Consider the following 54,252-nt stretch of genomic DNA (forward strand, 5'->3'; position numbering starts at 1 on the left):
TGAAGGGCGAGGGCGTCACGTTCCACACCGGCGTCAATGTCGGCGTCGACATGCCGATCGAGCAGCTTCTCTCCGAATACGATGCGGTGCTCTATTGCGGCGGCTCGGAAACGCCGCGTCCGGCCGGCATTCCGGGCGCCGATCTGCACGGCGTCTACGACGCGATGCCTTATCTCGTGCAGCAGAACCGCCGCATCGGCCGCGAGAATATCGACAGCATCGCCTGGCCGTCCGATCCGATCCTCGCCGGCGCCAAGCATGTGGTGGTCGTCGGCGGCGGCGATACGGCGTCGGACTGCGTCGGCACCGCCTTCCGCCAGGGCGCCGTCAAGGTGACGCAGCTCGACATCCGCCCGCAGCCGCCGGAAAAGGAAGACAAGCTCGCCGTCTGGCCGTTCTGGGCGACCAAGATGCGCACCTCCTCTTCGCAGGCCGAGGGCGCCGTGCGCGAGTTCCAGGTGGCGACCCTCGAATTCATCGGCGAGGACGGCCAGCTCACCGGCGTGCGCTGCTGCGAGGTCGACGATCGCCGCAAGCCGATCGCCGGCACGGAATTCATCATAAAGGCCGATCTCGCCTTCATCGCGATCGGCTTTTCCGGTCCGCTCAAGGAAGGCGTGCTGACGGAACTCGAGGGCAAGCTCGAACTCAATGTCGACCGCCGCGGCTCGACCAACGTCGTCGCCAGCGAGCGCGACTACAAAACCTCGGTCGACAAGCTCTGGACGGCGGGCGACGTGCGCCGCGGCCAGTCGCTGGTCGTCTGGGCGATCCGCGAAGGCCGCCAGGCGGCGCGCGCGATCGACGAGGCGCTGATGGGAAGCTCCGTCCTGCCGCGTTGAGGGTGCTTATCCACGGGCTTCGGCAGCTTGGGTAGTCGGAATTCCTAACGTTGGAGCCGGCCGGCCCTTCCGGCCTGCAGGCTTCAAAGCTTGAAGATGGCGCCCGAAGGGCCGATTCTGTTTAGCGTGTCGCCGTGGCGGGGGCGGGCACCCGGTAATCATCGATGCGGCCCGCCGGGGCGGGGGCGAGTTCTCCCCGTCTGACCAGCTTGTCGCGCGGCGTTTCCACCAGCACGGTGGGCGGGGGGACTGCGCCGAGAAGGTCCTTGCCGCCGTCGAGTTCCGGGTCGGACAGGCTGATCGGATGCGTCGGTATGGCCTGATCGGGCGTGCCGGGAAGGGTCGACAGCGCCGGCAGGTTCGAGCCGTCGAGCTTGACGAGATCGGGGCTTGCCATCTCGCCCACATGGCGGCGGACGAGCTTTTCCACGTAGAAGGCGAGCTTCTTCTTGCCGGCCTTGGTGAAGGTTATGCCGTCGGAGCCGCGCAGCCGCACCTGCTGGCCGTTGACGTCGGAGCCGGTGAGAACGAACTTGCCGTCCTCGTCAACGAAACCGTCCCAGATATCGACGAATTCGCCGCCCGCCTTGCCCACCTGGTTTCTATAGATGGCGTTGAGCGTCACCGCATCGGCCGTCATGGACGGTGACTGGAAGGACGGCAGGCCGACCCAGAGCAGCGGCAGTTTTTGCGAGACGACGATGTCGACGAGCCTGGCCACGCGCGCCTCGTATTCCTTGAACCAGGCGTCGCTGCGGAACTTCTCCTTCGTTCTGCCGATGTCCATCTGCTGGCGGTCGTTGGCACCGATCATCACAATCACGACGGCGGGCTTCACCTCGCCCAGCATCTTCGGCAGTTCTGCCGGCCAGTCGAAATGGTCCTCACGCACGAGGCCGGACGAACCGTCGCTGCGCTGGGTAACCGCAATGCCCGGAGATGCCGCGAAAGTCGTCTCCAGCTCCCCTCCGAGACCGCCGGCCATGAAATCGCCGACCACCAGGATCTGCTTGGCATTCTCCAGCTTGGCGACGGGCTCCGGCGCGGGGGGAGCGACCGGCGGCTGCGGACGCGGCGGGGCCGCCCGGACCGTACTGCGGTTGCTGCGCGGGCGCGGCACCTGGATGACCGAATCCCTGCGGTCGTAGCGGCGGCGGGGCGGGCGCTCATACCGCTCGTAACGATCATAGCGTTCGTAACGCTCGTAGCGCGGGCCGCCGAACAGAAAATCGAAGAGGTTGCGGCGCGGGGCGGGCTCCTGGGCGCCGGCCGGAGTGGGGAGGACCGGCAAGGCGAGCAGAAGCGCGAGAAGAACCGCGCCCAGGCGAGCCCATCTTCCTTGTCCGCCGGTATTCCCCAAAGCCTTCATGCCTTTGACGCCCGCGCGCCCTCCAGGCGCCTATCCAGAAACGATGTGGGGCATTGCCCCCTCTTGTCAACGCAAAGCTTCGAGAAGCTTCTGCGAGGGCTCGCCGCTCTGCTGCATGCCGAGCCGTTTCTGGATCGCGGAGATCGCCGCCTTCGAGCCGGAGCCGAAATTGCCGTCGACCTCGCCGTCGTAATAGCCGAGCTCCTTCATGCGCGTCTGCAGCTCGAATTTCTGCTTGATGTCGAGCGTGCCTTCCGGACGCGGCCAGCTCTGCCGGACGCCGCCGTGACCGGCGATCTCGTCGGCGAGCAAGCCGACCGCCAGCGCATAGCTGTCGGCGGCGTTGTAGCGTTTCACCACGAAGAAGTTCCTGAGCATCAGGAAGGCGGGGCCGTTGCCGCCGGCCATCAGTTTCAGCGTGGCGCGGTCCGTGCCGCGCGGAAAGTTCTTGCCGTTCGGTCTGGCGAAACCCAGCTTTGCCCATTCTGCGAGCGTCTTGGTCTGGCCCTCATAGCGGGCGCCGTTCGCGGGGGTGGCTGCCTCGTAGCCCCAGGTCTTGCTGGTCTGCCAGCCGTTCTTGGCGAGCAGGTTCGCGGAGGTCGCAAGCGCGTCGGGGACCGAATGCCAGATGTCGCGCCGGCCGTTGCCGTCCGCGTCGACGGCGTAGAGCAGGTAGCTCGTCGGGATGAACTGGGTATGGCCCATGGCGCCCGCCCAGGAACCGGTGAGCTGCTTCGGCGTGATGTCGCCCGACTGCAGGATCTTCAGCGCCGCGATGAGCTGCGTGCGCGCATATTTCGCGCGGCCCGGATCGCCCCAGGCGAGCGTCGCGAGCGCCTGCGGCACGTGGTGCAGGCGATCGGGCTTTTCCAGCACCGCGCCGTAGTTGGATTCCATCGACCAGATGGCGAGAAGGACATTGCGGTCGACACCGTAGTGCCGTTCCAGCGCGGCCAGCGTGGATCCGTGCCGGGCCGCCATCTCGCGGCCGATGCGGACGGTATAGGGGTTCACGCGGCTGTCGAGATAATCCCAGATCTTCGACTTGAATTCCGGCTGGTAGCGGGCCTTGTCGAGCACATCCCGATCGGGCTCGGTGATGCCCGCAAAGGCTTTCTCATAGGTGGAACGGCTAATTCCGCTCTTGGCGGCCGTTTGGTAGAATTGCGCGATCCAGGCCTTGAAACCGGCATCGGCCCGAGCATCTATCGGCATTGTCGCCGTGGCCAGCCCGGCGAGCAGGGAGAATGCAAACCCGCGCAAGAGGTTGATGCGAAATGTCTTCATCGGCAGTCGTGTCCATCCTTTTTAACCAAGCCCTAAGGCAAGAGTGGCATGCGGCTTAACGATGTAATAACAAAATAGGGTCAACAAATTCTTTACCATGGAAATCCGGCCTAGGGCAGTCTTTGCAAAACGGTAGCAATTGGCAGCTAGACGCCGGTAGTCTTTCACTCGCACAACGATGTGCTTTCAGGAGGCATGAGTGGCACAACAAAAGAAGATCCGTAAGGCAGTCTTTCCGGTAGCAGGTCTGGGCACGCGCTTTCTGCCCGCGACCAAAGCTGTGCCGAAGGAAATGCTGACCGTGGTCGACAAGCCGGTCATCCAATATGTGGTCGACGAGGCGGCGGAAGCGGGGATCGAGCATTTCGTCTTCGTGACCGGGCGCGGCAAGGCCGTCATCGAAGACTATTTCGACATCCAGTACGAGCTGGAGCAGATGCTGCGCGAGCGCAACAAGAATGCCGAGCTGACGCTGCTGTCGAACATCCTGCCGAAGGCGGGCACGGCGAGCTTCACCCGCCAGCAGGTGCCCCTCGGTCTAGGCCACGCAGTCTGGTGCGCCCGCGACATCGTCGGCAACGAGCCCTTCGCCGTTCTTCTGCCGGACATGATCATGTCGTCGGAGAAGAGCTGCCTGAAGGGCATGGTCGAACTCTATGAGCAGACTGGCGGCAACGTTCTCGCCGTTGAGGAATGCGATCCTGAGCAGGCTCATAAGTACGGCATCGTCGGCAAGGGCGCTCCCGTCGGCGACGGCTTCAAGATCACCGAAATGGTCGAAAAGCCTGCCAAAGGCACGGCGCCGTCGAATTTCTTCATCAACGGCCGCTACATCCTGCAGCCGGAGATCTTCAAGATCCTGGAAACCCAGGAACGCGGCGCCGGCAACGAGATCCAGCTCACCGACGGCATGCTGACGCTCGCCAAGACCCAGGAATTCGCGGCCTATCACTTCAGGGGCGAGACCTATGATTGCGGCGCCAAGGACGGCTTCATTCTGGCGAACCTCGCATTCGCGCTGCAGCGCGCCGACATCCGCCCGGCGATCGAAGAGCCGCTCAAGGCGCTCATTTCGTCGCTGAAATAACGCTAAACAGCCCCTCACCCTAACCCTCTCCCCGCAGGCGGGGAGAGGGAACGTGCCTTGCGCGGCGCTGAGGGTGGGGAAGCCGGTGCGGCATATCCCTTCTCCCCGTCAGAACGGGGAGAAGGTGCCGGCAGGCGGATGAGGGGCGGCCGCGGCCGGATGATAGATCGCATCCGCTACGGTATCACCGTTTCAACGTCAGCCCGACACCGGCGCGGACGATGCGGTCGTCGGCGCCACCGCCGCTCGCGCGCTCGTATTCCACGTCGCCGGTCAGGTCGAGGTAGCGGTTGATCGCCCAGGAAAGGCCCGCGCCCGCGACCCAGACGGTTTCGTTGCTCTGGCCGCTGGAGAAATCCCGCAAGGTGGTAGCGCCGGTGAGCCGGGCCACGAGGTTGTCGCGCATCTCGTGGGCGAGGCCGGCGGTGAGCTGGTATTCCACCCAGCCGCTCTGGCCGGGCGTGGTCGAATCCTGGATCGTGGTGCGCAGGCCGAGATCGACGTCGGTGCCGCGCTGCGGCGACCAGGTCGCGTTGCCGTTGAAGGTGATCGCGTCCACCGATTTCAGGCGGCTGTCCTCGTAATCGACGAATTCGTAACCCGTGCCGATCTCGCCGCGCAGCTTCTCGCCGAGGTCGAATTCCACGCCGGTGCGCACCGCATAGCTTTGCGAGGAGCGGGCGTAGCCGGAATTGTCGCGCTTCTGGTCGTAGAAGGTATGGCCGGTCGCCACTTCCACATAGGGGATCAAGGCCGGCGACAGCTCGTAGCCGAGCCTCAACCGTCCGTCGATGCCTGTCCGGTTGCGGTCCTTCATGCTGAGGATGGTGCCGTCGGAAAGCTCGGCGTCGGTATAGGTGGTGCGGGAGAGATCGAGTGCGGCGGTGCCGTGCACCTTGCCGAAATCGCGCTCGACGGAAAGGCCGCCGGTAAATTCGTTGACGCCCGACTGGGTCGCCGCGCCGCCGACCGCATTGGGATCATAGTCGTTTTCGCGGGTGAAGCTGTAGCCGCCCGTGATATGGGCGACCGTGTCGTCGGCGAGATCGAGCCGCAGATCCCCGCCGACATTGGCTTCCGGCCGCTCTCCCTCGTCGTTGCCGCCGATGTTGCGCTCCAGCCTGCCATCGCCGGTGATCGTCAGCGAATGGCGCGACCAGTCGGACGACAGCGTGCCGCGGAACGTCGTCGAGAGATAGTCGCGGCGCGTGCGGCTCCCGTTGGAGCGGGTGATCTCGGTATCGATGCCCTGGTTGACCGAGGGGCGAAGCAGAAAGGTTCCGAGGCGGATGCCGGTCGGATCGACCGGCTCGCGCGGCTGCTCCTGCCCGTCGATCGGTTCGGCGCCGGGATCGAGCGGCTGCTCGTAGGGCTGGTTCAGGTCCTCCTCGTAGGGCTGCTCCACCTCGGCGGCCGGACCGTTTGCGGGAATGGCACCGGTTGCCGGAATTGTGCCGGTCGTGGCGTTGGGGTCCGTCTGATTCCGGTCGATGGTGGCACCGGCCGCATCGGTCGCAGATTGGGCGGATGTCGCGTCTCTCAAGCCGGTTGATGAGGGGCCGGTTGATGAGGGGCCGGTCGAGGAGGGGCCGATCGAGGATGGGGATGCGGTCGCAGTGGCTACGGAGGGCAGAGAGCCATCCCGCGGCGGAAAGGGGCTCGTGGTCTGCGCGGCGGCCGGCGAGGCGAGAGCCGAACAGGCGAGCAGAAGGCCGAGCGCCGTCCTGCGCCGCTCACGCGTCCTGTCTGTCGCTGTGATGATCTTCATGAGCCTGCCGGGACCGATCGGAAATACTTACCCAAACGTAAAGCCATGTGGTTAATGTTTGGTTGCGGTCTTGTGCCGGGTGTGGAACTTGCCCGGATATATTCGAAGCTGATGGACTTGACGGATGAAAGGCGCTAAGGCTTCGCCATGATCAAGAGAGCCTTGCAACTCGTCGAACATGATGTCGTCGACTCCGCTCTGAGGACGATTGCCTTTGGAAAACAAGGGCTTGATGCGCTGGAGCGCGCCCTTCAGAATGGACTGGGCGATAGCTTCCGCAAAGCCACCGAAATCATCGGTGACATCGACGGCCGGGTCATCGTGACCGGGGTCGGCAAGAGCGGGCATATCGGCCGCAAGATCGCCGCGAGCCTCGCATCGACCGGCACGCCCGCCTTCTTCGTCCACCCCGTCGAAGCCAATCACGGCGATCTCGGCATGATCGCGGCGGTCGACGTGGTGCTGGCGCTTTCCTGGGGCGGCGAGACTGCCGAGCTCCAGGGTATCATCTCCTTCACACGGCGGTTTTCCATCCCGCTGATCGCCATGACTTCCGGGGCGCTTTCGACGCTTGCCCGCGAGGCCGACGTGGTGCTCCTGCTTCCGAAGGAGCAGGAGGCCTGCCCGCACGGGCTTGCGCCGACCACCTCGACGCTGATGCAGCTTGCGATGGGCGATGCTCTCGCCGTGGCGTTGCTCGAAGCGCGGGGCTTCTCGGCGACCGATTTCCGCGTCTACCATCCGGGCGGCAAGCTCGGCGCCATGCTCTCCCATGTCAGCGATCTGATGCACACGGGCGATCGCATCCCGCTCGTCGAGAAGGGCACGCCGCTGCCGGTGGCGGTGATGACGCTGTCGGAAAAGAGGTTCGGCTGCGTCGGCGTGCTGGACGAGGAAGGGCGGCTCTGCGGCATCGTCACCGACGGCGACCTGGCGCGCGGCCTCAATCTCAATCTCGGCGAGATGATCGTCGACGACATCATGACCCAGAACCCCAAGACGGTCGGCAAGGAAACGTTAGCGACGGCGGCGATGGCTGTGCTCAACAAGCACAATATCTCGGCGCTGATGGTCGTCGACGGCGATCGCCGGCCGATCGGCATCGTGCATTTCCACGATCTCCTGCGGATCGGCGTCGCCTGATATCCGCCGATATGTCCAGTCAGGCTGCTTCGACGGTCAGATCGCGGCCGCTCGCCGCGACGATCTTCACCCGCGTGCCGGCCGGCAGGTCCGGCCCCATGACCGACCACCAGGTATCGTCCAGGCGGATGCGTCCGCGTCCTTCCGTGATCGGCTCGTTGAGCGTCGCCGTGCGTCCGATCAGGCTTTCGCCGCGGCGGTTCAGGAGCGGTTCGTCGCTCGTCTCCTTGCGGCTGGCGTAGAAGCGGCGGCCGGCAAGCGCGAAGGCGATCGCCAGCACCGCAAAGACCAGGAACTGGATCTGCCAGCTCCAGAAGCCTGCATCCCAAAACATCAGCGACAGCGCGCCGACGACGATGGCGGCGGCACCGATCCAGATCAGGAAGACGCCCGGCGCGGCGAGTTCGGCGGCCAGCAGGATGAGGCCGAGAATCCACCAGCTCCAGGGACCGAGACTGCTTGTCGCATCTTGCAGCATGGCTCAGGTCTCGGAGGAGGGCAGCGGAGGGTTGAGCGGATTGACGGCCGGCGTGGTGCGCGCGCCAACCGGCGGGCGCGGCGGCGCCGGCGGACGGGGCTGGACGACGGAGCCCGAACCGTCGCCGAAAACCTCCTTGGCGATGGCGCCGATGCCGCCGAGCGAACCGATGATCGAGGAGGCTTCGAGCGGCATCAGCACGATCTTGGCATTGGTCGCCCTGCCGATCTCCACCAGCGCCTCGGTATATTTCTGCGCCACGAAATAGTTGATGGCCTGCACGTCGCCGGCGGCGATCGCCTGCGAGACGAATTGCGTCGCCTTGGCTTCGGCTTCCGCCAGGCGCTCGCGCGCCTCCGCCTCCCGGAAGGCGGCCTCGCGTTCGCCCTCGGCCTTCAGCACGGCTGCCTGCTTGGCGCCTTCGGCCCGGAGGATCTGGGCGCTGCGGGAGCCTTCGGCCTCAAGAATCTGGGCGCGCTTCTCGCGCTCCGCCTTCATCTGCCGGCCCATGGATTCGACGAGATCGGCAGGCGGCTGGATATCCTTGATCTCGACTCGCGTCACCTTGATGCCCCAGGGGCCGACGGCTTCGTCGACGACGCGCAGCAGCCGCTCGTTGATGACCTCGCGGTTGGAGAGCAGTTCGTCGAGATCCATCGAGCCCATGACGGAACGGATATTGGTCATGGTGAGGTTCTGGATGGCGTTTTCGAGATTGGAGATCTGGTAGGCCGCCTGGGCCGGATTGAGCACCTGATAGAAAGCGACGGCATCGGCCGAGACGCTCGCGTTGTCCTTGGTGATGACCTCCTGGGTCGGAATGTCGAGCACCTGTTCCATGACGTTCATCCGAACGCCGATGCGCTCGATGAAGGGGGTGATCAGGTTCAGGCCCGGATCGAGCGTGCGGGTATAACGGCCGAAGCGCTCCACGGTGTAGCGATAGCCCTGCGGCACGGTCTTGATCCCGGCGAACAGGATCAGGATGACCAGAACGACCAAGGCGATCACGACGATATCGAATCCACCCAGAACCATGAATTTCCTCCATCTTCCGGCGCCGCGCGCCACCCATCGACGTCGTGAGTAGCACGTTCTCCGCAAGGAAGAAACGACGGTCGCTCCGGCCGCGCTCCTGTTGTCCGGCACGTCTTTTCACAGGCGCCTCATCGCTTTACATAGCAGGCGTGAAACCCGGTCGCAGCCTACCCGGTCAAAACAAGGACAAGCTCATGAAAACCATCGTCGTCTGCTCCGGCGGACTGGATTCCGTTTCCCTCGCCCATAAAATCGCGGCGGAGCGGGAACTTCTCGGCCTCATCTCCTTCGACTACGGCCAGAGGCATCGCAAGGAACTCGATTTCGCAGGCGCCTGCGCCAGGCGTCTCGGCGTCTTTCATCAGGTCATCGACATGCGGTCCATCGGCAGGGAGCTTTCCGGCTCGGCGCTGACCGATGATGTCGACGTGCCGGACGGACACTATGCCGAGGAGACGATGCGCATCACGGTCGTGCCGAACCGCAACGCGATCATGCTTTCCGTCGCATTCGGTATCGCGGCGGCAAGACAGGCCGAAGCCGTGGCGATCGCCGTCCATGGCGGCGACCATTTCATCTATCCTGATTGCCGCCCGGGCTTCATCGAGGCCTTTCAGACGATGCAGGACCATGCGCTCGACGGGTATGCTTCGGTGAAATTGCTGGCGCCGTATGTGAACGGCTCGAAGGCGGATATCGTCGCGGACGGCGCGCGCCGCGGCACACCGTTTGCGGAAACCTGGTCCTGCTACAAGGGCGGCGAGCGCCATTGCGGCCGATGCGGAACCTGTGTCGAAAGGCGGGAAGCCTTTCATCTGGCCGGCGTCGAAGACCCGACCGATTATGATGACCCGGATTTCTGGAAGGCAGCGATAGAGGGATTTCGTGCCACCGAAATACGCTGAGGCAACCGGTCAGCTGCGGAGCATGCCGAGCACGTCGTCGGTGCGGCGCACGTCGCCGAAGGCCGAGGCGATGTTGATCAGCGCCCAGACGTGTTCGTCGTCGGTGACGGCGGCATTGGCGTCTTCGACGAAGACGACCTTGTAGCCGATCATCATGGCGTCGCGTGCGCTCGACTCGCAGCAGCGGTTGGTGAGCGTGCCGGCGATCACAACCGTATCGATGCCCTTCTCACGCAGGATGCCGTCGAGCGGAGAGGCGCCCTGGATGAAGCAGGAGAAACGGTCCTTCGAGACCTGCAGGTCTTCCGGCCGCATGTCGAGGCCATCGGCAAGGCCGTGAAGTTCGGAGCCTTCCGTCATGGCGGCGAGATGGGAGCGAGCGAATTCCGGCGTGGTGAAATGGTCGTAGAAAACCGTCCAGGGATGGGCGCCATGTGCATCCGTCAGCGCCGTCGTGACCCAGGCGACCGTGCCGCCGGCATTCCGTAGCGCGTCGGCCAGCCGGTTGATGTTGGGGATGATGCCGCGGGCAAGCGGTACCTCTATCGGCGCTCCTTCGGTGACGAAGGCCTTCTGCATGTCGATGACGACGAGTGCGGTCTTCTTCGCGTCCAGCCGGCCGAAGATTGCGAATCGGCCGCGGCGCCTTGCGATCCGCTCTCGGATCTCTTCGGGGATTCCGACCGCGTGCATGCGCCTAGACCCAGCCCTGAAGCTCGCGGCGGACGACCTTTTCCAGCACGGTCATGCCTCCCTCGCTGTCGTTGAGACAGGGGATATGGGCGAATTTCTCGCCGCCGTGATGCAGGAAGATTTCCTCCGCCCCGACGGCGATTTCCTCCAGCGTCTCCAGACAGTCGGAGACGAAGCCGGGGTTCATGACAGCGATGCGTTTGACCCCGTCACCGGCAAGCTTTTCGACCGTCTTGTCCGTATAGGGCTGCAGCCATTCCTCCGGTCCGAAGCGGGACTGGAAGGTGACCATGAAGTTCTTTTCGGAGAGACCGAGCGCCTCGCGCAGCAGCCGCCCGGTCGCCTCGCATTGCTCGCGGTAGGGATCGCCCTTTTCAGAGTAGGAGACCGGGATGCCATGGAAGGAGGCGAGCAGCATTTCCGGCTCCCAATCGAGCGTCGAAAGCTTCTTCCGGACGGAGGCGGCAAGCGCCTCGATATAGGCGGGGTCGTCGGGATAGGGCGGCACGGTGCGCAGAGCCGGCTGCCAGCGCAGCTTCATCAGGTGCTCGAAAGCCTTGTCGTTGACGGTGGCGGTCGTGGAGGCGGAATATTGCGGATAGAGCGGGAAGATCAGGAGCTTGTCGCAGCCCCGTTCCTTCAGCGCGTCGATGCGCGAGGCGATCGACGGCTGGCCATAGCGCATCGCCCAGTCGACCGCGACATCCGGCAGGTCCTTCAGCCGTTCGGTCATCAGCTCGGATTGGTTGCGGGTATAGGTACGCAGGTAGCTCTCGCTCAGATCCTTGTTCCAGATCGCCTCATAGGCCTTTCCGACCTTCTGCGGGCGCTTGTTCAGGACGATGCCGTAGAGGATCGGATACCAGTAAAGCCGCGACCATTCGATCACCCGCCGGTCGGATAGGAACTCGGCGAGGTATCGCCGCATCGGCCAGTAGTCCGTGCCGTCAGGCGTGCCGAGATTGACGAGCAGCACGCCGACCTTGCCGGAAGTCACCTTCTGACGATTGGAGGACATAGGGGCGGAGGTCGAGTTCATGGAACACTTTCAGACTGAAGAAGCCGGCGCGTTCACGCGCTTTGATGTTGCAGATTACTTAGAAAGAAAAACCGGCCCGGGAAACCCCGGACCGGCGCGAGAAGCGGGACAAATTGTCCTTGTCGAGTTGAGGCCGGCTTATCTGGCCGGCAGTTCCAGTTCGGCGCCGACGTGGATGAGATTCGGATTGCGCAGCGAATTGGCTTCCGCAATCCGCGTCCATTCCTCGCCGTTGCCGTAATGAGCCTCGGCGATCTTCCAGAGCGAATCGCCTCTCGCGACCGTGTATTTGGTCGGGCCGGCCGGAGCCGATGCGGCGGGTGCTGCCGGAGCAGGCGTGGCTGGTGCCGCCGGAGCGGGGGTCGCCGGAGCAGGGGTAGCTGGCGCGGCTGGAGCAGGTGCCGGTGTGGCAGGAGCGGCGGGCGCCGGAGTTGCCTGGGCCGATTGCGACGGAGCAGGAGCAGCCGGCGGAGCCGCGGGCGCGGGCTTTGCGGGCGGCGTGTAGTCGGCGGGCGTGAGGTCGGTGATGCGGCCGTCCGTATAGGGCTTGTAGGGGTTCCGGGCAGCAATGAATTCCGCCGTCACGTCTGCGAGGTCCGGACCGTAGTCATAGGCGTTCTGGCCGCCGGTCTTGAAGACGGCATAGCCGTCGCCGCCGGCGCGCATGAAGTTGTTGCTGGTCACGCCATAGGTCTTGGCCGGATCGAGCGGCACGAAATTGTCGCCTTCCTTCACCTGCACGTCGCTGACCTTGGCGCCGGCCGGCCTAGACTTGTCGAAGGAGTATTTGAGGCCGGAGACCTGCGGGAAGCGGCCGGCGCCGTCGTCGATCTGGCTCACGCCGTTTTCGAGCGCCTTCACCACGTCGGCGCCGGTGAGCTGGAAGGTCGAAAGCGTGTTCTGGAAGGGCAGCACGCTGACGACTTCGCCCTGGGTAACCTCGCCGGCGTCGATCGAGGCACGCAAGCCCCCGCCGTTCTGGATGGCGATCTGGATGCCCTGGTTCTTCACGCGGTCGAGCATGGCGTCCGCCACCAGGTTGCCCATCGTGCATTCCTTGGCGCGGCAAATGCGGCGATCGCCATCGATCACGGCTTCGGAGGTCCCGACGACCTTCTTCTTCATGTCCTCGATCGGCTTCTTCAGCTCCACGATCCGTGCGGCCAAAGCCTGATCCGGCTGGAATGCCTTGTCGACGAGGATCGGCTCGCCGGTTGCTTCCTTGACGACGCCGCTGTCATCGAAAACGACCTTCACCTCGCCGAGATATTTCGAATACTGAAAGGCCTGGACGACCGGAACCTTATAGCCGCCGGGATTGTCGACCCAAGTCGGGTAGGGACCTTCGGCACCCGCGACCGTGTTGGAGAGCAGGGTGTGCGAATGGCCGCCGACAATGACGTCGATATCCGCGATCTTGGCAAGGACATCGACATCCCGCCGGTAGCCGACATGGGTGAGCGCGATAATCTTGTTGACCCCCTGCGCCTTCAGTTTTCCGACTTCCGCTTCGATGGCCGGGACATCATCGGTGATTTGCACGTTCGGGCCGGGAGAGGCGATCTCGTTCGTATCGGTGGTGACCACGCCGATGATGCCGATCTTTTGGCCGCCCACATCGAGAACGACCGCAGGCTTCACGCGGTCCCCGAGCGTCGATTGCGGATTGGCTTTGACATTGGCGCCCAGGACAGGGAATTTCACTCCCTCAAGAAAGGGCGCAAGCGCCTTTTCGCCGTCGTCGAATTCGTGGTTGCCCACCGTCATCGCGTCGAAGCCGATTGCATTCATCACTTCGAGTTCGGCCGCACCCTTGAGCGTGCTGTAGAACAGCGAACCTTGGAAGTTGTCGCCAGCGTTCAAGGTCAGCACATTCTTGCCGGCAAGAGCCGTGCGCCGCTGATCGATAGCCGTCTTCATGCGGGCCGCGCCCCCGAAGCATTCGCCCTTGCCCTCGTCTTCCGCCGAGCAGGTGGAATCGGTCTTGTTGATGGATTCGATACGCGAATGGAAGTCGTTGATGTGCAGGATATTGAGCTCGAAATCGGCGAGCGCCGCGCCGCCTGAAAGGGCCAGGACCGAAGCGGTCATCAGCCCGAACCTCAATGTCTTCATCATCTGGTCTCTCTCCTGTTTGTCCGATCGGCTTCTCGCCGCCTCACCAAGACTATCTAACGTCCCACCGTGACAATCGTTGTGCAGGGCATGTTTTCATCAAGAGGAAGCCGTTTCAAGGGAAATATGACAATGGTGCGCGCTTTGGGTTCATGCGCGCAAAACGCGAAAACCCCGCCGGGGCGGGGTTTCCAAAAATGCCGGTTTTCCAGGGTTGTCAGCCTCGGCGCATGAGCGAGAACTGGGCCCCGCTGTCCTGCGTGCAATTGAGCTGGCTCGGCGTGACGAGCGAGCAGTTGACGCGCGACTGCGTCTTTCTCACGAGCGAGGTCATGCTGATCTCGACGAGCGTCGGCGAGAGATTGACGTAGGTGCCGGAAGCCAGCAGCGTGTTGCTGTCGCTGGAGCGGGTGTTGAACGTGCCGCCCTGGAAGCTGGAGACGATGCCGTTCGGATCGACCCAGGAGCCCTCGACCCCTCGCGGCTGCGTCGGCTGGGGAAGCTGGCGCTGCGGCGGCGCGGAAACGCAGGCGGTCAGGCTGGCTGCGGCGATGAGCGCAAGGCTCGCTTTCAATTTCATGAGGTGTCTCCCGCGATTCGGTCCGTCCCTTGGGGCACAAACATGCCGCCTCGGACCTATGTAACGCAAGATGTGGCCTTGAAAAGGCAGGAGCTTTCAACACACAAAAAACCGCCTGCCGGATGGCAGGCGGTCGTTCGAGCATTCGCAGGGCGGTTCTCAGCGCACCAGGATGTTCCTGAACTGCCAGGGATCCTTCTCGTCGATGTCTTCCGGGAAGAGGCCCGGGCGACCGTCGAGCGGGGTCCAGTCGGTATAATGACCTTCGACCGGGCCGAGATAGGGAAGCTGCACTTCGAGGCAGCGCTTGTAGTCGATCTCGTCGGCTTCAACGATGCCGGCCGTCGGGTTTTCGATCGCCCAGACCATGCCGGCGAGCACGGCGGAGGTCACCTGCAGGCCGGTGGCGTTCTGGTAAGGCGCGATGCGGCGGGTTTCTTCGACCGACAGGCGCGAACCGTACCAGTAGGCGTTCTTCTCGTGGCCGTAGAGCAGGACGCCGAGTTCGTCGATGCCGTCCTCCAGTTCGTCCTCGTCGAGAACGTGGTGGACCGGCTGCGGCGTGCCGCCGTTGCCGAACATCTCGTGCAGCGAAAGTACGGCGTCATTGGCCGGGTGATAGGCATAATGGCAGGTCGGGCGGAAGGTCACGTCGCCATCCTTGTCCCGGACCGTGAAATAGTCGGCGATCGAGATGGATTCGTTGTGGGTGACGAGGAAGCCGTATTGGGGGCCGGGGGTCGGGCACCAGCTGCGGACGCGGGTGTTGGCGCCCGGCTGTTCCAGATAGATGGCGGCCTGGCAGCCCTTCTTGTGCTTCTTGGCGTTCTTCGGCATCCACTCCTCATGCGTGCCCCAGCCGAGTTCGGCCGGCTGCAGGCCTTCGGAGATGAAGCCTTCGACGGACCAGGTGTTCCAGAAGACGTTGAGCGGCTTCGGATGCTTGGTGCGCTGGGTATCGCGCTCGGCGATATGGACGCCCTTGACGCCGAGCTTCTTCATGAGCTTCGCCCAGCCCTCGCGGTCGTGCTGGTCCGGTTCTTCGAACTTCAGGCCGGTATCCTTGGCGAGGTTGACGAGCGCCTGCTTGACGAACCAGGAGACCATGCCGGGGTTCGCGCCGCAGGTGGAAACGGCCGTCGCGCCGCCGGGGTTCTTCTTCTTTTCGTGGCGAAGGGTTTCGCGCAATGCATAGTTGGTGCGGTCGGCGTTCTTCAGGCTCTTGTCGAAATAGAAGCCGAGCCAGGGCTCGACGACGGTGTCGATGTAGAGAGCGTCGAGCTTGCGGCACAGCTTCATGATGTCGAGCGAGCCGGTATCGACCGAGAGATTGACGCAGAAGCCCTGGCCGCCGCCGGCGGTCAGCAGCGGCTTCAGCAGCTCCTTGTAGTTTTCCTTGGTGACATATTCCTGGATGTAGCGGACGCCGTGCTTCTCAAGGATATCCTTGTGATCGTCGCTCGGATCGATGACGACCATCCGGCTCTTGTCGAACTTGAAATGGCGTTCGATCAGCGGCAGCGTGCCGCGGCCGATCGAACCGAAGCCGATCATCACGATCGGGCCGGTGATTTCGCCATACACCGGATAGTTCTGTTCCGTCATTCTTTTCTCCTTGGAAAGGCAACGAAGGCGTTCAGCCTGAAGAATTCTTCTGAGTGCCGCAGGCATCGCAAAATGACTGGGCGAAGTGACCGGCTCTAACCATAAAACGTCGTCACAATAAAGAGCTTGCTGTTTTTCCGAAGCAGATCGGCTGATTTATCCGACCGTAACCGGCGCATCGGCGGATTTCCGTAGCAGCGCGACGAGTTCGGCACGCTTGGCGGAGAGCCCCTTGTAATCGGTCTGCGCGGCGTTGAGCGCTTCGAGCTGGTCGGCGAGCGAGGCCGCGAGCTGCCGGGCATTCGGCTGGCCCATGATCGCCGTCACCGGATCGAGATAGATGCGGATGGTGAAGAGAATGTCGCCCGAGACCGGCATTTTCCTCAACGTCTGGCGCTCGACGCGGATGAAGGCCTCTTCCGGCGGGATGTCCTTCGTTTCGGACGCCGGCTGCGAAGCCGGACGGTAGAGCTTGTAGCCCCAGTTGACCGACCAGTTCCAGCGGACCACGATCCGGCCCGGCGGGAGATTGTCGAACATGCGGTTGATCAGGCCGGCATTGCGGCTGCCGCCCTCAAAATCCGGCACCGGCGCATGCACCTCGTCCATCACCTTGCCGAATTTTTCCGTGAGAGACCAGGAGGAGGGAAACGCCAGGAAGGCGGCGGCGAGGCGCCAGCCCTTCTCCCCCTTGCGCATGACGACGAGATCGTCCTGCACCAGAAGTCCGGCACGGAACAACGGCGGCAGGGACCCATCCGAGAGGTCGAGGCGATGGCCCGCCATTTCCATGACGTCGCCGGCGCGGCGGTAGATGGCCGGATGATGGGAAGGGAGGTAGTCGACGAGCGCATCGAGGATTTCCCGCTGCGCTTCCTCGGTGCCCGGCTCGGCGCGGAACACCTGATCGCCGTGCTCGGCAGACAGCCTCCTCTTTTCCGCCAGGTGATAGGCGAGATCGCCGTCCGGCTCGATCCAGCGGGCCGGATCGAGCTGCAGGAGCCCGATCGTGAACGGCTTCGAAGAACCGTCATAGGGCGTGTAGGTGAGCGTCTTGTCGTTCATTGCTGTCCGGGATGTGTCGTTTCAGGATCGGTTTAGGCCAAATTCACCCACTTGTAAAAATCGCCGTCGAAGACTTGGAACAGGCCGCTGCCGCCCTACAAATTATTTCGCAATGCAACATGCGGGGGCGGGAATCTGATGAAATTGATCAGCAGGGCCTTTTATGTCGCTGTCGGAACGGCCTTCAAGGCAAAGGGATCGCGGGAGATCGCCTTGAGGGCCTGGACGCGGCTTTCACTTCTGCAGCAGGAAGGCTTGAACAATCGCAATGACTGGCCGATGTGGCTCTTGTTCTGGATGGTGTTCCTTGCCGGGTGCACCTTGGCAGCCAAGGTAACCTCCCCGGAAGGATGCGATCCGGAACGGTTGCAGTATTACCCGATGAGTAAATGCTGACTGCGGACGGCGTCATTGGGCCGGCGTGCCCTGATGGAAGGCCATGCGCCATTTGCCGTCGGCATCGAACCGCCAGATCGAACTGCGGTTGGTGAAGAGCTTGCCGCCATGGTCGTTGACGCGGATGCCTCGATAGGTTGCGAGCGCGACGGTATCGCTGAGAAGCGAAACGGCGAAATCGGCAATCGCGGTGTTGTTCGGTTCGACCTCGGAGGTGAGGCGCGGAATGATGTCGTCGAAGGTATAACTGAGGCCGGAGCGGCCGAATTCGCGGAAATCAGGAGCCAGAAGCTCACGCAACTTCGCTTCGGATCTGCGGACTTCGGGGCTCTGCAATGCGGTTTCAAGCGAGAGGAGATGTTCGGCAAGGGATTGTGCTTCGGCCATTATCCGGGTCCTCCAGATCCATGGCCAGTAGCAATGGATGATCGCGGCTGGACGAATTCTGCTGCGATCAGGCCGCGCAGGGAATTGCCGACGAAGAACCGGCGGTTCTCGATATCGGCAAGGCGAAGGACCTGGCTGCGCGCCTTCCGCTCGCGGATCAATTCCGCCCGCAATATGCCGGGCAGGAGCCCGCTCGTCAGCGGCGGCGTCAGCAGATTGCCGTCGGCTTCCGCGACGAAGACGTTGGTGATCGTTCCTTCGCAGAGTTCGCCGTGCTCGTTGAGAAGCAGGACCTCGTCCGCCTCCTCGGGCGGGAATTCGGCGCGTGCGGCTTCGTAGAGTTCCCGGCGGGAGGTCTTGTGGCGGAACAGAGGATCGTCCGACGGAAGTTTCGTTTCCGCGACGCGCACGCGCCATACGGTATCGGCCGGGAAGGGGGTGAAAGGCGTCGTGGTGATCTCTATCCTGCCGCGATAGGTCATGACGAGGCGCACCCGCAGGGCTGTTTCACCGGAAACGGCCGTTTCGAGCTGCCTCGGCAAATCCGGCGGCGGCTGACGGAAGCCCAGCGCATCGGCCGACCGGCTGAGGCGGCGCAGGTGCTGCGCCACGCGCAGGAAGCCGGCGTCCGGTTCCCAGCGCATCGTTTCGATCAGCGAGAAATCCATTGGTCGCCCACCGCAAACCGTGCCTTCAAGAGACACTCGTCGTATTCGGCCTCCGCCTTCGAGTCGAAGACGATGCCGCCGCCGACATTGAAGACGGCCTTGCCGTCGTTGAAAAGCGTGATCGTGCGGATCGCCACGGAAAAACGCATCGGCCCGGCCGGGTCGCAATAGCCGATCGCACCGCAATAGGCGTCGCGGGGGCCGGTTTCGAGCGCCCCGAGGATCTTCATCGCCCACATTTTCGGCGCCCCGGTGATGGAGCCGCAGGGGAAAAGAGCCGCGAGGATTTCGGGAAAGCCGATCTCCGGTAGGAGTTTCGCCCGCACATGGCTGACCATCTGGTGCAAGGTCGGATAGGTTTCGATGGCGAAGAGCTTCGGAACGGAGAGCGTCCCCACCTCGCTGATCAGGGAAATGTCGTTGCGCAGCAGGTCGACGATCATGCGGTTCTCGGCCAGCGTCTTCTCGTCGGCCAGCATCTCCTCGATGATCGCCGCATCTTCCTCCGGGGTTTTGCCGCGCGGGGCGGTGCCCTTCATCGGATGGGTTTCGATGAAACGGTCGGCATCGACCGAGAAGAAAAGCTCCGGCGATCGCGACAGGACGATCGGGCCGCCGCAACCCCCGGCAAGATCGATGAGCGCGCCGTAATGCACCGGCTGGCGCGCCACGAGGGACCAGAATGCCTGGCGCGGATCGCCTTGCCAGCGGGCGGTGATCGGCATCGTGAGGTTAGCCTGGTAGCAGTCGCCCCGGCGCAGGTGCCGGTGGAGCCTGTCGAAGCGTTCCCGATAGGCCGCGAAATCCCAGGCGGCGCGGGGTTCCGTCAGGAAGGGCTCTTCGTTTGGTGCAGGTGCCGGCAGGGCCAGGGGGTGTTCATGGCGGGCGGGAGCGTCGAATATTCCCATGGCGAGCAGGGGCGTCGGCCGATTTTCAACGATCAGGTGCCGGAGCTTTTCCTCGAAGACGTACCCTGCCTCGTAGGAAATATAGCCCGCCAGCCACTGGCCCGCGCGGCGCGCTTCCTCCAGGCGCCGCAGCGCAGGCGGAACCCCGCCGGCCTCATGCGCGGTCACGATCTCCTTCGGCCGGTCGAAGACGAGGCTCCGTCCGGCGGGATCGTCGCGAAAGAGCGCATAGGGGCCCGTATGTTCCATGGTGCAGGCGCTTTCCGGTCAAGCGCGGTCCAAAGCCTCCAGCTCGTCGATCAGGCTTTCGATCATCGACAGCCCCTTCGACCAGAAGGACGGATCGGTGGCGTCGAGGCCGAAGGGTTTCAGAAGTTCGGAGTGATGCTTGGTGCCGCCGGCCTTGAGCAGCTCGAAATACTTCTGCTGGAAGCCGGGAGCGGCGTTCTGGTAGACCGCGTAGAGCGAATTCACCAGGCAGTCGCCGAAGGCATAGGCATAGACGTAGAAGGGCGAGTGGATGAAGTGGGGGATATAGGTCCACCATGTCTCGTAGCCTTCGGAGATCCTGATCGCCGGGCCGAGGCTTTCGCCCTGGACGGAAAGCCAGAGCTCGCCGATCTGCTCGGCGGTGAGCTCGCCTTCCTTGCGGGCCGTGTGGACCTTGCGCTCGAACTGGTAGAAGGCGATCTGGCGGACCACCGTGTTGATCATGTCCTCGACCTTCTGCGCGAGCATCGCCTTGCGCTGGCGCTTGTCCCTGGTCTTTTCGAGCAGCGCGCGGAAGGTCAGCATCTCGCCGAAGACGGAGGCGGTTTCGGCGAGCGTCAGCGGCGTCTGGCACATCAAGGCGCCCTGGCCGCCGGCAAGCACCTGGTGCACCCCATGGCCGAGCTCATGGGCGAGCGTCATCACGTCGCGCGGCTTGCCCATGTAGTTGACGAGCACATAAGGGTGGGCGGAGGGCACGACGGGATGGGCGAAGGCGCCCGGCGCCTTGCCGGGGCGCACCGGCGCGTCGATCCATTCCTCGTCGAAGAAGCGCCCGGCGATATCCGCCATTTCCGGTGCGAAGCCGCGATAGGCGGAGAGGACCGTCTCCTTCGCGTCGGTCCAGGGGATGAGCGCGGTCGGGGTTTCCGGCAGCGGCGCATTGCGGTCCCAGAAATTCAATTGCTCCATGCCGAGCCATTGCGCCTTCATCGCATAATAGCGGTGGGAGAGGCGCGGATAGGCCTGCCTGACCGCCTCCGCCAGCGCATCGACCACCTCGCGTTCGACGCGGTTGGCGAGATGGCGCGAATCGGCGATGTCCTCGAAGCCCCGCCAGCGGTCGGAAATCTCCTTGTCCTTGGCGAGCGTATTGGTGACCAGCGTGAAGATGCGCAGGTTTTCGCCGAACGTCTTCGAAAGTGCCGCGGCCGCCTTGGCGCGCACCTCCGGCTCGGGCTCCTGCAGCATGTTGAGGGTCACTTCGAGCGGCAGCTTTTCGCCGTCCACCTCGAAGCGCAGCTCCGCCATGGTCTCGTCGAAGAGACGGTTGAAGGCCGCTGCCGATGTCATCGATTTTTCAAGGAAAAGCTGCTCCAGCTTGTCCTCGAGCTGGAAGGGCTTGTCCTTTCTGAGATCGACGATCCAGGGGCGGTAGTGCCCGGCCGCCGGATCGCGGTCCATGCAGGCGTCCATCACCGCGTCGTCGATGCGGTTCAGTTCCAGCGAAAAGAACAGGAGATGCGAAGAGAGATCGGTGAGCTTCGCCTGCGCGTCGCCATAGAACTTGCCGTTCGCGGGATTGGCGGTGTCGGAGAAATAGGTGAGGCCGGCGAAGGAGCCGATCTTGCCGAGGAGATCGTCGAGCGCCTCGTATTCCTCAAGCGCCTCGCCGATGCCGCCCGCGCCGGTTTTCGCCGCGGCCTCGGCAAGCCTGCCCTTCCACTTTTCCTCGAAGGCGAGCGCGAGCCTTTCCGCCTTCGCCACGTCGGCGGTGAAGGCCGGAGCGTCCTTGGCCGGATAGAGATCGGAAAGCTTCCAGACCGGCAGAAGCCCGAGCGCCGGATCGGTTGCGGCAGCGCCGGCGTCGGTCGCGGCAGGAATTTCCAGGATCGCGGGTGCGGACGGTCTCATCGGTTCTTTCCTTCTCGATTGCCGGCTTTCGTCATGACGGACTGTTTTCCTCGCCAGCCGTTAAAATGCAAGCTTTTCTCAAAAGGGGATGTTCAAGCCTTTCTGACACAACCGTCAGCGTAAAAGCCCGAAAAGGGGGCACGATGAACGTTGCTGGGAGCCGAGCATGATTGCGCACATCCTTGTCGTCGATGACGATCCGATTCAGCGTCGCCTGCTGAAGAATGCGGTAGAGCGTTATGGCCACGCCGCACATCTCGCCGAAAACGGCCTTGTTGCGCTGGAGTTCCTGAAGCGCACCGCAAACGACATCAACGTCATCGTGCTCGACCTGATGATGCCGGAGATGGACGGTCTCACCTTCCTCGCCGCCATCCGCGAGCTCGGGATCGACATCCCGGTCATCGTCCAGACCGGCCAGGGCAGCATCGAGTCGGTGGTGCAGGCCATGCGCGCCGGCGCCTTCGATTTCGTCGTCAAGCCGGTGTCGCCGGAGCGGATCGGGACATCGATCGCCAATGCGCTCAAGCTCGACCAGAAGGAATCGAGGGCTCGCACGGGCCGCCGCCAGCGTGCAGGCGCCGTGGGTTTCGGCGATATCGTTTCGGCAAGCCCCGACATGCTGCGCGTCATCGATCTCGCGCAGCGCGCCGCCCATTCCAACATTCCGGTGGTGCTGGAAGGCGAATCCGGCGTCGGCAAGGAAATGGTCGCCCGCGCGATCCAGTCGAACGGCGACCGCGCCGGCAAGCCGTTCATCACCGTCAATTGCGGCGCGATCCCGCACAATCTGGTGGAAAGCATTCTCTTCGGCCATGAGAAGGGAGCCTTCACCGGAGCCACCGAGCGCCACACCGGCAAGTTCGTGGAAGCCGACGGCGGCACGCTCTTCCTCGACGAGATCGGCGACCTGCCGCTCGAAGTCCAGGTGAAGCTCCTGCGCGCCGTGCAGCAGGGCGAGATCGAGACCGTCGGCGCGGCACGCGTCCAGAAGGTCAATGTCCGGCTCATCTCGGCCACCAACAAGGACCTGATCGAGGAGGTGCGCGCCGGCCGTTTCCGCGAGGATCTCTATTACCGCCTCAACGTCTTCCCGATCACCATTCCGGCTCTGCGCCGCCGCAAGGAGGACATTCCGCATCTGGCGCGCGTCTTCGCGGAGCGCTTCTCGATCGAGCAGAAGCTGCCGAGGACGCTCACCGTCGGCGCCGGCGCGCTGGCGCTTCTCACCGCCTACGATTGGCCGGGCAATATCCGCCAGCTCGAAAACGCCGTCTTCCGCGCAGTGGTGCTCTCCGAAGGCGACGAGCTGACGGAAGCGGACTTCCCGCAGATCGCCGCGCAGCTTCCCGAATTCCGCACGGCCGAGCTTGCCGCCGTCGCCGTCGCGCCCAGTCCGGCTGCGGCATCGGAGCAGGCGGTGCGGGAGGCGCTCGCCGAATCGCCCGTCTTCGCCAACGGCGATAACAGGACGCATGCCGCCAAGCCGGATGCCAGGGCGATGCTCGCCGCCGCCTATCCTTCGGAAAACATCATCGTCAGCACCGACGAGGCGGGCGAGGTGAGGAAGCTGGCCGATGTGGAGGAAGAGCTGATCCGCTTCGCGCTGAAGTTCTATCGCGGCCAGATGAGCCAGGTCGCCCGCAAACTGGGCATCGGACGCTCGACTCTCTACCGGAAACTCAAGGATTATGGCATCGATCCCGACGATCCGCTCAAGGAAGCGGCGTGAAATGAACCGTTAATTTCCCCGGCTTGCGCACGCCGCGCCGGAAACGAACGGAGCGGCGCGTCCCGAACCTTAAGATATCCACCGATGTCATTGAGCCGAAACAGATTTTCCATGCGGCGACGTGCATTAGCAATTGTTAACCTTCACGCAAGGATGTCCTGTCAGCTTCTGTCAATCTCCGGTTAGTCATTTGTTGACTATAAGGAAGAAGCTTGTACATGTGTGGCACATTTGCCATCGTGTCACCGCATTTGACAGTCATTTGAGGCAACGTGGGACGTTGTCGACAGGACGGGGATCGTTTTGCCGGATCAATATGCAAAAGAAACGCCTTCGGGTGAGAAGGCGCACGGCGGCAAAGCCGGGCTCTTCAGAACTCTCGCCAGACGCGTTGCGGCCGTCGCCCTGTTGGTCCTGACGGCGCTGCCGGCCCTTTCCCTTTCCGCAGCCGATGCCGCCGCCGAAAACAGAAGCCTCAAACTCTACTACATCCATACCGGCGAGAAGGCGGTGATCACCTTCAAGCGGAACGGCAGATACGACCAGAAGGGTCTGGCGCAGATCAACCATCTCCTGCGCGACTGGCGCAAGAACGAGCCGACCAAGATGGACCCGCGGCTCTTCGATCTGGTGTGGGAGGTCTATCGCCGCAGCGGCGCGACGGACTATATCCACGTCGTTTCCGCCTATCGCTCCCCGGCCACCAACGGCATGCTGCGTTCCCGCTCGCGTAACACGGGCGTCGCCAAGAACAGCCAGCACATGCTCGGCAAGGCCATGGACTTTTACATTCCGGGCGTGAAGCTTGCGACGCTCAGGGCGCTCGCCATGCAGATGCAGGTGGGCGGCGTCGGCTATTATCCGCGCTCCGGTTCGCCTTTCGTGCATCTCGATGTCGGCGGCGTGCGCGCCTGGCCGCGCATGACGCGCCAGGAACTCGTGCAGATCTTCCCGAAGGGCAACACGATCCATCTTCCGGCCGACGGCAAGCCGTTGCCGGGTTACGAACAAGCGCTGGCGGACTACAAGAAGCGCGTCAGCTCCAGCTCGATCCAGGTCGCCAGCACGGCCGGCGGCAGCATCCGCGGCGACAGCGAGCGCAAGCGGCAGCCGAACCTGCTCGCCTTCCTGTTCGGAGGCGGCGGTGCCGACGAGGAAGAGGACAACGCGGAAAGCAGCGCGCCCGCCGTGGCGCAGCGTCCGGCGCCGGCTCAGAAGCCTCCTGCCGCGCAGGAAGACGAGGATGCCGCAGCGCAGGTGATGGTCGCTTCCGCCCCGCCGCAGCAGCCCGACAACATCGCAGCGCCGGTGCCGCTTTCGCGTCCGGCCTTCCGTTCGGATGCCGCCCCGGGCGGCGGGCTTGCGACGGCGCTCTATTCGCCGGCGCGCAATTCGGCCCAGGAAGCGCTCGCCATGCAGGCGTCAGCGCCTGCCAATGCGCCGCAGCCCGGCACGGAGACCTTTGCCGATCTTTCCGCCTATGACATTCCGGTCCCGACGCTGCTCGGGCCGCGCGGGCTCAAAGGGGATGCCGAAAACGGCGTGATGACGGCTTCCGTCGGTCAGATGCCGGCTCTCGAGAACATGGCTTCCATCCCGTTGCCGGTCCATCGCCCGGCCACTCCCGCGGCCCCGGCAGTCGCCGCCGCGCCGCCCCAGACGGAAGAGCAGCAGGAACTGACGCCAGCACTCGTCGCGGCTCTGGCCCAGAGCGTGGAATATCAGCGTCCGTCGTTGCCTCCTGCTCAGCCAACCCTTGCCGCAGGCGCAGCCGTTCCGGCGCCGAAGGCGTCGCCTGCGCCTCTGCCCCAGCCAGCGCCGGTTCAGAAGCCGGTTGAAACTGCCGCGATCTCTCCGAAGGTCATCCAGCCTTCCGCGAGCAAGGGCAGGCAGTTCGGCGACGGATTCGACGCCCCGAAGGCTCCGGTTTCCGCTTCGACGGGCGCACTCCCGGTGCCTTCCAAAGGCGGGCGTGCCGGCCAGCCAGCCTCCCAGGCTGCCAACGGTGCTCTGACCGGCGACATGCTGGCGAAATGGGCCCTCAACAACAATCGCCCCGATGCCGCCGCTTCCATGAAGGCGCCGCGCGTGGTCAGCCGCACGCTCAACAGCGAATATTCGGCCGCCTATTCCGGCGGCGGGTTCAAGCCGGTCACCGCGGCCGCGGCGATCGATCCCGGCCGCTTCAGCGGACCGGCCAACTGATCTTCTGATCAACAGGCAAAATAAAACCCGCCAATGGCGGGTTTTTTCATGGCCGGGCTGCCTTTTGAAATCAGGCGGCGTCCTGATCCGGAGCGGATTCGATCATCCCGAGCGCCTGCAGATAGGTGTCGAGGATCATGTCCTCTTCCATGCGCTCCTGATCGTCCTTCTTGCGCAGCGCGATGACCTTCTTGAGGATCTTCGTGTCGAAGCCCATGGACTTGGCTTCGCCGTAGACGTCCTTGATGTCGTCGGCGATCGTCTTCTTTTCTTCTTCCAGTCTTTCGATGCGCTCGACAAATGCGCGGAGTTGGTCGCGGGCGACGCCATGAGCATCAGACATCGGGGCCTCCTGATCGTAGAAAATTTGAATGAGTGGTCGTCAAGTGCCGAAAAGGAAGACCGAGGTCAAGCCCAATCGGCCGGTTGATCAGCCATGGGCGGGGTTGTTCACGTCGAATGCGGCTTTTTGCGCATCGCTGGCTTCGGCCTGATGCAGATTCTTCCAGTCCTCATAGGGCATGCCGTAGACGATCTCGCGGGAAGCATCCTTGCTCAAATCGACGCCCGCCTCCTCGGCCGCCTCGCGATACCAGTTGGAAAGGCAGTTGCGGCAGAAGCCGGCGAGGTTCATCAGATCGATATTCTGCACGTCGGCGCGTTCGCGCAGATGCCGGACGAGCCGGCGGAAGGCCGCTGCCTCGAATTCCGTCTGCTGTTCCTTGGTAAGTTCGGTCATCGGAACGCCTCCTGATATGCGCGTCAGGCTGGATAGGGGCCGGTGCGCGAGGGGAAAATCCTGTATTCGTGCAATGTGGGGTCGGCGTTGAGCGTCTTGAAGACCGGCGTCAGCCTTTCCGCCCAGGCGGCGATGCCGGCCTCGTCGCCGATCAGGTCCTGGCGCACTTCGAGAAGCGCATGCGGCGTGCCCGACATCATGCAATGGCGGTACATGGTGTCGCCCTTCAGCGCGCCGTCATAGGGCTCGTTGTCGCCGACGGTGATGTCGCCCGGGGCCTTGAGCAGTTCGAGGAACGGAAGAACGGCGCGATGGTCGCTGTCCCAGAGCACGGCCGCATGCCAGGGCCGCGGCACGCCTTTCCAGAAGGGCGTGAAGGAATGCAGCGAAACCACGAGCGGCGCCCGGCCGGAAGCGCCCGCCCTGGCGATCGTGCGCTCGACAGCGCGATGGTAGGGCCGGTGATAGGCGCCGAGGCGGAAATCCCACTCTTCCTCGGTGATCGGATGGTTGCCGGGAATGATCGCGCCGTCGGAGATTTTCATGATCAGCGTCGGATCGTCCTCGCCGCGGTTCGGGTCGATCAGCAGGCGGGAGAAGCAGCCGAGCACGGCCGGCACGTTCAGCATGGCGGCGAGGCTGCGGGTCAGCCCTTCGATGCCGATATCGAAGGCGATGTGGCGGTGGAAGGCGCTTTCCGGCAGGCCAAGGCTGCCATAGGCGGCGGGCAGGTGGTTCATCGCATGGTCTGCCAGAAGCACCATGCCGCTGTCATAATCGCCCTCTATGATCTCGAAAGGAGTGAAGTCCTGCATCGTTGTCGGAACAGTCGGATGATTTTCTTGCGTGACGCCCTTCGGCGTCCCCTGAGGGAGGCCGTTGATGACATGGGGAGGCGTCCGGCGCAAGCCGCGTCGGCTGCGACGATCATCGGTTGGCGGTGGGAAGAGCACTAATCGATTAGACCTTCGTTGACTTTCCGACTCTGCCGCGCGAAGAAAGTGCTTCACGAATAACCATGGAGTCCTGACGGAAACCGTGTCGAAAAAATCCCCCGCAGCCTATCTTCGCTCTCTCATTTCCGTTCCGGCGCTCATCGCCATGGTGGCTACAGGCGTACCGCTTTTCGCAGCTGGCGCCGCGCATGCGGATTTCCGCGTCTGCAACGGCACCCAGAACCTCGTCGGCGTGGCGATCGGCTACCGCGCCGAGGAAGGCTGGACCACCGAAGGCTGGTGGCAGGTGCCCGCCTCCACCTGCGCGACGCTGATCGAGGGCGAGCTGCAGTCGCGCTACTATTATCTTTATGCCGAGGATGCGGCCCGCGGCGGCCGCTGGACCGGCAACATCAACATGTGCGTCGCGGAAAACGAGTTCAAGATCGTCGGCGTCAACGATTGTTTCGCCCGTGGCTTCCAGCGCATGGGCTTCAAGGAATACGACACGGGCCGTCAGGGGAGCTGGATGGTCCAGCTTTCGGATACGCCTGGCACACAAGAAGGCCAGAATTGATGAGGCGTTACCGCAAAGTTAAGATCCTCGCCACGCTCGGACCGGCGTCGTCCGAAGAGGAGATGATCCAGAAGCTGCATGAAGCGGGGGCCGATCTCTTCCGCATCAATATGAGCCATGCCAGCCATGACGTGATGCGCATGCTGATCTCCCGCATCCGCGCCGTCGAGGCCCGTTCGGGCCGGCCGATCGGCATCCTCTGCGACCTGCAGGGTCCGAAGCTGCGCGTCGGCAAGTTCGCGGACGGCAAGGTGACGCTCAAGGTGGGGCAGACCTTCACGCTCGACGATCGCGACGAACCGGGCGACGAGACCCGCGTATTCCTGCCACATCCGGAAATCCTTCAAGCCGTAAAACCCGGCGACCGGCTGCTGATCGACGACGGCAAGCTGGCGCTGAAGGCCGAGAAGGCTGACGGCAAGACCATCGTCTGCACCGTGATCGCCGGCACCAGCATATCCGACCGCAAGGGCGTCAGCCTGCCCGACACGCTGCTTCCCGTCGGCGCCCTGACCGACAAGGACCGCGTCGATCTCGATGCGGCGCTTGCGACCGAGGAAGTGGACTGGATCGCGCTTTCCTTCGTGCAGCGCCCCGACGATCTTGCCGAGGTGCGCAAGATCGCCCGCGGCCGCGTCGGCCTGATGTCGAAGATTGAAAAGCCGCAGGCGCTGGAACGGATCGACGAGATCATCGAGCTTTCCGACGCCCTGATGGTGGCGCGTGGCGATCTCGGCGTCGAGATGCCGATCGAAACCGTCCCCGGCATCCAGAAACAGCTCACCCGCGCCTGTCGCCGTGCCGGCAAGCCGGTCGTCGTGGCGACCCAGATGCTGGAATCGATGATCTCCTCGCCGGTGCCGACCCGCGCGGAAGTGTCGGACGTGTCGATCGCCGTCTTCGAGGGCGCCGACGCGATCATGCTGTCGGCCGAATCCGCTTCCGGTCAATATCCGGTCGAGGCCGTCTCAATGATGGCGTCGATCGCCCGCGAGGTCGAGCAGGATCCGCTTTATCCCACCATCATCTACGCGCAGCGCGCCACGCCGGAAGCGACCGGCGCCGACGCGATCTCGCTCGCGGCCCGCCAGATCGCCGAAACGCTGAGGCTTTCGGCCATCGTCACCTATACCTCGTCGGGCACGACGGGCCTGCGCGCCTCCCGCGAGCGTCCGCAGGTGCCGATCATCGCGCTTTCGCCGATCATCCAGACTGCGCGGCGGCTTTCCGTCTGCTGGGGCATGCATTGCGTCGTCACCCATGACGCGACCGACCTCGACGACATGGTGAACCGCGCCTGCCGCATCGTCGTGTCGGAAGGCTTCGGCAAGCCCGGCGACCGGATCATCATCTCGGCCGGCGTGCCGCTCGGCACGCCCGGCGCCACCAACATGCTGCGCATCGCCTATATCGGCTCGGACGGCCAGACGGGCATCTGAGATGTCTGGAGGGCAATAAAGCATCCGGGCGGTTTATCCGCCGGATGCGGAGTTCTCGTCAGCTATGAAAATCGGCCGCAGGCCCCGGGCTTCCGCGGCCGATTTTGCCTGAGCCGAAATATGCAGGGTGTCGAAGCCGGATGACCGAAATACCGACCATCGAGACCGAACGGCTGCTGCTCCGGCCGCAGCGGATGGAGGACTGGCCCCGTTATGCGGAACTGATGCTCTCCGACCGCTCCGTCTATATGGGAGGGCCGCATTCGCTCCATGCTGCCTGGGGAATGTTCTGCCACGATATCGCGCAATGGGCGTTGATGGGGCATGGCGCCTTGATGATGGAGCACCGCGAAACCGGCCTGTGTCTCGGGCAGGTCGGCATCAATGCCGGGCCGCTGTTTCCCGAGCATGAGCTGGGGTGGCTTGTTTATCCGGAGGCCGAGGGAAAAGGCTATGCCTGCGAAGCCGCGAAGGCGCTGCGGGACTGGGCCTTCGATGCGCGCGGCCTCGATACGCTCGTCAGCTATATCCATCCCGACAACATCCGTTCCCGCCGGCTCGCGGAACGGCTCGGTGCGGAACTGGATATGTCGGCGCCTCGCGAAGATCCGGCGGATCTGGTTTTCAGGCATCCGAGGCGTTGAGCTAGCGACGCGATCTTCCACTCTATAGGGAGCCGGTCAGATGGTGATGCTGACGCTGGCGGCCGGCATGTTGGAGACGGTGCCTGCCAGCGCATTGACGGCAGCGTCGAGGCCCTGGGTATTCGGCGTAGCACCGGCATTCCTCTCTTCACGCAGCTTGCGCGCGGCCTCTTCCAGAAGCGCCTTGATCTGCCGGGCCACGGCGCTGAACTCCGCTGCCGTCCTGATGTCGTCGGCAGACAGCCTGGGCTTTTCGTCCGAAGAACCGTCGTCGTCCATGACGTCCATATAGGCCCGTTCGACCTGCGAATAGGGTTTCTCCCCGTTCGATGTGTTTTCGGTTCCGGCTTGCCGCGCCTCGTCAGCCAATGCCTGTCCATCTTCCGCGGAGGAGGGGAGGGTCGCGCCGTCTTCGGTCAGGGCGTCGGTGAATTCGCGGGCGGCACCGGCAACCACGACGCCGAGCAGGGCAGCCTGGCGGGCGACGGTTTCCGGATCGAAATTCCAGCGCTGCAGGAACTTGAGCTGCTCCTTGGTTTCCTGCAGCTTCTTTCTGGCGCGCGCCTTCGCCTCTTCGTCTGCCTCGTCCGTCGCCTTTTTGAGGGTCGTCAGGCCGTGGGTCAGGCGGTCGTATTGCTCCTCAACGGGGCTTTTCTGTCCGGCGGATTCGGAGGCCGCATCCGTCGATGCGGATGTGCTGTCCGCCTTGAGCGGGCGCGCCGGATAGTCCCTGCCGATGCCGCCGATCTCCATCATGTCCCGCTCCGATTCCGTCTGTGAAGAGGGTGGGGTGGCGGGCTTGCCTCAGGCTGGAACCGAGGGAACGTCAGGTCTTTTCGATTGAAAGGGAAAGGCCATTCCGGCGGCGCCCCGATGAATGCCGCCGACCTTGGTCAGGTCCGGTTGCCGGCGATCTTTTCGGAGAGTTTCGTCACGGCTTCCTGGGCATCGCGGTCGGCGGGGTAGACGGCGAGGTAGTCTTCCCAGGCCTTCAGCGCCAGTTCGTCCCTGCCGTTCTCCATCAGGATGCCCGCCAGGCCGGCGATCGCTCCGAAATGGCGGGGCTCGCGTTTCAGCACTTCGGCGATATCGGCCATGGATTTGCGGCTGTTGCCCATGGTGTAGTGCAGCGTGGCGCGGCGGTTCCAGCCCTCCGGATAGGCAGGGTCGAGGAGGGTCACCTGATCGAGGAAGTCGAGTGCCGCCGCGTTGCGCTTCTCCTTGATCGCGGTCGCCGCCCACTGCATCAGGAGATCGACCGTGGCGCTGCCCGATTCGTTCATGTCGGTCATGATCTGGGTCGCGATGCCGCGCGCCTTATCCGCATCGCGTTCGCGCTTCAGCGCCTCGAACAGCGGATCGAGCGGATTGGCCGGTTTCGGAGCGGAGGCCGGGGCGGCCTGGGTTCCTGTGGGTGCGGCCGGCGGAGAAGGCGCCGCCGTCTGGGCGAGAGTAGGGGAAGCGGCGAGCGTCGCGGCGAGAATGAGGGGGCTGAAACGAAAATAGCGCATGCGGACAAGGTAATCCGCCTGCGCCAAAGTTCAAACCCGATTTATCGCGCTATCGACAATTTGATCGGCCCCGCGGATGTCGAGGCCGCAGCCGTATCAGCCCTGACGAGCCTTGAAGCGCGGATTCTGCTTGTTGATGATGTAAATGCGGCCCTTGCGGCGAACCAGGCGGTTATCGCGGTGACGGGCCTTCAGCGCCTTGAGCGAGTTCTTGATCTTCATTGTTCTGGTCCAGCAGTCTGTGGGCTTCGAGAGCCGCTTGTCCTATCAATCAAAAGCGCGCCGCCTGTTTCTTGGAGGGGCGCGCTCTCAAGTTGGCCGTGCAGATAACCCGAGCCAATCTGCATGTCAACCTTGTGACGACGTTTTCGGGCCTTTCAATTCCGTCACATGGCCCATCTTCCGGCCGGGGCGGGATTCCGTCTTGCCGTAGAGATGGACGAGCACATCCTTCTTCGCCAGCCAGGCGGGGACCTGCAAAATGTCGTCGCCAACGAGGTTGGTCATCACGCAGTCGGAATGGCGGGAAGGATCGCCGAGGGGCAAGCCTGCGACGGCGCGGATATGCTGCTCGAACTGCGAGACGACGCAGGCGGCCTCCGTCCAGTGGCCGGAATTGTGGACGCGCGGGGCGATCTCGTTGGCGATCGGCCGGCCGTCGGCCATCACGAAGAATTCCATGCCGATGACGCCGACATAGTCGAGCGCCGCGAGCAGTTTCCCGGCCGATTCGCGCGCCGCCTTCGCCGTCGCATCGGAGATGCGGGCGGGAAGGGTGGAGGTGTGCAGGATGCCGTTCCTGTGGACGTTTTCCGTCGGATCGTAGCAGAGGACCGTGCCGTCCCCGGACCTTGCGGCGATGATCGAGACCTCGCGCTCGAACGGGACGAAGCTTTCGAGAATCAGCGGCACGCCGCCGAGCGCGTCGTAGGCGCCGGCCGGGTTCTCGTCGGCCGAACGGAAGACGCGCTGCCCCTTGCCGTCGTAACCCATCCGGCGGGTCTTGAGCACCCCTTTGCCGCCGAAATCGGCGAGCGCCTTTTCGAGGTCCGCCTGGCTGTCGACGGCATGGAATTTCGCGGTCTCGATGCCGCAGGCATTGAGGAAGCGCTTCTCCGTCAGGCGGTCCTGCGCGACGTCGAGGGCTTTTGCGGGCGGATGGACGGGAACGGAGCGCTGCAGCGCCTCGGCGGCGGCGACCGGCACGTTCTCGAATTCGTAGGTCACGACGTCCACCCGGCCGGCGAGTTCGGCGAGCGCTGCCGGATCGTCATAGGCTGCGACGATCTGTTCGTTCGCGACCTGTGCGGCCGGACAGTCCGCCTGCGGCTCCAGGATGATCGTGCGGAAACCCAGCCGGGCTGCGGCAATGGCCAGCATGCGGCCGAGCTGTCCGCCGCCGATAATGCCGATCGTGCGGACTGTCATGGGGCCTCGTCCATCGGGTAGTCGGCGACGGCGGCCGTCTGGCGGGCGCGCCATTCGTCCAGCCGGTCGGCTATCTCGTCGTCGTTCAGCGCCAGCACAGCCGCGGCGAGCAGGGCCGCGTTGATGGCGCCGGCCTTGCCGATCGCCAGCGTGCCGACGGGGATGCCGGCCGGCATCTGGACGATCGACAGCAGGCTGTCCTGGCCGGAGAGGGCTTTCGACTGCACCGGCACGCCGAAGACCGGCAATGGCGTCACGGCAGCGGTCATCCCGGGAAGGTGCGCGGCACCGCCGGCGCCGGCGATGATGACCTGGAAGCCTTCGGCGCGGGCGCCCCTGGCGAATTCCATCATCCGCTCGGGTGTGCGGTGCGCCGAGATGATGCGCGCCTCGTAATCGATCTCGAGCGCATCCAGCGTATCGGCGGCGTTCTTCATGGTCTCCCAGTCGGACTGGCTGCCCATGATGATGGCGACGGCGGGTCTTTCGGCCATATCGGTAACCCTCACGCGATGATATCGGGGATGATCTGGTCCTCAAGCTGGCTCATCTTGTCCTTGATCGCCAGCTTCTTCTTCTTCATGCGCTGAACCCTCAGCGCATCGCAACCGACCTGGATCATGGCGTTGATGGCGGCGTCGTAATCCTCGTGCTCCTGACGGAGCTTCGCGAGCGCCAGCCGGATATCCGCCTGTTCCTGATCAGCCATATTCGGTCCCCATTCTCACGCCCGGCCATATCAGCGGTCGCCGGCAATGTCCGCAAGCCTCTACCACCAAACCGCGTTAACTGGAAGTTAGCTCATGTCACGAATTTGCCCTGTTCAAACCATGATTTCTCCTTCGACAAACGCGGCCGATCGTGTCACACTTCCGTCGTAAACCTGAAGCCTCGGCCAAGGGTAAAGGCCGGGGCAGGTGACCAAGGAAGGAACATGCCACATGACCGTCCAGGCTCATATCGCATCGCTTGAAAAGAAGCACGGCGCCCTGGAGGAGGAGCTCCAAGCCATTCTCGCGTCCCCCTCCGCCGACGACCGTGAAATCGCCGAACTCAAGCGTCGCAAGCTGCGCATCAAAGACGAAATGCAACGGCTAAAAGCCTCTACGCGTCACTAATCTCAAAACGGAGAACAAGGCCGCCCGCCTGGAGTAGATCACAGTGAAAGGCGATCCGTAAGGCGGCAAAAACCAATCCAGAAATCACATGAGGTTCTGGTCGTGGTTCAAGGGTCACGACCAGAACTGATCGAGCCACAGGTTGAGCCTGTCGAAGCCCTTCGCGTTAACGGAATAGATGCGCCGGGTACCTTCCGCCGTCACCGTCACGAGATTGCTGTCGAGCAGGGCTTTCAGATGCTGCGATACGGCCGGCCGGCTGATCGGCAGACCCTGGGCGAGTTCGTTGACGGTTTTCGGCGCGCGCCGCAATTCTTCCAGCAGATAGCGCCGGTTCGGATCCGCGATGGCTGCGAAGGGGTCAACGGTCGTCATGCACCGAACTTACGGTAAACGCCTGTTAACGGCAAGATTTATTGTGCGTTGCAACAATTTCCATTGCCTTATTTTGCGTTGCTTTTTTAGCGGGTGCGCGAGTGCGGCGCGCGATCAGAAGGGCAGGCCATCCCAGAGCAGCTTCAGGCCGGCGAGGAAGGCCAGCCCATAGGTCATGGGATAGAAGATTTCCGATCTCAGGTGCTTGACGATCGCGGCGCCCAGCATGGTGGCGACGAGGGCCACCGGCAGGAGCGTCATGGAGATCGTCAGGTTTTCGCGGTCCAGCGCGCCCAGGAAGAAATAGGGAATGACCTTCACCGCATTGACGATCGCGAAGAAGCGGATGCTGGCGCCGGTATAGGATTTCGGGTCGAGCCGCATCGGCAGGACGTAGATCTGGAAGGGCGGTCCGCCGGCATGGGCGACGAAGCTTGCATAACCGGACAGCGCGCCCCAGAAGGTGGCGGCCACGGGACGATGCGGCAAAGGTGCCGCGAATCTATCCGAACGGGGGCCGTAGACCTGCCAGAAATAACGGACCGTGAAGAGAATGGTCGCGGTGGCGATGACGAGGCGGAGCGCGTCGTCGGAAACGTAAGCCGAAGTCGCCCAGCCGAGCGCGATCCCGATGATGCCGCCCGGCAGGATCATCAGAAGCGTCTTGCGGTCGTTGTGGTTGCGCCAGGACCAGAGCGCGACGATATCCATGACGATCAGGATCGGCAGGAAGATCGCCGCCGCCTTGACGGGATCGACCGCCATCGACATGAGCGGCACGCCGAGAAGTCCGATCGCGCCGCCGATGCCGCCTTTCGAGAGGCCGACGAGGAGGACGGCCGGAATGGCGGCTGCGAAAAAGGCGAGGCTGAGCGTATCGGGCATGGAAAGTTCGATCAGGCGGGGCGGTTGATCCTTCGGTCGGTCCGGTCTATCGAATTTGCGGATAGAAGACGAGTGCGGATTTCGAAAGCATCCGCCTGACAGGACAAAATAATGACCGGACCGGAAGACCGCTGCCGCCTCGTACTGATCGTGCCGGAGGGCGAAGACGCCGCGGAGGTGGCAAAGCAGCTCGAAGAGGCGCTTTCGGGCGGCGACGTCGCCTCCGTGATCCTGCCGCAATACGGCCTCGACGATCAGGCGTTCCAGAAACGGGCGGAAATCCTGGTGCCGATCATCCAGACGGCGGGTGCCGCGGCCTTGATCGCCGGCGACAGCCGCGTCGCGGGCCGGGTCAAGGCCGACGGGCTGCATCTCGCGGGCTCGCCGGCGGAGCTTGAAGAAGCGATCGGGAAATTCGCGCCGAAGCTGATCGTCGGCGCCGGCGGCGCGGCGGACCGGCACCAGGCGCTGGAGGTCGGCGAACTCAGGCCCGATTATATCTTCTTCGGCAAGCTCGACGGCGACATCAAGCCGGAGGCGCATCCGAAGAACCTTGCGCTCGGCGAATGGTGGGCTTCGATGGTGGAGATCCCCTGCATCGTCATGGGCGGCAGCGATCACCTCTCGGCGCTCGCGGTCGCCGAGACCGGCGCGGAATTCGTGGCGCTCCGGACCGCGGTCTTTTCGAACCCGAAGGGAACGGCCGCAGCCGTCGCGGAAGTCAACGCGATCCTGGACGAAAAAGCGCCACGGTTTGAGGCTTGATGGCTCCCCATGGGTTCGAACCGATTTCCTCGCGTGATTCTGAACGGGCTGCTGGCGGCATTTCTCGCCTCGGCGGGGATGCCTTCGTTCGCGCTTGCGCAGACGAATACGAGAGCCGTCACGCGGCCATTGGAGCCGGACGCCCAGCAGATGAAGAAGGATCGGGTCGAGACGCAGCCGGCGGAAGGAAATGCGCAAGGACCGGCGGAGGAGCAAACCCAGCCGGACGGGATCGTGCCCTCCGGCGGCGTCGAGCTCTACCAGCGGATGGGAGCGGCCCTGCCGCCCGCGCCGCCCGAAAAACCCTATAACGGTCCGATCGACGAGGCTTACGGCGCCTATCAGCGCGGGCTCTACGTCACCGCGCTCGACAGGGCGCTGACCCGCGCCGGCACGGGCGATGCGGCGGCGCAGACGCTCGTCGCCGAGATGATGACGAAGGGGCTCGGCATCAAGCGCGACGCGAAGACCGCCGCGTTCTGGTACCAGAAGGCGGCGGAGGGTGGAGATCCGGCCGCCATGTTCCAGTATGCGCTGCTCTTGATGAGCGGGCGCAACGTTCCCCACGACAAGAAAAAGGCCGACGAGTTCATGCGCAAGGCCGCCGAGGCCGGCAATTCCTCGGCGCAGTTCAACTGGGCGCAGATCGTCGTTTCCGACAATCCGGGCGACAAGGGCCTGCACCTTGCTCTGCCCTTCTACGAGAAATCCGCGAGCCAGGGTGTAGCGGACGCGCAATATGCGGTGGCGCAGCTCTATGTGGCCTTGAAGGACCTGCCGCAGGAGAAGAAGGCGAAGGCCCGCGAATGGCTGGAGCGCGCCGCCAAGGCCGGGTTCGACACCGCACAGCTCGACATGGGCATCTGGCTGGTCAACGGCATCGGCGGCGAGCGGGATTACGACAAGGGCTTCGAATGGATGCGGATCGCCGCCCATCGCGGCAACGTGGTGGCCCAGAACAAGCTGGCGCATCTTTACATCAATGCGCTCGGCACGCGGCCGAACCCGGTCGAGGCGGCCAAATGGTATGTCCTTTCCCGAAGGGCGGGCCTGCAGGATCCGGAGCTCGAGGATTTCTACCTCGGTATCAATGAGGAAACGCAGAAGCAGGCGATCGAGGCCGCGAACAAGTTCCGGCGGGGGTGAGGAGCGGTCCGGCGAAGCCGGAGAAATCGATCCGGTGGATCGATTTCAGCGACGAACGCCCGGAGCGCAAGCGAAGGGCCGGGAGACGGCGCGGCAGATCAACACCAACAGGCCCGCTCCGGTCAGTTCGCCAGGGCGTAGCCGACGATCTGAAAATGGCCTATCGCCAGCGCGGCGATCACGACGAGCCAGAGCGCCGTATAGCGGACCGGAAAAGCGTCGACCTTGCGGTCAAGGCGCGGTGCGAGCGCGAAGATCAGCGTGGCGGCAAGTGTCGCCATCGGCACGACCGAAAGCGCGAAAGATGCGGGAGCATACCGGTTGGGGGTGCCGTCGAAGCCAAAATGCACGGGAAGTTCCGCCCCGGACGGTACCGAAGACCAGGCGGCCAGCGATGCGGCGGCCATGGTTGCGGTGAGCGCAATGCTGAATATCAGCGGCAGCGTGACCTTCATTTCAAGCTCCTCAGCGGAATATCGAGGTGGTTTCGGGAGTTTCGCAGACACGGCCGACGGCGACAATAGCCTGCTTTCCCGCGGATGACTTGAATTTCCCGCTGTTTTGTGGTCTTGAAGCCGCCCATCAATAAAAGCTCAGAAAAACGCCGTCCCGCAGATGCAATCCGGGACAACGCCCAAGGATTTCCCCGCATGGCACGCTCCGCCCTTCTCAACGTCATGGTCCAGGCTGCCCTCAAGGCAGGCAAGTCGCTCGGCCGCGATTTCGGCGAGGTGCAGAACCTGCAGGTTTCGGTGAAGGGCCCGAGCGATTTCGTTTCCCAGGCGGACCTGCGTGCCGAGAAGATCGTCCGAGACGAGCTGATGAAGGCGCGTCCCACCTACGGCTTCCTCGGCGAGGAAAGCGAAGAGGTGAAGGGCACGGACGGGGCGCATCGCTGGATCGTCGATCCGCTCGACGGCACGACCAACTTCCTGCACGGCATTCCGCAGTTCGCCGTGTCGATCGCGCTGGAGCGCAACGGCGAGGTCGTCGCGGGCGTCGTCTTCAACCCGGCAACCGACGAACTCTTCACCGCCGAGAAGGGCGGCGGCGCCTTCATGAACGACCGCCGCATCCGGGTCGCCGCCCGCCGCGTGCTGTCCGACTGCGTCATCGGCTGCGGGGCGCCCCATCTCGGCCGCGGCAACCACGGAAAATTCCTGGTGGAGCTCCGGCACGTCATGGGCGAAGTCGCCGGCATCCGCCGTTTCGGGGCTGCAGCGCTCGACCTCGCCTATGTGGCGGCCGGGCGCCTCGACGGCTTCTGGGAAACCGATCTTTCGCCCTGGGACATGGCGGCCGGCATTCTCCTCATCCGCGAGGCGGGTGGCTTCGTGAGCGACATGAAGGGCACGACGGACATTTTCGGCAGCGGCAATATCGTCGCCGGCAACGAGCTGATCCAGAAGGCGCTGCTCGAAGCCGCCAACCGGCCGGTGCCGACGCGCTGAAGCATTGTCGCACCGCCGGCCGATTATGCGAACAACGGCTGGATAGCTGACTGTTTTCCACGGCTTCCGCACTTCAATTCGTCGCAATTTTACACTAGCCTCCGGCGCGACGGATACCGGAGGCGGAAGGCGTACCATGGCGAATGCGAGAGTGGACGATCTGGACGAGGCTGAAACGCGCAGCGGCTACGCCTACAAGCTCTCCAATCCGGCGTCCTTCCTGTGGACCATGGTGATCTTCCTGATCATCGTCGGCTTCGTCGCCTCTATCCTCTACCGCCAGGCCCAGCACGCGTTTCAGACCAATCCGGGCCTCAACGGGCTGATCCTCGGCGTTCTGCTGATCGGCATCATCCTCGTCTTCAACCAGGTCATAGGCCTCATTCCGGAGGTGCGCTGGTTCAATTCCTTCCGCGCCGCCGGCAGCGCCGACAAGGTCGGCCGCGAGCCGCGGCTGCTGGCGCCGATGCGCACGCTGATCGGCAGCCGCCGCAAGATGGCGCTCTCGACCACGGCCTTCCGCTCCATTCTCGATTCGATCGGCACGCGCCTCGACGAATCGCGCGACATCTCGCGCTACCTGATCGGCCTGCTCGTTTTCCTCGGCCTGCTCGGCACGTTCTGGGGCCTCATCGAAACGATCGGCTCGATCAGCAACGTCATCGGTGCGCTCGATCCGAATTCCGGCGATTCGAACGACGTCCTCGCGGCGATCAAGAGCGGGCTCGCCCAGCCGCTCGCCGGCATGGGCACCGCCTTCTCGTCCTCGCTGCTCGGCCTTTCGGGCTCCCTCATCCTCGGCTTCCTCGACCTGCAGGCCGGCCGCGCCCAGAACCGGTTCTACACGGAACTGGAAAACTGGCTTTCCTCGGTCACCGACCTCGGCTCGGACATGCCGGTGGTGGCGGAGACGATCGCCCACGGCTCGTCCGAGGATATAAGGGCGCTCACCGAACAGCTCCGGGCGCTGGCCTCCGCGCAATCGAGAGTGCCCGACGGGCCGCAGAACGAGCGTTCGCTTTCGGCCATGGCCAATCTCGCCGAAGGCATCCAGGGGCTGGTCAAGAACATGCGCAACGAACAGCAGATGCTGCGCGACTGGATCGAGGCGCAGCAGGAAGAGGCGAAGGCCATGCGCCGCACGCTCGACCGGCTCTCCGACAAGATCGGAGGGAAGTAAGCGATGGCGCTCGCCAAGAACCGCCGTCGCGAGCGGGGTGTCGACTACTGGCCGGGCTTCGTGGATGCGCTCTCCACGCTTCTGCTCGCGATCATGTTCCTGCTGACGGTGTTCGTGCTGGCACAGTTCCTCTTGAGCCGCGAAATCTCCGGCCGCGACGAGGTTCTGAACCGGCTGAACAGCCAGATCGCCGAGCTCACCGAGCTTCTGGCGCTCGAAAAGAGCAACAGCCAGGATGTGGAAGACCAGCTTGCCAACCTGCAATCCTCGCTCGCCGCGTCCGAAAGCGAGCGCTCGCGGCTGCAGCAGTTGCTGAGCCAGGGCGCCGGCAGCAGCGACGCCGCCAATGCCCGGATCGGCGAGCTCACCGGCCAGCTCAACCAGGAACAGCAGTTGAGCGCCCGCGCCGCAAGCCAGGTCGAGCTTCTGAACCAGCAGATCGCCGCGCTAAGGGCCCAGATCGCCGCCATCGAACAGGCGCTGCAGGCTTCCGAGGCCAAGGATGCCTCGTCCCAGGCGCAGATCGCCGATCTCGGCCGGCGGCTCAACGTGGCGCTGGCGCAGCGCGTGCAGGAGCTGAACCGTTATCGTTCAGATTTCTTCGGGCGTCTGCGCGAAATCCTCTCCGACCGCGAGAACATCCGCATCGTCGGCGACCGTTTCGTCTTCCAGTCGGAAGTGCTCTTTCCCGTGGGCGGCAGCGAGCTGGACGATCCCGGCCGCGCCGAGATGGACAAGCTTGCGGCGGCGCTGCTCGACCTCGCCAAGGAAATCCCGGCCGAGATCAACTGGGTGCTGCGCGTCGATGGCCACACGGACAATTCGCCGCTTTCCGGCACCGGCCGCTATCGCGACAACTGGGAGCTTTCGTCCGCCCGCGCCACGTCGGTCGTCAAATACCTGATTTCCAAGGGCGTGCCGGCCAACCGTCTCGTCGCCGCCGGTTTCGGCGAGTTCCAGCCGATCGCGCCTGGCGACACGCCGGAGGCGAAATCGCAGAACCGGCGCATCGAGCTGAAATTGACCGAGCGGTGATGCATGGCCGAAGACAAGCCGGACATGACCGCGCTTCTCAAGGCGGTTGCCGATAGTCCGAAGCGTGACAACAGCGCCTATCACAAGGCGATCGCCGAGGCGCGCCAGGCCTTCGAGAATGCGGAAGCCGCCCTTGGAGGACCGGTCGAGGTGCGCACCAAGACCAAGATGAAGCGCAATGGCAAATATGTGGTGAAATGGGTTTTCGAGCGCGCCAAATAGCGGTGCGAACTAAACCCCCGCAGGCGGCGTGATGGAATGGGTGGAGGATGTGAACCCCAGCCGCACGAGCCCGCGGCGCACTTCCGGAGCTTTCATGAACAGCCGCCATAACAAGCCGGAGCGGAAATTCTCGATCATGGCGACGATCGGACCCTGGTCGATGGCGAGATAGGTGCCGGCGATCCAGCCCGTTTCCGGCACGAAGGAATCGGCGAAGCCGAACCTGCCGAGCAACTTGCCGCCCCGATAGGTGAGCATGGCCCTGAGGGCGCTCTCCGCTTCGGCGGGGAGGAAAGGGAAGCTCGACAGCGAAGCGGTCGGCGCGATGACGCCCTTGTCGTAAGTCGGAGAATAGGCGCCGTAACCTTCCGGACCGTCGGATGCAGTCAGGCCCCAGACGCCGGCTTGTCGGTAGCCGGGCACCGTCATGCAATAGTCACGGTTGATGCGGGCATGTGCCACGGCCTGCGCCCGATAGTCGCTGCAGTACCGGTCGCTCAATCCGCAGGGATCCAGCACGCAAAAACTGTAGTGCGAAAGGAAAAGGGGACCGCCATAAGGCTCGCCGAGCGGAAGGACGGTGCCGAGATAGCTGTTGCCGTTGCGCATTTCGCCGGAGCGCGCCCAGCCCGCATGGTAGTTTTCCGGTCTGATCGGATGGGTCTCGGACCCGGCTGCCAGCACATAGGTCGACAGCGCCTCGTTCCAGCCGAGGATCGGCAGGTTCATGACCCAGCCGCGGTCGGGACTCCAATGCCAGTAGAGAGCATCGTCCTGGCCGCGGGTATACCAGTTCCATTCCACGGCAGCGAACAGCCGGTCGACGCAAGCCCGCAGCTTCTCTTCCTTATCCGTCACAGCCGAGAAATATTCCCGCGCGCAGATGAGGCCCTGCATCAGGAAGGTCGTTTCGACCAGGTCGCCGCCATTGTCCTTTTCGGAAAAATGCATGGCCGCGCCGGTCGCTCCATCGATGAAATGGGCGAAGGCGCCATGGAAGCGGGGCGACCGTTCCAGATGATCAAGCATTGTCGCCAGCCGCTCCAGGGCGACGGCGCGGCCGATCCAGCCGCGTTCCGTAGCGACGATGATGGCGAGAATGCCGAATCCGACGCCGCTGACGGAGACGGTGCTTGGTGACGGGGCGCCCGAGGCATAGCACTTGTCGAATGGCAGCCCGCTTTCCGGATGTGCACCGTCCCAGAAGAATTTGAAGGTCTGCGACTGGATCCCGTCGAGGCAGTCATCCAGGGAGGAGGCGGACGGGATGGACGTGAAATTCATGGCTTCGAATTTTTCCGGGCAACAGCTCCTCAGCAGGTAGGCGCTCGAAGCGCTTGATTCACTTCGACCGCGAGCCGGAAAGGAACACTTTGGCGTGAAGGATCAGAGCGCGGTGGCGCTCTGACGTTCGATGTCGTGGAACTGCAGCCGGGCGAGCTTGGCATAGAGCCCGCCGGCCGCGATCAGGCTCTGATGCGTGCCTTCCTCGACGATCCGGCCGTCCTCCAGGACGAGAATGCGGTCGGCCTTCAGCACGGTCGCAAGGCGGTGGGCGATGACCAGTGTCGTGCGGTTCCGCATCAGCCCGTCGAGGGCCTTCTGCACCAGGGTCTCGCTTTCCGCGTCGAGCGCCGAGGTCGCCTCGTCGAGCAGCAGGACCGGCGCGTCCTTCAGAATGGCGCGGGCGATCGCGATGCGCTGGCGCTGGCCGCCGGAAAGCGTCACGCCGCGTTCGCCGGCCAGCGTGTCGTAGCCGTCGTCGAGCTTCGAGATGAATTCGTCCGCCTGGGCAGCGATTGCCGCGGCCTGCACGGCTTCGCGGCTGGCATCGGGCGTGCCGAAGGCGATGTTGTCATGGATCGAGGCGGCGAAGATCGTCACGTCCTGCGGTACGATCGCCAGGCGGGAGCGGAGGTCCGCAAGCCTCGCCTGGCGGAGATCGACGCCGTCGAGTTTGATCGTGCCGGCGGACGGATCGTAGAAGCGCATGAGCAGCGAGAAGATCGTGCTCTTGCCGGCGCCGGACGGCCCGACGATCGCTACCGTCTCGCCCGGCTTCACGCGGAAGGAAAGCGCGTTCAAGGTGATGGCGCTGACGCGGGCCGGATAGGCGAAGGAGACCTTTTCGAACTCGACCTCGCCGCGGGCCGGCGAGGGGAGGGGAAGAGGATTTTCCGGATCGCGGATCGCGGGTACTTCGTGCAGCAGTTCTGTCAGGCGTTCCGCCGCGCCGCCGGCGGCGGAAAGCTCGCCCCAGACTTCCGAGAGCTGGCCGAGCGAGCTTGCCGCGATCACCGAATAGAGCACGAACTGGCCAAGCGTGCCGGCCGTCATGGTGCCGGAGAGAACGCTCTGCGCGCCATACCAGAGCACGCCGACGACGCTGCCGAAGACGAGCAGGATGCCGAAACCGGTGAGCAGCGCGCGGGCCCTGATCGCCGAGCGGGCGGCACCGTAGGCGTTTTCCACCGCGCCGCCATAACGGCCGCTGGCGGTCGCCTCTCCATTGAAGGCCTGGACGGTGCGGGTGGCGCCGATCGTCTCCGCCGCGAAGGCGGAGGTCGCGGCAAGCGTATCCTGGGCGGAACGGGAGCGTCTTCGGACCGAGCGGCCGAAGCCGACCAGCGGAAAGACGATGAGCGGGATCGCACCCAGCACCAGCGCGGAGAGCCGCGGGCTCGTGTAGATCATCATCGCCATGGCGCCGAGACAGAGGATGGTGTTGCGCAGCGCCTGCGACGCCGCGGAGCCGAAGGCGGACTTGATCTGCGTCGTGTCGGCCGTCAGCCGCGAGACGATCTCGCCCGACTGGTTGACGTCATAGAAGGCGGGCGAAAGCCTGGTGATATGGGAAAAGACCTCGCGGCGCAGGTCCGCCACCACGCGCTCGCCGATGGTGATGACATAGTAGTAGCGCATGGCGCTGGCGATGGCCAGCAGCGCGGCAAGCACCAGCAGCATGCCGAAATAGTTGTTGATGAAGTGGCCGTCCGACGAGGCGAAGCCGTGATCGACCATGCGGCGCACGGCAAGCGGCAATGCCAGCGTGGTGGCCGCGGCAAGCACGAGGAAGAAGACGGCCGCGGCGACCATCGGACGGTAGCGGACGAGATAGGGAAGGAGCCTTGCGAGGGGTCTGAGCGCTTTGCCTCTTGGCTGGGATTCTCCGGGCTGAGCTTCTCTGGGCTGGGTTTCTCGGGCTTCGGCCAATTTTTCCCTCGGGTATCGTGGCACTTTTCAAGGCGCGCGGGTACTTGTACTTCCGGCGACCTTCCTGTATAGGCTCCGCATCAAATTGGGAAGCCGTGACCGCACCGGTCTGCGGCTTCATTTATTAAAGAGGGTTCTTGCTCGCAATTGCGACAAATGGACCTCGCGAAGAGCAGGAATATCGACATGAAGGCTGACATCCATCCCGAATACCACATGATCAAGGTCGTCATGACCGATGGCACCGAGTACGAGACCCGCTCCACCTGGGGTTCCGAAGGTGCGACCATGAACCTCGAAATCGATCCCAAGTCCCATCCGGCCTGGACGGGCGGCAACCAGCAGCTCATGGACCGCGGCGGCCGCGTCTCCAAGTTCAACAAGCGCTTCGGCGGCCTCGGCCTCTAAGACGCTTCTTGGCAGACCGAACGAAGAGCCTGGCGAAAGCCGGGCTTTTTTGTTTTCGGTATAGTGGAGGAGAAGCGGGGAATGGAAAATCAGCCGAACTTACCGACTACGCTCCATCGTATCGTCATCATGGGAAATGGCGGTTCAGGCAAGACTTGGCTGGCCAAACAGATGGCGGCGCGGTTCGACATGGAGGTCGTGCATCTTGACGACGTCTATTGGCAACCCGGTCGCTACGGCATCGCTCGCGACAAAGCCGTTGTCATCGAAGAGGTGAAGAAGCTTGCGGAGGAAGAGGCCTGGCTGATGGAAGGCGTCTATGGATGGCTGGTCAATGTCGTCCTGCCGAGAGCAAATCTGCTCCTGTGGCTCGACCTTGGCGAAGAAGAATGCGTCGCGAATGTCAGGGCACGCGGCATTCAGGGTGGAGAAAGCCTGGAAAGCTTCGAGGGGCTGGTGACGTGGGTTTCGGAATATCGCATCCGGAAGAACAACTGGAATTCCTTCGATGCTCACCAGAAGCTCTTCGACGGTTTTGCGGGGACGAAGTTCCGGTTGAAGAGCCGAGCGAAAATCGAAGCCTATCTGAGGCGAGTGTTGTGTGATGTCTAAACTATCGACATCAGATCCAGTGCCAGCCAGTCGAGATCACGTGGCACAGGCGGAGCGAACTAGTGGCGATCTCGACCGATCTTGTGACTGGTTGCGGGCCGCGGCGCAACGGGCGCATCGAACGGCCGATGCGCTTGATGTCGTCATCGACGCGGTTGAGCGGGCAGAGGTCGGCCCGGAACATCGGTGCTCGACTTAAAAGAGAATTGCGTTGTACCGTCAATTTGAAGTTAAGAGGGGCTCCGAAGCTCGCCGATGCCCCGATTAAAACGGATAATCAGCTTCCGAAAGCCGTGCGCAGCAGGTTGAGCTGGGCGCGGACGCTGTTCTCGTTGTCCGGCAGGACGGCGGCGTCGGACGGGCGGTAGATTTCGCGGTCGAGAAGGGCGATGCGGTTCTGCAGGCGCAGCGACCGTTCGACGAGATCGCGGAAACCTTCCGGCAGGTCGAGCCAGCCCGGCGCATTGCGATCGACGTTGAAGCCGTCGAGGCGCACCTTGTTCTTTTCCGACAGGACCTGGTCGCGGCTCATCTCGCCGTTGTTGACGGCGCGCTGCAGGAGCAGCCAGGAGGCCATCTGCATGAGGCGGGTGGTGAGCCGCATGGATTCGGCAGCATAGAGGACGGACGCCATGCGCGGCAGGACCTTCGAGGCGGCACGGCCCGGACCGTCGAGATAGCTCGCGGTTTCTTCGACCAGCGCCATGCCTTCCGAATAAAGCGCCTTGAACTGCGACGAGGCAGCGGCGCGGCCGGCAAAACTGACGGTATTCAATCCCTGTTCGGACATCGAATTCATCCTGCTAACGCAATCACATTCAGGCAATGGAGACAGCGGTTAAAAGTTCCGCTGCCGTTCTGACCGAGCTGAACATGATACTTATAGCGGAAATCCGCAAGGCGTTTCTTAAGGAAGGGTTAATACCCACAAGAAGTGGTAAACGTCCCCGATCTCCTCGAAAAGGAGAGGTATTTTCGCCGGCGAATACTGCCGTCGCGGCCGGCCGGGTACGGCTTTCGGGCGAGGTCGCCGCGGGCTCCCGACGGGGAAAAACGGTGCGAAAGGGACGGAATGAAAAAGAAGAGCCGCGGAAAGGCGGCTCTCAAGGTAAAACAGGGAGAAATCAGACCATTCGCCGAACGGTGAAACTGTCTGAGTCCAGGAAGCCTGGACGTGTTTATATTCTCCGTTAATGATTAATATTGTCTTAAAGGCAAGCAAAAAATACTTGCAATTCTTGCGTCATCTTGGGCTTCACGAGCGGAAGAAGCTGTCGGCGGCGCGTTTGCCGGCAGCTTTCCTCTCCTTTTCCGCTTCCAGCCGCGTGATCTCCTCCTTCAGCAGCCCGATGCGGGAATCGAGCTCGTCTACGGAGAGCATGGAAAGGTCCGAGCCGATCTCATGGGCTGTCGGCTTCTTCGGGGTGTCGTCATCGAGAAAGCTCATGATGTCTCCTTCCTGGCACTGGCTTCTGCCGCGGCTTCCGCGTTGGCGCGCGGATCGAGCGACAGGCTTTCCGGCGTTGCGAGCGGCGCGGTCGAGGCCGGCGCGGTCTGATAGGCCTCGCGTTCCTCGACCGGGACCGGCGCCCGCTGGCGGCTGCGTATGATAGCATAGGCCGTCACCAGAATATGGGCCATCGCGGTGACCGCGAAAAGGGCGTGCGGGCCTGCCCAGGTCATGACCGGACCGCCGAGCGTCGGGCCGATGATGGTGCCGATCCCGTAGAGGAGAAGGAGGCCGCCGGACACTTTCACGAAATCTTCCGGAGCGGCGAAGTCGTTGGCATGGGCGACGGCGATCGGATAAAGCGCGTTGGCGGCCGCACCGTAGATCGCCACCAGCACGACGATGCCGTAGACGTCCAGCGGGCGGATGATGAAGACAGCAAGGCCCGCGAGCGCCGCTGCGGCCGAAAGGGCGGCGAGCACGTGACGGCGGTCCATCCGGTCCGAAAGGCGCCCGGCCGGGAACTGCATGATCGCGCCGGCAAAGATGGTGATCGAGACCATGGCGGCGACCGCGCCGTGGTCCAGGCCCGCGCGGGTCGCGAAGACGGCGCCGAGCGTACCGTAGGCGCCGTTGGCGATGCCGATCAGCAGGATGCCGACGAAGGAGATCGGCGAATTGCGGAAGAGGGCGGGGAGATCCAGCCGGGCGCGTTTCAGCGGCTGCGGGGAGGCTGCCCTCGAAAGCGTCGTGGGCAGCGCCGCGATGCTGTAGAGAATGCCGCAGACCATGAAAAGCGCCGGCGTCGCGATATCGCCGAACGGCACCATCAATTGGCCGCCGACCACGCCGAAGAGAGTGATGGAAATGTAGAAGGAGAAGATCGTGCCGCGGCTTTCGGGGGTGGCGCGCTCGTTCAGCCAGCTTTCGATGATCATCGAGGTGCCGGCGGTGCAGAAGCCGGTGATGGCGCGCAGCACCAGCCAGGTGTTCTGGTCGACCATGAGCCCCGTCAGCAGCACGTTGAGGCAGATGAGCGACAGAAATCCGGAAAAGGCGCGCACGTGGCCGATTCGGCGCACCACGTTCGGCGCCACGAAGCAGCCGATCACGAAGCCCGCGGCCCAGGTCGTGCCGAGCAGGCCGAGCACTTCGTTGGAATAGCCTTCCTGCGAACCGCGCACCGGCAGAAGCAGGCCCTGCAGGCCGTTGCCCAGGAAGAGGAAAAGCGTACCGCAAAGGAGGGCGAGGACGGGGAGGAGGTTTCGTCTCATTTTCGGTACTGTCAGCTCATCTTTCGAATGCGGCCAATCCGGGATTCCTGCACACAAGCATTGTTGCACGCCGATGAACCGGGCGTTAACGAAGGCTGAAGCGGATTTTCGGATGCCCCCGAATCCGTTCATGGCTATCTGTGGTGGAGTGCAAAAATGTCCAGCCTGTGGCGCGCGATACGCAAGGTCCGGAGATGCGTCGTTAAATGACCAAAACCATTTCGGTCCTGCTGATCCTCGCCATGCTGGTCCAGATCGTCAAGCCGCTCGGCCTGCCGGGCCTGAGGCGCCGCGGCGATTTCTGGAAGCTGGCACTCTTCGCCTTTGCGATCTGGAGCGTCGCCCTGATCCTCAGAGAATTCACGACGATGTAATCAGAGCTCCAGGCTGCCGCGCATGACGGAGACGCAGCGGCCGGCGATGCGCACATCGGTGACCTGGCCGCCGGCCTTTACCACGTCGAGTTCGATCACGCTGCGGCGGCCCATCTCGACGCCCTGTTCGATGGTGACGTGGATATTCGCATCCGCTTCCGGCGCGCGCGTGACGAGAAAGGCAGAGAGCGCTGCCGAGGCGCTGCCGGTCGCCGGATCCTCCATGACATTGTCGAGCGGCGCGAACATCCGGGCGCGAATATGCCATGGGTTTTCGGCGCTGCGGACATAAAGGAAAAGCGAGAAGTCGCCATCCGGCCGCGGATGCCGGGCGGCGGCTTCATGGAAAACCGTGATGTCCGGCCTGGCTGCGGCAAGCGCCTCGAGGTTTTCGAGCTCGGCAATGGCGAAGGGCAGGCCGACCGAGACGACCACCGGCTTGTGGCCCGACGTGCGGATGTTCGTGGGTCCGATCGAAGCGCATCCGGCGATCAGTTCCAGGGCCACCTCGTCACCGATGGTGAGCGGCTGCGGTGCGCGGATCGTCGCACCGATCACGGCGTTCTCCTCGCGGAGAAGCTCGATTTCCACCAGGCCGGCGATCTCCTCGAAGCGGAGCCTGTCGCCGACAGGCCTGCCGAAGAGTTCCGCCTGCCGTCCGAGCACGAAGGCGGTGCCGACATTCGGATGACCGGCAAAGGGGATTTCCATCGTCGGCGTGAAGATGCGCACCCGCGCCGTGTTTTCCACGTTCTCCGGCGGCAGCACGAAGGTGCTTTCGGAATAACCGAATTCCGCGGCGATCGCTTGCATCTGCCGGGGCGTCAGCCCGCGCGCATCGGGGACGACGGCGAGCGGATTGCCGGTAAAACGTTCGCTCGTGAAGACATCGACGGTGACGAAATCGGCGGTCGGCATGGCGCAGCTCCCGAAAAGGTTCGTTAGTTAGTTAACCGACGAACTCTTTTGGCGCCAACCAATCTTTGTGATTCACCGATCAATAAAACGAAAGCGGCGCAATTTATCAGACCAGTCCGTGATCCTTCATCGCCTTTTCCTCGTCGCCGGTAGCGTAGGCAAAAATTTGGGGCCGACCGCCGGCAACGGTTACGAAGTAGAAGTTGGTGAAGCGGATATTTCCGCTTTCGCCCGCCTTGTTGACATAGGCAAAATCCCAGCCGACCTCCGCGACCGCGTGAAGATCGTCGAGCGGCGTAACCCTTATGCCGGTGATGAGCATCCGCTTGCCTCCGGCCTCGCGGTAACGCGCAAATCCCTGCGGTATCACCTCGCGAAATTTTTCGTCATTGGCTCCGCCGAACACCGCCTGCGGCGTCGAGCCGACAAAATACGCGGCGAAGAAGGCCGTGATCCTGTCGACATCGACCATCGAAGCGTCCTTGAGCGCATCGTTGCTGATCCTGCCGTAGTCATCGAAGAGTTCGCGGACCGTCGTTTCCAATCCTGTCATGGCTTCACCTCCATCACTCGAAGGAACGCTGCGCGGCCAATCCGGTTCATCGCGGCCCCTCGATCGATCGCCTGCAAAAACGAAAAGCCGCCCCGTTTGCCGGAGCGGCCTCTTTTTCTTCTTCCGGAAAGGCCAGTTCAGGCGGCCTTTTCGAATTCCTCAGGATCGCATCAGGACTTGTTGACGCTTGCGGCGTAGATTTGATCGACCGTTTCGGCCAGGCTCGCATCGAACTCTGCGTCGCTCATGGAGACGCGCAGGTTTTCCGCCAGCGCGCGCGAGAAACTCGCGATCATGCCATGGTTATGGCTGAGCTTTTCGCAGGCGTCCGCGGTGCTGTAGCCGCCGGAAAGGGCGACGACGCGGATGACCGATTTGTGGGCGATCAAAGGAGCGTAGAAATCGGCGACCGTCGGGATCGTCAGTTTAAGCATGACTGTCTCGCCGGCGGGGAGCTTGTCCAGCTGCTGCGCGATCTCGTCGCGCAAAATGGCTTCGGCCTGTTCCTTCGTCGGGCTCTTGATGGAAACTTCAGGCTCGATGATCGGCATGAGGCCTTGGGCGATGATCTGACGCGCAACCTGGAACTGCTGCTCTACGACGGCGGCGATCCCGGCCTTGTCGGCATGGCCGATCACCGAGCGCATCTTGGTTCCAAAAATACCCTTTTCGCGGCCGCGGATCAGGAGAGCATCCAGATCGGGCATCGGCTTCATCGTCTGAACGCCGTTTTCCTCGGCGTTGAGGCCCTTGTCGACCTTGAGGAAGGGAACGACGCCACGCTTTTCCCAGAGATAGGATGGGACGGCCTCACCGTCGACGTCACCGTCCATGGTCCGTTCGAACAGGATAGCGCCGATGACCTTGTCGCCCTTGAAGGCGGGTGCGCTCATGATGCGGACGCGCATGGCGTGCATCAGGCGGAACATCTCCTCCTCACCCTGATAATCGGTGTCGGACACGCCATAAAGACGCAAAGCTCCAGGTGTTGAACCACCGCTTTGGTCCAGCGCCGCAATAAATCCGGGCGCAGAACTCATCTTGTTCAACATCTTCGCGTCCACCATGCTTTACTCCTGTCCCTAAAGTTGGCGCGAAACGCGCTCATATCTCCCTAAGCTGTCACTCGCGGATAACAGAAGTTTTTTTAAAGGGAAATCCTCGATTAAAATGTTGAAACGATTGAAATTATTTCAATCGTTTAAAATATCTAAATATTTTCAAGGCGGTTAATAATGAAGCGCGCCGCCCTATATAGGCGCGCTTCATGGCAGGATACGACGATCAGGCCGTCTTCGAAAGTACCGAAACGCCCGGCAGTTCCTTGCCTTCCATCCATTCGAGGAAGGCGCCGCCGGCCGTCGAGACATAGGAGAAATCGTCGGCCGCGCCGGCATGGTTCAGCGCCGCTACCGTATCGCCGCCGCCGGCGACGGAGATGAGCTTGCCGGCCTTGGTCTGATCCGCCGCATGCCTGGCAGCGGCCACCGTCGCCTTGTCGAAGGGTTCGATCTCGAAGGCGCCGAGCGGGCCGTTCCAGACGAGCGTCGCGGCGCGGGAAATCCAGTCGTTGACCGCCGCCACCGATTTCGGGCCGACGTCGAGAACCATGGCGTCCGCCGGGATCTTGTCGATATCGACCACCTCGTTGGCCGCACCCGCCTTGAACTCGCGAGCGACGACGCCGTCGACCGGCAGCACGATGGCGCAGCCGGCAGACGCCGCCTCGATCATGATCTGGTTGGCCGTGTCGGCGAGATCGTGCTCGCAGAGCGATTTGCCGACATTGACGCCCTTGGCGGCGATAAAGGTATTGGCCATGCCGCCGCCGATCACCAACGCGTCGACCTTCTTCACGAGGTTCATCAGGAGGTCGATCTTGGTGGACACCTTGGCGCCGCCGACGATCGCCACCACCGGGCGGACCGGTTTGCCGAGACCCTTTTCCAGCGCCTCCAGCTCTTCCTGCATGGTGCGCCCCGCATAGGCGGGCAGGTGATGGGCGAGGCCCTCGGTCGAGGCATGCGCGCGATGGGCGGCGGAGAAGGCGTCGTTGACGAAGATGTCGCCGTTCCTGGCGAGCGCTTCGGTGAAGGCCGCGTCGTTCTTTTCCTCACCCTTGTGGAAGCGGGTGTTTTCCAGCAGCAGGACGTCGCCGTTCGCCATCTTGGCAACTGCCTGTTCGGCTTCGGGGCCGACGCAGTCGGAAGCGAAGAGTATCTTGCGGCCGAGCACCTCGTTAACGGCGGTGACGATCAGCGACAGCGACATGTCGGCGACCGGCTCGCCCTTGGGCCGACCGAAATGGGCGAGCAGGATGACCTTGGCGCCTTTCTTGGAAAGTTCGAGGATCGTCGGCGCAACGCGCTCGATACGCGTCGCGTCCGTCACCTTGCCGCCGGCGACGGGGACGTTGAGATCGACGCGCACGAGGACGCGCTTGCCTGCGATATCGGTGAGGTCGTCAAGGGTTTTGAAGGCCGCCATGATGCTGATCCACTTGCTTTAAGGAAGTTCGAGCGGACCATACTATGCCTGTCTGACGACGCAAGGCGTCAGAGCATCTCACGTGCGCATATCCGGTTCCCCATCGGCGCCCTCATGCCGCGGGCGTCGGGCCTTTCGGGGGCGTGGCTCCGTTTTCCGGCACCGGCCTGCCGCGATATTTGCGGATCAGGTCGCGGATGCGGTGGGCGATCTCGCGCATGTTGATGAAGATCGGCAGGTTCGTGGCAGGCTCCACCGGCTCCAGCGAAATGCCGATGCTGCGGATATGCTCGTGCTCGTCGAGTTCGCGGACGATCAGCACGATCGAGCCGAAGCGGATGCGGTCGGCATAGTCCGCCCGTCCGCCGAGCCGCGAGGTTATCAGGTCGCCGACCGTCATGTTCTGCTCGTTGGGGGAGAGCAGGCCGGGACCGTAGGCCGCGTCGAGCTCCTTGGCGGGCCGCGTCGGCGAGATCGCGAAGGCGCCGAAGAATTCCGCGTCGTCCTCGTCGACCGGCACCTGGCTCGCGAAGGTGCGGTCGAGCAGCTTGGTGTAGTTCGGCGCGACGAAAAGATAGACCTGATCGCCTTCCTTCAGCCGGCCGGCATACTGGTAGCGGATGCTGCGGCCGTCGCGGATCACGAGAGAAGGCATGGCCCAGCGGGGAATGCGTTCGCCCTGCAGGATCGGGCTGTCCTTCATGACGCGGTAGGAGATCAGCTCATGGGTCGCCTTGCCGGGCAGGTCGAGCTCGACCTTGTCCACCGCTCCCATGCGCGGCGGGATGATGAGGCCGAGCCTTTCGGCGACCGGCTTGATCGTCCAGCCCTGCACCAGAAGCGAGACGAGCACGATGATGAAGGTCGTATTGAAATAGAGGTGGCCGTTCTCGACGCCGCTCAGGATCGGCATGATCGCGAGCAGGATCGATACCGCGCCGCGCAGGCCGACCCAGGCGACGAAGCCGATCTCCTGCTGCGTGAAGTCATAGGGCAGGAGGCTCAGCCAGACCGCGATCGGCCGGGCGACGAAGATCAGGAAAGCCGCAAGTCCGATCGCCGGAAGCAGGATGGCCGGGAACTGCGACGGGGTGGCGAGGAGGCCGAGCACCAGGAACATGATGATCTGGGCAAGCCATGTCAGCCCCTCGTTGAAGCGGACGATCTGCGGCTTGGCGAACATCTTGCGATTGCCGGAATAGATGCCGGCGACATAGACCGCCAGGAAGCCGCTGCCGCCCATGACGCCGGTGAAGGCGAAGACGAGCAGCGCCAGCGTCAGCACGAAGATCGGCGCAAGCCCCCGGTCGGAGGTGAAGCGGTTCAGTACCCACACGATCATCATGCCGCCGAGCAGGCCGAAGATCAGGCCGAGCCCCATTTCCTCGACGAAGCCCAGCAGGAAATGCAGGTCGAGGCCGGAAAAGCCTTGGCCGGTGGCGATGAGTTCCGAAAGCGCGACCGTCAGGAAGATCGCCATCGGGTCGTTGGTGCCGGATTCCACCTCCAGCGTCGAGCGCACCTTGTCGCGGATGTTGATGCCGCCGATGCGCAGCAGGAAGAAGACCGCCGCCGCGTCGGTGGAGGCGACGATCGAGCCGAGCAGCAGGCCCTCGAGCCAGGAGAAGCCGAGTAAGAGCGCCGCGACAAGACCGAAAATGCCGGCCGTCAGCAGCACGCCAACCGAGGCAAGGGTCAGCGACGGTGCGGCGGCGATGCGGAAGGAATGCACCGGCGTCATGAAGCCGGAATCGAAGAGCACGATCGCCAGCGCCAGCGATCCCAGCATGAACGTGAAGGGATAGTTCTCGAAATTGATGCCGAGGCCGTCGACGCCGGCGAGCAGGCCGATCGACAGGAAGACCAGGAGGAGGGGAGCGCCGAAACGGAAGGCGAGGAGGCTCGAAAGCGCAGCCGCCAGCACCAGGACCGTGCCGACCAGCAGGATGATGTAGAACGCCTCCACCTATGCGGTTCCTTCCTCTCTCGCACCTCGCTCGTCACACGATCCCCGCCCGCAGTCCCGCAAGCCGGAACTGTGCCGTGCCGCCATGCGGCTTTGCAAGAATGGGCAGATTC

56 protein-coding genes and 2 pseudogenes (1 of these 58 only partly in view) are annotated in these 54,252 nt (G+C 63.5%); 21 read left to right on the forward strand and 37 right to left on the reverse strand.

Translation table 11 applies throughout. The features are described 5' to 3' along the window. On the forward strand, positions 1-842 hold the 3' portion of the coding sequence (locus tag ACMGE0_RS02860) for a glutamate synthase subunit beta (RefSeq protein ID WP_436814342.1). The gene continues 613 nt to the left of window position 1, outside the view; 842 of the gene's 1,455 nt are visible here — the last part of the coding sequence; its start codon lies off the left edge, out of view; its stop codon occupies positions 840-842. 121 nt (positions 843-963) lie between these two features. Here the strand turns inward: ACMGE0_RS02860 and ACMGE0_RS02865 are convergent, their stop codons facing one another. Together ACMGE0_RS02865 and ACMGE0_RS02870 are read right to left on the reverse strand one after the other, a co-directional pair. Continuing rightward, on the reverse strand, positions 964-2,211 hold the full coding sequence (locus ACMGE0_RS02865; RefSeq protein ID WP_436814343.1) for an SGNH/GDSL hydrolase family protein: 1,248 nt from the start codon (positions 2,209-2,211) through the stop codon (positions 964-966). Between the two features lie 66 nt (positions 2,212-2,277). Continuing rightward, a complete protein-coding gene (locus ACMGE0_RS02870) occupies positions 2,278-3,498 on the reverse strand; it encodes a lytic murein transglycosylase (protein ID WP_436814344.1) in 1,221 nt (406 codons plus the stop codon). Positions 3,499-3,697: 199 nt separating this feature from the next. Here ACMGE0_RS02870 and galU point away from each other — a divergent pair, with 199 nt between their 5' ends. Beyond that, on the forward strand, positions 3,698-4,585 hold the full coding sequence (gene galU / locus ACMGE0_RS02875; RefSeq protein ID WP_436814345.1) for a UTP--glucose-1-phosphate uridylyltransferase GalU: 888 nt from the start codon (positions 3,698-3,700) through the stop codon (positions 4,583-4,585). A gap of 184 nt (positions 4,586-4,769) precedes the next feature. On the opposite strand, the gene ACMGE0_RS02880 is transcribed toward galU, so the two are convergent. After that, a complete protein-coding gene (locus ACMGE0_RS02880; protein WP_436814346.1) occupies positions 4,770-6,353 on the reverse strand; it encodes an outer membrane beta-barrel protein in 1,584 nt (527 codons plus the stop codon). Between the two features lie 147 nt (positions 6,354-6,500). Here ACMGE0_RS02880 and ACMGE0_RS02885 point away from each other — a divergent pair, with 147 nt between their 5' ends. After that, entirely contained in the window at positions 6,501-7,496 is a 996-nt protein-coding gene (locus ACMGE0_RS02885; protein ID WP_436814347.1) for a KpsF/GutQ family sugar-phosphate isomerase, read from the forward strand. 19 nt (positions 7,497-7,515) lie between these two features. Here ACMGE0_RS02885 and ACMGE0_RS02890 read toward each other — a convergent pair whose 3' ends face one another. Both ACMGE0_RS02890 and ACMGE0_RS02895 read right to left on the reverse strand, forming a co-directional pair. Then, on the reverse strand, positions 7,516-7,974 hold the full coding sequence (locus ACMGE0_RS02890; protein WP_436814348.1) for an NfeD family protein: 459 nt from the start codon (positions 7,972-7,974) through the stop codon (positions 7,516-7,518). Positions 7,975-7,977: 3 nt separating this feature from the next. Continuing rightward, a complete protein-coding gene (locus ACMGE0_RS02895) occupies positions 7,978-9,012 on the reverse strand; it encodes an SPFH domain-containing protein (protein WP_436814349.1) in 1,035 nt (344 codons plus the stop codon). A 194-nt stretch (positions 9,013-9,206) separates the two neighbouring features. Between ACMGE0_RS02895 and queC the strand changes: the two genes are divergently transcribed. After that, complete coding sequence (gene queC, locus ACMGE0_RS02900; RefSeq protein WP_436814350.1) at positions 9,207-9,917, forward strand: 7-cyano-7-deazaguanine synthase QueC; 711 nt, start codon at positions 9,207-9,209, stop codon at positions 9,915-9,917. A gap of 9 nt (positions 9,918-9,926) precedes the next feature. On the opposite strand, the gene ACMGE0_RS02905 is transcribed toward queC, so the two are convergent. From ACMGE0_RS02905 to ACMGE0_RS02930, 6 genes are all read right to left on the reverse strand, one after another. Beyond that, on the reverse strand, positions 9,927-10,610 hold the full coding sequence (locus ACMGE0_RS02905) for an isochorismatase family protein (protein WP_436814351.1): 684 nt from the start codon (positions 10,608-10,610) through the stop codon (positions 9,927-9,929). Between the two features lie 4 nt (positions 10,611-10,614). Beyond that, a complete protein-coding gene (gene hemH / locus ACMGE0_RS02910; RefSeq protein WP_436814352.1) occupies positions 10,615-11,649 on the reverse strand; it encodes a ferrochelatase in 1,035 nt (344 codons plus the stop codon). 138 nt (positions 11,650-11,787) lie between these two features. Then, entirely contained in the window at positions 11,788-13,767 is a 1,980-nt protein-coding gene (locus ACMGE0_RS02915) for a 5'-nucleotidase C-terminal domain-containing protein (RefSeq protein WP_436814353.1), read from the reverse strand. A gap of 214 nt (positions 13,768-13,981) precedes the next feature. Continuing rightward, positions 13,982-14,344 carry an outer membrane lipoprotein Omp10 gene (gene omp10, locus ACMGE0_RS02920; RefSeq protein WP_436814354.1) on the reverse strand — a complete coding sequence of 121 codons (363 nt, stop codon included), beginning with the start codon at positions 14,342-14,344 and terminating at the stop codon, positions 13,982-13,984. Positions 14,345-14,503: 159 nt separating this feature from the next. Then, a complete protein-coding gene (locus ACMGE0_RS02925; protein ID WP_436814355.1) occupies positions 14,504-15,949 on the reverse strand; it encodes a homospermidine synthase in 1,446 nt (481 codons plus the stop codon). Positions 15,950-16,105: 156 nt separating this feature from the next. Beyond that, positions 16,106-17,014 (reverse strand): heme-dependent oxidative N-demethylase family protein, encoded by a 909-nt coding sequence (locus tag ACMGE0_RS02930; protein WP_436814356.1) that lies wholly within the window; start codon positions 17,012-17,014, stop codon positions 16,106-16,108. A gap of 138 nt (positions 17,015-17,152) precedes the next feature. Here ACMGE0_RS02930 and ACMGE0_RS02935 point away from each other — a divergent pair, with 138 nt between their 5' ends. Next, positions 17,153-17,410 (forward strand): SH3 domain-containing protein, encoded by a 258-nt coding sequence (locus tag ACMGE0_RS02935; protein ID WP_436814357.1) that lies wholly within the window; start codon positions 17,153-17,155, stop codon positions 17,408-17,410. A 12-nt stretch (positions 17,411-17,422) separates the two neighbouring features. On the opposite strand, the gene ACMGE0_RS02940 is transcribed toward ACMGE0_RS02935, so the two are convergent. Genes ACMGE0_RS02940 through ACMGE0_RS02955 form a run of 4 tightly spaced genes read right to left on the reverse strand, consistent with a single transcriptional unit; the run spans position 17,423 to position 21,497 of the window. Then, the gene (locus tag ACMGE0_RS02940) at positions 17,423-17,797 is read right to left on the reverse strand and encodes a nuclear transport factor 2 family protein (RefSeq protein WP_436814358.1); all 375 of its coding nucleotides are present in this window, start codon (positions 17,795-17,797) and stop codon (positions 17,423-17,425) included. After that, a complete protein-coding gene (locus ACMGE0_RS02945; RefSeq protein ID WP_436814359.1) occupies positions 17,797-18,465 on the reverse strand; it encodes an aminotransferase class IV family protein in 669 nt (222 codons plus the stop codon). Before ACMGE0_RS02945 ends, ACMGE0_RS02940 begins: the two co-directional genes overlap by 1 nt. After that, positions 18,450-19,622, reverse strand: a complete 1,173-nt coding sequence (locus tag ACMGE0_RS02950) for an aminodeoxychorismate synthase component I (RefSeq protein WP_436814360.1) — start codon at positions 19,620-19,622, stop codon at positions 18,450-18,452. Before ACMGE0_RS02950 ends, ACMGE0_RS02945 begins: the two co-directional genes overlap by 16 nt. Positions 19,623-19,640: 18 nt before the next feature. After that, positions 19,641-21,497: a M3 family oligoendopeptidase gene (locus tag ACMGE0_RS02955; RefSeq protein ID WP_436814361.1), complete on the reverse strand. Its 1,857-nt coding sequence runs from the start codon at positions 21,495-21,497 to the stop codon at positions 19,641-19,643. A gap of 166 nt (positions 21,498-21,663) precedes the next feature. Here ACMGE0_RS02955 and ACMGE0_RS02960 point away from each other — a divergent pair. From ACMGE0_RS02960 to ACMGE0_RS02970, 3 genes and pseudogenes are all read left to right on the forward strand, one after another. Then, positions 21,664-22,855, forward strand: a pseudogene (locus tag ACMGE0_RS02960) (sigma-54-dependent transcriptional regulator); the annotation flags it as partial. Positions 22,856-23,025: 170 nt separating this feature from the next. Further along, positions 23,026-23,229: pseudogene (locus tag ACMGE0_RS02965) on the forward strand (helix-turn-helix domain-containing protein); the annotation flags it as partial. Positions 23,230-23,532: 303 nt separating this feature from the next. Next, positions 23,533-25,434, forward strand: coding sequence for a peptidoglycan L,D-endopeptidase MepK (locus ACMGE0_RS02970; RefSeq protein ID WP_436814362.1), 1,902 nt, complete (start codon positions 23,533-23,535; stop codon positions 25,432-25,434). A gap of 70 nt (positions 25,435-25,504) precedes the next feature. Here the strand turns inward: ACMGE0_RS02970 and ACMGE0_RS02975 are convergent, their stop codons facing one another. The 3 genes from ACMGE0_RS02975 to ACMGE0_RS02985 form a co-directional block, all read right to left on the reverse strand. Further along, entirely contained in the window at positions 25,505-25,777 is a 273-nt protein-coding gene (locus ACMGE0_RS02975) for a DUF2312 domain-containing protein (protein ID WP_105374520.1), read from the reverse strand. A gap of 87 nt (positions 25,778-25,864) precedes the next feature. Continuing rightward, positions 25,865-26,173 (reverse strand): DUF1244 domain-containing protein, encoded by a 309-nt coding sequence (locus ACMGE0_RS02980; RefSeq protein ID WP_436814363.1) that lies wholly within the window; start codon positions 26,171-26,173, stop codon positions 25,865-25,867. Between the two features lie 23 nt (positions 26,174-26,196). Then, positions 26,197-26,988, reverse strand: coding sequence for an N-formylglutamate amidohydrolase (locus ACMGE0_RS02985; RefSeq protein ID WP_436814364.1), 792 nt, complete (start codon positions 26,986-26,988; stop codon positions 26,197-26,199). 262 nt (positions 26,989-27,250) lie between these two features. Here ACMGE0_RS02985 and ACMGE0_RS02990 point away from each other — a divergent pair, with 262 nt between their 5' ends. The 3 genes from ACMGE0_RS02990 to ACMGE0_RS03000 all read left to right on the forward strand — a co-directional run bounded on the left by ACMGE0_RS02990 (position 27,251) and on the right by ACMGE0_RS03000 (position 29,768). Beyond that, positions 27,251-27,685, forward strand: a complete 435-nt coding sequence (locus ACMGE0_RS02990; protein WP_436814509.1) for a DUF1036 domain-containing protein — start codon at positions 27,251-27,253, stop codon at positions 27,683-27,685. Beyond that, positions 27,685-29,124 carry a pyruvate kinase gene (pyk, locus tag ACMGE0_RS02995; protein WP_436814365.1) on the forward strand — a complete coding sequence of 480 codons (1,440 nt, stop codon included), beginning with the start codon at positions 27,685-27,687 and terminating at the stop codon, positions 29,122-29,124. The genes ACMGE0_RS02990 and pyk overlap by 1 nt, the downstream gene beginning before the upstream one ends. A gap of 140 nt (positions 29,125-29,264) precedes the next feature. Then, entirely contained in the window at positions 29,265-29,768 is a 504-nt protein-coding gene (locus tag ACMGE0_RS03000; RefSeq protein ID WP_436814366.1) for a GNAT family N-acetyltransferase, read from the forward strand. A 36-nt stretch (positions 29,769-29,804) separates the two neighbouring features. On the opposite strand, the gene ACMGE0_RS03005 is transcribed toward ACMGE0_RS03000, so the two are convergent. The 6 genes from ACMGE0_RS03005 to ACMGE0_RS03030 all read right to left on the reverse strand — a co-directional run bounded on the left by ACMGE0_RS03005 (position 29,805) and on the right by ACMGE0_RS03030 (position 33,416). Then, complete coding sequence (locus ACMGE0_RS03005) at positions 29,805-30,524, reverse strand: hypothetical protein (protein ID WP_436814367.1); 720 nt, start codon at positions 30,522-30,524, stop codon at positions 29,805-29,807. 137 nt (positions 30,525-30,661) lie between these two features. After that, positions 30,662-31,279 carry a tetratricopeptide repeat protein gene (locus tag ACMGE0_RS03010; RefSeq protein WP_436814368.1) on the reverse strand — a complete coding sequence of 206 codons (618 nt, stop codon included), beginning with the start codon at positions 31,277-31,279 and terminating at the stop codon, positions 30,662-30,664. Positions 31,280-31,375: 96 nt separating this feature from the next. Beyond that, a complete protein-coding gene (ykgO, locus tag ACMGE0_RS03015; protein WP_006726873.1) occupies positions 31,376-31,501 on the reverse strand; it encodes a type B 50S ribosomal protein L36 in 126 nt (41 codons plus the stop codon). A gap of 126 nt (positions 31,502-31,627) precedes the next feature. Next, on the reverse strand, positions 31,628-32,707 hold the full coding sequence (locus ACMGE0_RS03020) for a 5-(carboxyamino)imidazole ribonucleotide synthase (RefSeq protein ID WP_436814369.1): 1,080 nt from the start codon (positions 32,705-32,707) through the stop codon (positions 31,628-31,630). Further along, positions 32,704-33,201 (reverse strand): 5-(carboxyamino)imidazole ribonucleotide mutase, encoded by a 498-nt coding sequence (purE, locus tag ACMGE0_RS03025; protein ID WP_085420159.1) that lies wholly within the window; start codon positions 33,199-33,201, stop codon positions 32,704-32,706. The genes ACMGE0_RS03020 and purE overlap by 4 nt, the downstream gene beginning before the upstream one ends. A gap of 11 nt (positions 33,202-33,212) precedes the next feature. Continuing rightward, a complete protein-coding gene (locus ACMGE0_RS03030; protein WP_085420158.1) occupies positions 33,213-33,416 on the reverse strand; it encodes a YdcH family protein in 204 nt (67 codons plus the stop codon). Positions 33,417-33,648: 232 nt separating this feature from the next. Here ACMGE0_RS03030 and ACMGE0_RS03035 point away from each other — a divergent pair, with 232 nt between their 5' ends. Continuing rightward, the gene (locus ACMGE0_RS03035; protein WP_436814370.1) at positions 33,649-33,825 is read left to right on the forward strand and encodes a YdcH family protein; all 177 of its coding nucleotides are present in this window, start codon (positions 33,649-33,651) and stop codon (positions 33,823-33,825) included. A gap of 114 nt (positions 33,826-33,939) precedes the next feature. Here the strand turns inward: ACMGE0_RS03035 and ACMGE0_RS03040 are convergent, their stop codons facing one another. Together ACMGE0_RS03040 and ACMGE0_RS03045 are read right to left on the reverse strand one after the other, a co-directional pair. Then, positions 33,940-34,200 (reverse strand): ArsR/SmtB family transcription factor, encoded by a 261-nt coding sequence (locus ACMGE0_RS03040; protein WP_085420156.1) that lies wholly within the window; start codon positions 34,198-34,200, stop codon positions 33,940-33,942. Positions 34,201-34,314: 114 nt separating this feature from the next. Then, positions 34,315-35,085 carry a sulfite exporter TauE/SafE family protein gene (locus ACMGE0_RS03045; RefSeq protein WP_436814371.1) on the reverse strand — a complete coding sequence of 257 codons (771 nt, stop codon included), beginning with the start codon at positions 35,083-35,085 and terminating at the stop codon, positions 34,315-34,317. A gap of 111 nt (positions 35,086-35,196) precedes the next feature. Between ACMGE0_RS03045 and ACMGE0_RS03050 the strand changes: the two genes are divergently transcribed. Together ACMGE0_RS03050 and ACMGE0_RS03055 are read left to right on the forward strand one after the other, a co-directional pair. Next, positions 35,197-35,850, forward strand: coding sequence for a thiamine phosphate synthase (locus ACMGE0_RS03050; RefSeq protein ID WP_436814372.1), 654 nt, complete (start codon positions 35,197-35,199; stop codon positions 35,848-35,850). 9 nt (positions 35,851-35,859) lie between these two features. Further along, complete coding sequence (locus ACMGE0_RS03055) at positions 35,860-36,996, forward strand: tetratricopeptide repeat protein (RefSeq protein ID WP_436814373.1); 1,137 nt, start codon at positions 35,860-35,862, stop codon at positions 36,994-36,996. Positions 36,997-37,118: 122 nt separating this feature from the next. Here ACMGE0_RS03055 and ACMGE0_RS03060 read toward each other — a convergent pair whose 3' ends face one another. Continuing rightward, on the reverse strand, positions 37,119-37,451 hold the full coding sequence (locus ACMGE0_RS03060; RefSeq protein WP_436814374.1) for a DUF1648 domain-containing protein: 333 nt from the start codon (positions 37,449-37,451) through the stop codon (positions 37,119-37,121). Positions 37,452-37,646: 195 nt separating this feature from the next. Here ACMGE0_RS03060 and ACMGE0_RS03065 point away from each other — a divergent pair, with 195 nt between their 5' ends. The 4 genes from ACMGE0_RS03065 (at position 37,647) to ACMGE0_RS03080 (ending at position 40,884) form a co-directional block, all read left to right on the forward strand. Further along, positions 37,647-38,447 (forward strand): inositol monophosphatase family protein, encoded by an 801-nt coding sequence (locus ACMGE0_RS03065; protein WP_436814375.1) that lies wholly within the window; start codon positions 37,647-37,649, stop codon positions 38,445-38,447. A gap of 136 nt (positions 38,448-38,583) precedes the next feature. Then, entirely contained in the window at positions 38,584-39,627 is a 1,044-nt protein-coding gene (locus tag ACMGE0_RS03070; RefSeq protein ID WP_436814376.1) for a flagellar motor protein MotA, read from the forward strand. 3 nt (positions 39,628-39,630) lie between these two features. Then, the gene (locus ACMGE0_RS03075; RefSeq protein ID WP_436814377.1) at positions 39,631-40,662 is read left to right on the forward strand and encodes a peptidoglycan -binding protein; all 1,032 of its coding nucleotides are present in this window, start codon (positions 39,631-39,633) and stop codon (positions 40,660-40,662) included. 3 nt (positions 40,663-40,665) lie between these two features. Beyond that, positions 40,666-40,884, forward strand: coding sequence for a hypothetical protein (locus ACMGE0_RS03080; protein WP_436814378.1), 219 nt, complete (start codon positions 40,666-40,668; stop codon positions 40,882-40,884). Between the two features lie 9 nt (positions 40,885-40,893). Here the strand turns inward: ACMGE0_RS03080 and ACMGE0_RS03085 are convergent, their stop codons facing one another. Then, positions 40,894-42,168, reverse strand: coding sequence for a glucoamylase family protein (locus ACMGE0_RS03085; RefSeq protein WP_436814379.1), 1,275 nt, complete (start codon positions 42,166-42,168; stop codon positions 40,894-40,896). 102 nt (positions 42,169-42,270) lie between these two features. Beyond that, positions 42,271-44,097, reverse strand: coding sequence for an ABC transporter transmembrane domain-containing protein (locus tag ACMGE0_RS03090; protein WP_436814380.1), 1,827 nt, complete (start codon positions 44,095-44,097; stop codon positions 42,271-42,273). A 186-nt stretch (positions 44,098-44,283) separates the two neighbouring features. Here ACMGE0_RS03090 and rpmE point away from each other — a divergent pair, with 186 nt between their 5' ends. After that, positions 44,284-44,505, forward strand: coding sequence for a 50S ribosomal protein L31 (gene rpmE / locus ACMGE0_RS03095; protein ID WP_085420769.1), 222 nt, complete (start codon positions 44,284-44,286; stop codon positions 44,503-44,505). A gap of 81 nt (positions 44,506-44,586) precedes the next feature. Then, positions 44,587-45,117: a P-loop NTPase family protein gene (locus ACMGE0_RS03100; protein ID WP_436814381.1), complete on the forward strand. Its 531-nt coding sequence runs from the start codon at positions 44,587-44,589 to the stop codon at positions 45,115-45,117. A gap of 277 nt (positions 45,118-45,394) precedes the next feature. Here the strand turns inward: ACMGE0_RS03100 and rcdA are convergent, their stop codons facing one another. The 3 genes from rcdA to ACMGE0_RS03115 form a co-directional block, all read right to left on the reverse strand. Beyond that, positions 45,395-45,907, reverse strand: a complete 513-nt coding sequence (gene rcdA, locus ACMGE0_RS03105) for a protease adaptor protein RcdA (RefSeq protein ID WP_436814382.1) — start codon at positions 45,905-45,907, stop codon at positions 45,395-45,397. 465 nt (positions 45,908-46,372) lie between these two features. After that, positions 46,373-46,564 (reverse strand): DUF1192 domain-containing protein, encoded by a 192-nt coding sequence (locus ACMGE0_RS03110; RefSeq protein ID WP_436814383.1) that lies wholly within the window; start codon positions 46,562-46,564, stop codon positions 46,373-46,375. Next, positions 46,561-47,841, reverse strand: a complete 1,281-nt coding sequence (locus tag ACMGE0_RS03115) for an MFS transporter (protein ID WP_436814384.1) — start codon at positions 47,839-47,841, stop codon at positions 46,561-46,563. Before ACMGE0_RS03115 ends, ACMGE0_RS03110 begins: the two co-directional genes overlap by 4 nt. A gap of 206 nt (positions 47,842-48,047) precedes the next feature. On the opposite strand from ACMGE0_RS03115, the gene ACMGE0_RS03120 reads away from it, so the two are divergent. Then, positions 48,048-48,215 carry a hypothetical protein gene (locus ACMGE0_RS03120; RefSeq protein WP_436814385.1) on the forward strand — a complete coding sequence of 56 codons (168 nt, stop codon included), beginning with the start codon at positions 48,048-48,050 and terminating at the stop codon, positions 48,213-48,215. Here ACMGE0_RS03120 and ACMGE0_RS03125 read toward each other — a convergent pair whose 3' ends face one another. The 5 genes from ACMGE0_RS03125 to ACMGE0_RS03145 all read right to left on the reverse strand — a co-directional run bounded on the left by ACMGE0_RS03125 (position 48,216) and on the right by ACMGE0_RS03145 (position 54,139). Next, complete coding sequence (locus ACMGE0_RS03125; RefSeq protein WP_436814386.1) at positions 48,216-49,133, reverse strand: PhzF family phenazine biosynthesis protein; 918 nt, start codon at positions 49,131-49,133, stop codon at positions 48,216-48,218. It abuts the gene before it with no gap. Between the two features lie 106 nt (positions 49,134-49,239). Continuing rightward, positions 49,240-49,686, reverse strand: coding sequence for a DUF6841 family protein (locus ACMGE0_RS03130; RefSeq protein WP_436814387.1), 447 nt, complete (start codon positions 49,684-49,686; stop codon positions 49,240-49,242). A 170-nt stretch (positions 49,687-49,856) separates the two neighbouring features. After that, positions 49,857-50,753, reverse strand: a complete 897-nt coding sequence (locus ACMGE0_RS03135) for a fructose bisphosphate aldolase (protein WP_436814388.1) — start codon at positions 50,751-50,753, stop codon at positions 49,857-49,859. 217 nt (positions 50,754-50,970) lie between these two features. Further along, on the reverse strand, positions 50,971-52,173 hold the full coding sequence (locus ACMGE0_RS03140) for a phosphoglycerate kinase (protein WP_436814389.1): 1,203 nt from the start codon (positions 52,171-52,173) through the stop codon (positions 50,971-50,973). A 112-nt stretch (positions 52,174-52,285) separates the two neighbouring features. Then, positions 52,286-54,139, reverse strand: a complete 1,854-nt coding sequence (locus tag ACMGE0_RS03145) for a potassium/proton antiporter (RefSeq protein ID WP_436814390.1) — start codon at positions 54,137-54,139, stop codon at positions 52,286-52,288. Positions 54,140-54,252 lie beyond the last annotated feature (113 nt).

The sequence above is a fragment of the Neorhizobium descurainiae genome (assembly GCF_051400715.1).
Classification (GTDB): domain Bacteria; phylum Pseudomonadota; class Alphaproteobacteria; order Rhizobiales; family Rhizobiaceae; genus Neorhizobium.

Excerpts from the sequence above, each read along its gene's own strand:
- ACMGE0_RS03030 (WP_085420158.1), bottom strand. The coding sequence starts at position 33,416 with ATGGCTGATCAGGAACAGGCGGATATCCGGCTGGCGCTCGCGAAGCTC.
- ACMGE0_RS03035 (WP_436814370.1), top strand. The coding sequence starts at position 33,649 with ATGACCGTCCAGGCTCATATCGCATCGCTTGAAAAGAAGCACGGCGCC.
- ACMGE0_RS03110 (WP_436814383.1), bottom strand. The coding sequence starts at position 46,564 with ATGAGCTTTCTCGATGACGACACCCCGAAGAAGCCGACAGCCCATGAG.
- ACMGE0_RS02935 (WP_436814357.1), top strand. The coding sequence starts at position 17,153 with ATGAAATTGATCAGCAGGGCCTTTTATGTCGCTGTCGGAACGGCCTTC.
- ACMGE0_RS02895 (WP_436814349.1), bottom strand. The coding sequence starts at position 9,012 with ATGGTTCTGGGTGGATTCGATATCGTCGTGATCGCCTTGGTCGTTCTG.
- ACMGE0_RS03100 (WP_436814381.1), top strand. The coding sequence starts at position 44,587 with ATGGAAAATCAGCCGAACTTACCGACTACGCTCCATCGTATCGTCATC.
- hemH (WP_436814352.1), bottom strand. The coding sequence starts at position 11,649 with ATGAACTCGACCTCCGCCCCTATGTCCTCCAATCGTCAGAAGGTGACT.
- ACMGE0_RS02975 (WP_105374520.1), bottom strand. The coding sequence starts at position 25,777 with ATGTCTGATGCTCATGGCGTCGCCCGCGACCAACTCCGCGCATTTGTC.
- ACMGE0_RS02870 (WP_436814344.1), bottom strand. The coding sequence starts at position 3,498 with ATGAAGACATTTCGCATCAACCTCTTGCGCGGGTTTGCATTCTCCCTG.
- ACMGE0_RS02890 (WP_436814348.1), bottom strand. The coding sequence starts at position 7,974 with ATGCTGCAAGATGCGACAAGCAGTCTCGGTCCCTGGAGCTGGTGGATT.
- queC (WP_436814350.1), top strand. The coding sequence starts at position 9,207 with ATGAAAACCATCGTCGTCTGCTCCGGCGGACTGGATTCCGTTTCCCTC.
- ACMGE0_RS03085 (WP_436814379.1), bottom strand. The coding sequence starts at position 42,168 with ATGAATTTCACGTCCATCCCGTCCGCCTCCTCCCTGGATGACTGCCTC.
- ACMGE0_RS03140 (WP_436814389.1), bottom strand. The coding sequence starts at position 52,173 with ATGGCGGCCTTCAAAACCCTTGACGACCTCACCGATATCGCAGGCAAG.
- ACMGE0_RS03080 (WP_436814378.1), top strand. The coding sequence starts at position 40,666 with ATGGCCGAAGACAAGCCGGACATGACCGCGCTTCTCAAGGCGGTTGCC.
- ACMGE0_RS03045 (WP_436814371.1), bottom strand. The coding sequence starts at position 35,085 with ATGCCCGATACGCTCAGCCTCGCCTTTTTCGCAGCCGCCATTCCGGCC.
- ACMGE0_RS02955 (WP_436814361.1), bottom strand. The coding sequence starts at position 21,497 with ATGAGACCGTCCGCACCCGCGATCCTGGAAATTCCTGCCGCGACCGAC.
- ACMGE0_RS02905 (WP_436814351.1), bottom strand. The coding sequence starts at position 10,610 with ATGCACGCGGTCGGAATCCCCGAAGAGATCCGAGAGCGGATCGCAAGG.
- ACMGE0_RS03020 (WP_436814369.1), bottom strand. The coding sequence starts at position 32,707 with ATGACAGTCCGCACGATCGGCATTATCGGCGGCGGACAGCTCGGCCGC.
- ACMGE0_RS03115 (WP_436814384.1), bottom strand. The coding sequence starts at position 47,841 with ATGAGACGAAACCTCCTCCCCGTCCTCGCCCTCCTTTGCGGTACGCTT.
- ACMGE0_RS02915 (WP_436814353.1), bottom strand. The coding sequence starts at position 13,767 with ATGATGAAGACATTGAGGTTCGGGCTGATGACCGCTTCGGTCCTGGCC.
- ACMGE0_RS03130 (WP_436814387.1), bottom strand. The coding sequence starts at position 49,686 with ATGACAGGATTGGAAACGACGGTCCGCGAACTCTTCGATGACTACGGC.
- ACMGE0_RS02985 (WP_436814364.1), bottom strand. The coding sequence starts at position 26,988 with ATGCAGGACTTCACTCCTTTCGAGATCATAGAGGGCGATTATGACAGC.
- ACMGE0_RS03070 (WP_436814376.1), top strand. The coding sequence starts at position 38,584 with ATGGCGAATGCGAGAGTGGACGATCTGGACGAGGCTGAAACGCGCAGC.
- ACMGE0_RS02940 (WP_436814358.1), bottom strand. The coding sequence starts at position 17,797 with ATGGCCGAAGCACAATCCCTTGCCGAACATCTCCTCTCGCTTGAAACC.
- ACMGE0_RS02865 (WP_436814343.1), bottom strand. The coding sequence starts at position 2,211 with ATGAAGGCTTTGGGGAATACCGGCGGACAAGGAAGATGGGCTCGCCTG.
- ACMGE0_RS03135 (WP_436814388.1), bottom strand. The coding sequence starts at position 50,753 with ATGGTGGACGCGAAGATGTTGAACAAGATGAGTTCTGCGCCCGGATTT.
- ACMGE0_RS02980 (WP_436814363.1), bottom strand. The coding sequence starts at position 26,173 with ATGACCGAACTTACCAAGGAACAGCAGACGGAATTCGAGGCAGCGGCC.
- pyk (WP_436814365.1), top strand. The coding sequence starts at position 27,685 with ATGAGGCGTTACCGCAAAGTTAAGATCCTCGCCACGCTCGGACCGGCG.
- ACMGE0_RS03060 (WP_436814374.1), bottom strand. The coding sequence starts at position 37,451 with ATGAAGGTCACGCTGCCGCTGATATTCAGCATTGCGCTCACCGCAACC.
- ACMGE0_RS03005 (WP_436814367.1), bottom strand. The coding sequence starts at position 30,524 with ATGATGGAGATCGGCGGCATCGGCAGGGACTATCCGGCGCGCCCGCTC.
- ACMGE0_RS02930 (WP_436814356.1), bottom strand. The coding sequence starts at position 17,014 with ATGAACGACAAGACGCTCACCTACACGCCCTATGACGGTTCTTCGAAG.
- ACMGE0_RS02945 (WP_436814359.1), bottom strand. The coding sequence starts at position 18,465 with ATGGATTTCTCGCTGATCGAAACGATGCGCTGGGAACCGGACGCCGGC.
- ACMGE0_RS03055 (WP_436814373.1), top strand. The coding sequence starts at position 35,860 with ATGGGTTCGAACCGATTTCCTCGCGTGATTCTGAACGGGCTGCTGGCG.
- ACMGE0_RS03000 (WP_436814366.1), top strand. The coding sequence starts at position 29,265 with ATGACCGAAATACCGACCATCGAGACCGAACGGCTGCTGCTCCGGCCG.
- purE (WP_085420159.1), bottom strand. The coding sequence starts at position 33,201 with ATGGCCGAAAGACCCGCCGTCGCCATCATCATGGGCAGCCAGTCCGAC.
- ACMGE0_RS03075 (WP_436814377.1), top strand. The coding sequence starts at position 39,631 with ATGGCGCTCGCCAAGAACCGCCGTCGCGAGCGGGGTGTCGACTACTGG.
- ACMGE0_RS02950 (WP_436814360.1), bottom strand. The coding sequence starts at position 19,622 with ATGGAACATACGGGCCCCTATGCGCTCTTTCGCGACGATCCCGCCGGA.
- ACMGE0_RS02925 (WP_436814355.1), bottom strand. The coding sequence starts at position 15,949 with ATGACGGAACAGAACTATCCGGTGTATGGCGAAATCACCGGCCCGATC.
- ACMGE0_RS03050 (WP_436814372.1), top strand. The coding sequence starts at position 35,197 with ATGACCGGACCGGAAGACCGCTGCCGCCTCGTACTGATCGTGCCGGAG.
- ACMGE0_RS03120 (WP_436814385.1), top strand. The coding sequence starts at position 48,048 with ATGACCAAAACCATTTCGGTCCTGCTGATCCTCGCCATGCTGGTCCAG.
- ACMGE0_RS03040 (WP_085420156.1), bottom strand. The coding sequence starts at position 34,200 with ATGACGACCGTTGACCCCTTCGCAGCCATCGCGGATCCGAACCGGCGC.
- rcdA (WP_436814382.1), bottom strand. The coding sequence starts at position 45,907 with ATGTCCGAACAGGGATTGAATACCGTCAGTTTTGCCGGCCGCGCCGCT.
- rpmE (WP_085420769.1), top strand. The coding sequence starts at position 44,284 with ATGAAGGCTGACATCCATCCCGAATACCACATGATCAAGGTCGTCATG.
- ACMGE0_RS03125 (WP_436814386.1), bottom strand. The coding sequence starts at position 49,133 with ATGCCGACCGCCGATTTCGTCACCGTCGATGTCTTCACGAGCGAACGT.
- ACMGE0_RS02880 (WP_436814346.1), bottom strand. The coding sequence starts at position 6,353 with ATGAAGATCATCACAGCGACAGACAGGACGCGTGAGCGGCGCAGGACG.
- ykgO (WP_006726873.1), bottom strand. The coding sequence starts at position 31,501 with ATGAAGATCAAGAACTCGCTCAAGGCGCTGAAGGCCCGTCACCGCGAT.
- ACMGE0_RS03065 (WP_436814375.1), top strand. The coding sequence starts at position 37,647 with ATGGCACGCTCCGCCCTTCTCAACGTCATGGTCCAGGCTGCCCTCAAG.
- omp10 (WP_436814354.1), bottom strand. The coding sequence starts at position 14,344 with ATGAAATTGAAAGCGAGCCTTGCGCTCATCGCCGCAGCCAGCCTGACC.
- ACMGE0_RS02885 (WP_436814347.1), top strand. The coding sequence starts at position 6,501 with ATGATCAAGAGAGCCTTGCAACTCGTCGAACATGATGTCGTCGACTCC.
- ACMGE0_RS03010 (WP_436814368.1), bottom strand. The coding sequence starts at position 31,279 with ATGCGCTATTTTCGTTTCAGCCCCCTCATTCTCGCCGCGACGCTCGCC.